We start from the raw sequence: 50,581 nt of genomic DNA on the forward strand, positions 1-50,581 counted from the left end.
CCCCCTCCCCGGCGGCACTCCCCGCTCCGGGCCCCGGGGCGACGCCGCCCCGTGACGCGCCCGAAGGGGCACGGCCGGGCTGGGAAAGCCCGCAGGAGATGGAAGACTACGCGTTGTGAGTGTTCCTACAGTTGTCGTACACCGGGATGCCGACATCCTGGCCAAGGCGGTCGCCGCCCGGATCATCACCCGCCTGGTGGACGTGCAGTCCGCGAAGGGTTCCGCCTCGATCGTGCTGACCGGGGGCAGCGTCGGCGTCGCCACCCTGGCCGCCATCGCGGACACGCCCGCCCGTGACGCCGTCGACTGGCGGCGGCTGGACGTGTGGTGGGGCGATGAGCGCTTCCTGCCCGCCGGCGACCCCGAACGCAATGAGACCGGCGCCCGCAAGGCGCTGCTCGACCAGGTCGACCTCGACCCGGAGCGCGTGCACGTGATGCGCGGGCCGGACTCCGGGCTGACGGCGGAGGAGGCGGCAGACGCCTACGCCGCCGAGCTGCGGGCGGCGGCCCGGCCAGAGGATCACGGGCCGGTGCCGACGTTCGACGTGATGCTGCTGGGCATGGGCCCCGACTCGCACGTGGCCTCGCTGTTCCCCGGTATGCCGGCGTTGTACGACACGCGGCCGGTGGTGGCGGTGCACGGTTCGCCGAAGCCGCCGCCGACCCGGATCTCGCTGACCATGCCCGCCATCCAGGCGGCGCGCGAGGTGTGGGTGGTGGCCGCGGGCGAGGAGAAGGCGGGGGCGGTCCGGCTGGCGCTGTCGGAGTCCGGGCCGGTGCAGGTGCCGGCGGCGGGGGCGCGCGGCCGGGGGCGGACGTTGTTCCTGCTGGATCGCGCCGCCGCCGCGAAGATCCCGCCGGAGCTGGGGCGGCTGGCCTCGCCGTGACGTCGGGGGCCTGACGACCGGGCCCGCCCCGATGGGTGTGGGCCCGGCCTCCGGAGGGTTAGGGGCCGGAGGCCGGGAGTCTGTCCGGGCGACCGGCCTCAGCCTCGGGCCGCCAGGGCGTCGATCTCGGCGATCACGGCGCTCTTACGGTCGGCGGCCATGGACGACGCCTGGACGCCGTTCCTGGCCAGCTGGGCGAGTTCGGGCACGCCGAGCCCGAAGGTCCGCGCCACGACCCGGTACTCCTCGTTGAGCGAGGTGGCGAACATGGGCGGGTCGTCGGTGTTGAGGGTGAGGAACAGCCCCTCCTCCAGCAGGCGCGGCAGCGGGTGGTCCTCGATGCGCGCGATCTGGCCGGTGTACACGTTGGAGGTCGGGCACACGTCGAGCGGGATCTGGCGCTCGCGCAGTACGGCGACGAGCTTGGGGTCGTCGAGGCAGCGGATGCCGTGGGCGATCCGCTCGGCGCCGAGGGCTTCCAGCGACTCCCAGATGACCTCGGCGCCGTCCATCTCACCGGCGTGCGGCAGGCTGCGCAGCCCTGCGTTGCGGGCCGCCGTGAACGCGTCGCGGAAGGTGTCGCGGTACTTCGGCCGCTCCTGCTCGATGCCCGCGAGACCGAAACCTACCAATGCCTCGGGAGGTTCTTGGAGGGAGTGCTCCAGGGTGACCCGGGCGGCCTCCTCGCCGTGCTCTCCCGGGATGTCGAAGATGTAGGCCATCTCTACGCCGTACTCCTCCAGCGAGCGGCGCGAGGCGAGGTCGAGTGCCTCGGTGACCGCGCGCATCGGGATCCCCATGACGTGATGGGCGTACGGGGTGACCTGGAGTTCGACGTACCTGCCCCGCTGGGGTGCGAGGTCGCGGGCCAGGCCGAGCACCAGCGTGGCCACGTCCTCGGGCTCGCGCACGAGGGAGTTGACCTTCTCGTAGACGCGGGCGAACGCCGGGAAGTCCTTGAAGGTGTAGAAGGCTCGCAGTTCCTCCTCCGTGGTGGGGACCCCGCTGCCGGGGTAGCGGCGCGCGAGTTCCAGCACGGTGGGCACCGAGGCCGAGCCGACCAGGTGGACGTGTAGTTCGACCTTGGGAAGATCGTCGATGAAGGCGTCGGTGGTCATGACGACGACCATAGGGGCGGCCACCGCCGCTCCGACAGCGTTTCGGCATCAATCTCACATAAGAATGTCAGATTAACGGAGGCGGTCGAGTCTGGCGCGGGCCAGCCGCTCCTCGCGGCGGGTGACCTCCAGGCGCTGCTGACTGTCGGTCAGGCGCTTGCGGGCCCTGGCCAGCTTCTTCTCCAGCCTGGCGGCCTTCTCCGCCCGCCTGTCGTGCTCCTCGGCGGCCGAGGCCAGCGCGTCGCGCCACTCCTGGTAGTCGGCCGAAGCCTGCTCCAGTTCGCGGGCCCGCCGTGCCGCGGCCGCCTCGGCCTGCTCACGCGCCCCGGTCCTTTTCCCGGCCGGCTGACGGGGCCCGGGGGCGGCGGGAGCGGGGGCGAAGCCGCTGTAGCTGAGCGCCTTCTCCAGCCGTCCGGCGCGCACCCGCGCGGCCGCGCCGGCGTCCACGACGGCGGCCTCCAGGGTCTGCTCCACCTCGGCGGCGGCACCGGCCGACAGCCCACGTTTGACCAGGCCGCCCACGCGGGCGACGATCTCGGCGCGCTCGCGGGTCAGCGCGGCCAGGGCGCCGGCGTCCCGCGCGGCCCACGCCTCGCGCAGCCGTTCCCCCAGGTCCAGGAGTTCCCTCAGCTCATCGGGGTGCTCGCGAGCGGCCCTGTTGACGGCCCACGCCGACACGGTGGGCTTGCGCAACGCGCCGACGGCACGGGCCAGCGCGGGGTCACCTCCCTCCTTGGCCACCTTGACCTCGGCGGCTCTGGCGGCGGTGAACTCCGCAGGAGGGAGCGCGTAAAGGCGATCGGCCGCCGCGTCGAGATCCACACCCGGTCACTACCCCGAACGGCGGGACGTCTAGCACCCGCCACTCCGGCCGGGGTCGCGGTCGAGGATCAGGTCGGCGGCCCGGTCGAGGACCTCCTCCCGGGTACGTCCGTCGTGGTCGGCGGCGAGGAAGCGGTGCCCGATCGCCACGCAGAAGGCGATCAGGCTGCGGGCCTCGACCTCGCCGGGATCGGAGCAGAAGGTGCCGATCATCTCGCGCAGCAGGGCCATGCGCCGGTTGTCCACCCGCCGCAGGCGCTCGGCGACCGCCTCGTCGCGCCTGGCCCAGTCGCGGACCGCGAGGTCGATGGGCAGCAGCCGGTCGCCGGCGAAGGTGAGCCCGCCCGCGCGCTCGATCTTGGTCTTCGGGTCGCCGCCCTCGCGTTCGACCCGGTCGATCACCTCGTCGGTGCTGTCGCGCTCCCAGACCTCCAGCATCGCCTCCAGCAGCGCCTGCCGGTCGGCGAAGTACCCGTAGAACCCGCCCTTGGTGACCTTGAGCCGCTTGGCCAGCGCCTCGACCCTGACCGCGTCCGGGCCGCCCTCCGAAAGCGCCCGCAGACCTTCCTCCACCCACCGCTCACGCGGGGTACGGGCAGTGCCCACGATGTGTCCCACCTCACCGTCCACTCGATACACGTCCGGCCTTCTGTTATACGTAAGCGTATATCAGACGCCATCCGATGCAGGAGAGGCGGCGATGGCGATGGGACTCCCGCGCACAGCCCACACCGAACGGCCATGACGGATCCACGAGTTCGCCGGCGACTTCCAGATCGAGCACGTGTGGTCCTTCCACGCCCCGGCGCCGTACCGGACGGGCGGTGCGCGGCCCTGCTCGTGTCGCCACGCTCCGGCTCGCCCCCAGGCTGCCACGGGAGGCGGGGGCGAGGATCCGGGCCGGCCGGCGGGCGTGTCAGCAGCGGGAGGCCCGGCCGCCCGTGGGGACCATGGCGCCCACGGGAAGCCGGGCCTCGATCACGCCGGGGTCGTCGGTGTGGCCGAGAGTGGCGCCGAGGGAGACCAGCAGGCGCCGCATCCGGGTGTTGTCGGCCAGCATGGTCGCCTTGACCTCGGCGTACCCGAGTTCGCGCGCCTCGGCGACGAGGATCCTGGCCAGCGCGGCGCCGAGCCCGCGCCCCTGCCAGCGGTCCTCGACCAGGAAGGCCAGCTCGGCGATGCCCGGGTCGGCGGAGAACATCAGGTTGGCCATCGCGACGACCTGGCCGTCGTGCCCGGCGACGAGCGAGCGGCCGCGTGTGCGGTCACACAGGCGTTCGAACATGCGCGGCGGCAGTTCGGGCATCGAGGTGAAGTAGCGGAACCTGCGGGCCGCCGCCGAGCAGCGCTCATGCAGGTCGCGTACGGCCTCGCGATAGATGTCCGTGAGCGGCCTGACCGTGATCTGCGCCCCGTCCGGCAGGAGGAACTCGCGCTCGGCCGCCACCGGCGCGGCGGGCGGCCGGGCCAGCCGTACGAAGGCCGAGGCCCGTGCCGCCTCGGTCAGCGTGAACGGCAGGGCGGCGCGGCGCACCCGTACGGCCCTCCTGGGCGCCACCGGGACGACCAGCCGGGTCGGATCGGGCAGTTCATCCACTGTTTCACCATAAAGCCACCTGGCATCGTCCGCGCGCAGCAGCTCCCCCAGCAACTCGGGCAGCCGCCATGGCGCGGCGACCAGCCTGGAGGCCAGCAGCAGCACCCGGGTGGGCTCGTCGGTCAGCTCGTGGGCGGTGGCGGGCACGACCCGGACGCAGCGCCCTCCGGCGCCCTCCAGAGTCGCCCGTACGGTCTCCGGGCCCGCCGGTATGTCGGCGACGAACTCGTCCACGGTGCCGTCGGCGTCGGTCTGGACGCTCAGCCCGAGGATGTTGCCACCCCTGTCGGCCAGCGCTCCGGCGAGCGAGGCCAGACGGCCGGGGCGTTCGTCGACACTGGTGCGGATGCGCAGGAATCCCATGCCTTCCAGGGTGGGCCCCCGCTGTTTCGCCCTCGCTAACACTGTGTTGCATCTGAGGGGATTTCCCTATCATCACGAATTTCGCGGCGAGATGCAGCAATACATGCGGATATAGCAGGATATGTCGCTATGAACGCGCGTGTTCCCCTGTCTCCGACCTTCGCCAACGGCGATGTCTCCCACTGGTACCGCTCCGGCGGCGTGCCCGAGCCCGGTCCCAGACTCGACGGCGACACCCGGGCCGACGTGGTGATCGTGGGCGGCGGCTACACGGGACTGTGGACCGCCTACTATCTCAAGAAGGCCCGGCCCGCGCTGGACGTCGTGGTGCTGGAGAAGGAGTTCGCCGGGTTCGGCGCCTCCGGCCGCAACGGCGGCTGGCTGACCGGCGACCTCGCCGGTTCCCACGAGCGCTACGCGCGCACCCACGGCGCCCAGGCGGCGAGGGCGCTCCAGCGCGAGATGTTCGCCTCGGTGGACGAGGTCATCCGCGTCTGCGCCGCCGAGGGCATCGAGGCCGACATCGTCAAGAGCGGCGTCGTCAACGTGGCGCGCACCCACGCCCAGGCCGTACGCATGCGGGCCGCCGTCGAGCAGGCCCGCGCGTGGGGGTTCGGCGAGGAGGACCTGCGCCTGGTCGACCCCGGCGACCATCTGCGGGTGGCCGGGGCGCGGGCCGGGACGTGGAGCCCGCACTGCGCCCGCGTGCAGCCCGCCAGGCTCGTGCGCGGGCTGGCCGAGACGGTGCGCGGGCTCGGCGTCCGCGTGTACGAGCGCACGCCGGTGACCGAGATCGTCCCCCACCGGGCGCTCACGCCGTACGGCACCGCGCAGGCCGCACACGTGATCCGGGCGACCGAGGGCTTCACCGCCCGGTTGAAGGGCCTGCGGCGGCAGTGGCTGCCCATGAACAGCTCCATGATCGTCACCGAGCCGCTGCCCGCCTCCTTCTGGGAACGGGTCGGCTGGCAGGGCGCGGAACTGCTCGGCGACCTGGCCCACTACTACATGTACGCCCAGCGCACCGCAGACGACCGGATCGCCTTCGGCGGCCGGGGCCGTCCCTACCTGTACGGCTCGCGCGTCGACGCGCGGGGCCACACGCACGACGCGACCGTCGAGGCGTTGTGGCGGCTGCTGGTCGACTTCTTCCCCGCCGCGTCGGCCTCGAAGGTCGCGCACGCCTGGTCGGGGGTGCTCGCGGTGCCGCGGGACTGGTGCTCGACCGTGCACCTGGACCCGGCGACCGGGCTCGGCTGGGCGGGCGGCTACACCGGGCACGGGGTCACGACGGCGAACCTCGCCGGCCGTACCCTGCGTGACCTGGTCCTCGGCGAGGAGAGCGCGCTGACGGCGCTGCCGTGGGTGGGCCGCCGGGTGCGCGCGTGGGAGCCGGAGCCGCTGCGCTGGCTCGGTGTGCACACGATGTACCGGCTGTACCGTGTTGCCGATCACCGCGAGCGCTCGATGACGAGAACCTCGGCGCTCGCCCGTATCGCCGACCTGATCACCGGCCACTGACAGGAGATACCCCCGCATGACGATCCTCTTCCGCGGCGGTCGCGTCTTCACCGCCGCAGGCGCCTTCGCCGAGGCCGTGCTGGTCCGCGACGGCGTGATCACCGCCGTCGGCCCGGAGCGGGAACTGGCCCGGCAGGCGGGCGCGCACGAGACGGTCGACCTGGACGGCGGCCTGCTCGTCCCCGGCTTCACCGACGCCCACATCCACCCGGTGCAGGCCGGGCTGGAGCGGGCCAGATGCGATCTGGCGGAGGTGTACGGACTCGACGCGTACCTCGCCAAGATCACCGACTATTCCACGAAAAATCCGGATAAAGAGTGGATCGACGGCGGTGGCTGGGACATGTCAGCCTTCCCCGGCGGCCTCCCCCACCGCTCCCAGCTCGACTTCCTCGACCACCCCGCCTACCTCATCCAGCGCGACCACCACGCGGCCTGGGTCAACGGCCGGGCACTCGAACGGGCGGGCATCACCCGAGACACGCCCGACCCCGCCGACGGCCGCATCGAGCGCGACCCGGACGGCACCCCGAGCGGCGTCCTGCACGAGGGTGCCATGGACCTGGTCGGCCTGCTGACCCCGCGCCCCACCGGCCAGGACCTCGACGACGCCCTGGCCGAGGCGCAGACGTACCTGTTCTCGCTGGGCATCACCGGCTGGCAGGACGCCATCGTGGGCTCGTACGCGGGCTCGGACGACCAACTGCCCACCTATCTGTCGGCCGCCCGTTCCGGCCGCCTGCGGGCCCGGGTGGTGGGCGCGCTGTGGTGGGACCGCACCCGGGGCGCCGACCAGATCCCCGACCTGGTGGAACGCCGCCGCTCCGCCGAGGGCCTGGACCGGTTCCGCGCGGGCGCCGTCAAGATCATGCAGGACGGCATCACCGAGAACTTCACCGCCGCCACGCTGGAGCCGTACTGCCTGTGCGGCGGCACCGGCCTGTCGTACGTGGACCCGCTCGAACTACGCGGGTACGTCGCCGAACTCGACCGCCTGGGCTTCCAGGTGCACTTCCACGCCATCGGCGAGCGGGCGGTGCGCGAGGCGCTCGACAGCTTCGAGGGCAGCGACCCGGCCAACCGGCACCACGTGGCGCACCTGCAGATCATCGAACCCTCCGACGTGCCCCGCTTCGCCGCGCTCGGCGTGAGCGCCAACCTGCAGCCGCTGTGGGCCACCCACCACGCCCAGATGGACGAGCTGACCCTGCCGTACCTGGGCGAGCCCCGCTCGTCGTGGCAGTACCCGTTCGCCGACCTGCTCGCCTGCGGCACCCGGTTCTGCGCGGGCAGCGACTGGCCGGTCTCCAACGCCGACCCGATCCAGGGGATGCACGTGGCGGTCAACAGGACCGAGCCGGGCGGCTCGGTGCACGCCGGCTACCCGACCGCGCAGACGCCGTTCCTGCCGGGCCAGCGCATCGGCCTGGACACGGTGCTGACCGCGTACACGGCGGGCTCGGCATGGATCAACCGCTCGCCCGCCGGGGTGATCGAGCCGGGCCGTCCCGCCGACCTCGTGGTGCTCGACCGCGACCCGTTCACGCTACCCGAGAGCGAGATCTGGACGACCGGGGTGCGCCAGACCTTCGTCGACGGCGAGGCCGTCCACACCCGGTAGGGAAAAGCGCTCGCGGCGCGCGCGGTCCGGCTGCCAGGATGCTCCGCCATGAGCACCCGGCTCCGGCAGATCGCACGCGACACCGTCACCGCCGTCGAGCGAGGCGGCTACACCGCGCCGTCCGGCCGGTGGGTACCCCTCGCCGACGAGATCGCGCAAGCCGTGGCGGGTACCCGGCTCCACCTGCCCGACGAACCGCTCCAGCGGCACCGAGGGCAGCCGGCACAGGATCGGGTGGAGGTCGTCGGCATCGTCGGCGAGACCACCCTCAAGGCCGAGCAGGATCGGGTGGAGGTCGTCAACGAGACCATCCTCAAGGCCGAGCGGGGGCGGGTGGAGGTCGTCAACGAGACCACCCTTGAGGCGGCGCGAGCGCTGTCCGGCGGCGGTGAGGTGGCCTGCCTGGTCTTCGCCTCGGCCAAGAACCCAGGCGGCGGATTCCTCAACGGCGCCCAGGCGCAGGAGGAGAGCGTGGCCAGGGCGTCGGCGCTCTACCCCTGCCTCACCTCGGTCCCGGCCTTCTACGCCTTCCACCGCGCGCAGAAGGACCTGCTCTACAGCGACCGGGTCGTGTACTCACCGCGCGTGCCCGTCTTCCGCGACGACAAGGGCCGCCTGCTGGAGGAGCCGTACCAGGTGGATTTCCTGACGGCCGCCGCCCCCAACGCGCGCTTCGTCGCGCTGAACCAGCCGGAGTCGGCGGGCCTGCTTCCCTCGGTGCTGCGAGAGCGGGCCGGGCGCGTGCTCGACGTGGCCGAGGCGCACGGCCACCGGCGGCTGGTGCTCGGGGCGTGGGGGTGCGGGGTGTTCGGCAACGATCCCGCGACGGTCGCCGACGCCTTCGCCTGCGCGCTGGCCGTCCGTGACCGGTTCGAGTACGTCCGCTTCGCCGTGCTGGACCGGGCTCCCGGCACACCCACCCACGCGGCCTTCGCCCGCGCCCTCACCGGCATCTGAGGAACTCGTCCTCACGGACGCCCCGGAACCCGCCCTCACCGACCCCCTTATGGACACGCCCTGAAACGCGCCCTCACCGGCTCCCCCGCAGACATCCCGGAGCGTGCTCTCGCGGACATCCGGAACCTGCCCTCACTGGCGCTTAACGGACCCCAGAAGGCGCCCTCACCGGCGCCCACATGGATGTGTCCCCAGAACGGGGTTTCTCGCGGGCGTCTGAGAACGCGTGTGAGCCCCCGCACAGGCGTGCGGGGGCTCACGAAGCCACGCTTGAACTACCAGGGCGACCTGTTGTTGCGCAGGCGCTCGAGCGCCTCCTCCAGGATGGCCTTGCCGTCCTTGTCGCTCCGGCGTTCCTTCACATACGCCAGGTGCGTCTTGTACGGCTCGTTCTTCGGCGGCGCAGGCGGCGCCGCCTCGTCCTGGCCTGCGGGGAGGCCACAGCGCGGGCAGTCCCACAGTTCGGGGACGGCCGCGTCGCTGGCGAAACTGGGGCGCGTCTCATGCATGTTGGCGCACCAGAACGAGACCCGCACTCTGGGAGCTGCCTCGCCGCGTTCGGCCTCCCCCATCGGGCCGGCGCCGACTCGGCTGCCACGGATCGCGTTGCCACTACCCACGGATGAACTCCTTGCTCGATCGCCCCGCGAGCGGCGGGGGGAGAATCTCTGTCACGCGTCGCCTGGGCTCACTCAGGGCTTCACCAGCAGGCCGAGCGCGATGATGCAGACGAACCAGATGACGCCGGTGATGACGGTGAGGCGGTCGAGATTGCGCTCGACCACGGAGGAACCGCCGAAGTTCGACGAGAAACCGCCGCCGAACATGTCGGACAAACCGCCACCCTTGCCCTTGTGAAGCAGAACAAGCAGGATCATGAGAAGGCTCGCCAGAATGAGGGCGATGGAGATTCCGAGTTGCACGGTAGGCCTGTTCCTTCAATGCTCTGTTGGCGCGTGACGATTCAAGCTTGCTTTTAGAGGGTACGACCTGATGTCAAGTCGCACCCCCCGAACGGCTCAGTCAGCCGGACGATTCGCCGAGCCGACAGATCTTCACGTACTCCCCGGCATCGATGCTGGCGCCGCCCACGAGCGCGCCGTCGACATCGGGCTGTGCCATGATCCCGGCGATGTTGCCTGACTTGACCGAGCCACCGTAAAGGATACGGACCGCGGCGGCCACTTCGGGGTTGTAGAGCTCCGCGAGTCGCGTTCGCAGTGCTCCGCACACCTCCTGGGCGTCCTCCGGGGTGGCCACCTCGCCGGTGCCGATCGCCCAGACCGGCTCGTAGGCCACCACTATCGATTGTGCCTGCTCGGCCGTCACCTTGCGAAGGGCTCCGTCGAGCTGGGACACCGAGTAGGCCACGTGGCCGCCCGCCTGGCGCACGGGCAGGCCCTCCCCGACGCACAGGATCGGCGTGATCGAGTGCCGGAAGGCCGCGAGGACCTTGGTGTTGACCAGGTCGTCGTCCTCGCGGTGGTACTCGCGGCGCTCGGAGTGTCCGACGGTGACGAACGTGCAGCCGAGCTTGGCCAGCATCGCCCCCGACACCTCGCCGGTGTAGGCGCCGGCCTCGTGCGGCGACAGGTCCTGCGCGCCGTACACGATGCGCAGCTTGTCGCCGTCGATGAGCGTCTGGACGCTGCGCAGGTCGGTGAACGGCGGCAGCACCGCGACCTCGACCTTGTCGAAGTCCTTGTCGTTGAGGGCGAAGGCGAGCTTCTGAACCAGGGCGATGGCCTCAAGGTGGTTGAGGTTCATCTTCCAGTTGCCCGCGATGAGCGGCTTTCTCACTGCAGCGCCTCCAGCCCCGGCAGAGTCTTGCCCTCAAGGTACTCCAGGCTGGCCCCTCCACCGGTCGAGATGTGGGAGAAACCGTCCTCGGGCAGCCCCAGCCGCCGCACGGCCGCGGCGGAGTCGCCGCCGCCGACCACCGTGTAGGCGCCGGAGGTGACCAGCGCCTCGGCGACCGCGCGGGTGCCACCCGCGAAGGCGTCGAACTCGAAGACGCCCATGGGGCCGTTCCAGAACACGATGCGGGCGTCGGCGAGCTTGGCCGCGAACAGCTCGCGCGTCCTCGGGCCGATGTCGAGGCCCTGCCGGTCGGCGGGGATCTCCGTCGCGTCGACGACCTCGAACGGGGCGTCGGCGGCGAAGTGCGTGGCCGCGAGCACGTCGACGGGCAGCACCAGTTCGACGCCGTGCTTGACCGCCGTGGACAGGAAGCCCCGCACCTGGTCGAGCTGGTCCTCCTGCAGCAGCGACTGGCCGACCTCGTGGCCCTGTGCCCGCAGGAAGGTGTAGGCCATGCCGCCGCCGATGAGCAGCCTGTCGACCTTGGTCAGCAGGTTGGCGATGACGCCGAGCTTGTCGGAGACCTTGGCGCCGCCGAGCACGACCACATAGGGGCGCTCGGGGCTCTCGGTGAGCTTCTCCAGCACCTCGACCTCGGCGGCGACCAGGCCGCCCATCCGGTGCGGCAGCAGCGCGGGCACGTCGTAGACGCTGGCGTGCCTGCGGTGGACGGCGCCGAAGCCGTCGCCGACGTACAGTTCGGCGAGGGCGGCCAGCCGCTCGGCGAACGCACGGCGGACGGCCTCGTCCTTGGACTCCTCGCCCGGCTCGAAGCGGAGGTTCTCCAGCAGCGCGACCTCGCCGTCGCCCAGGGCGGCGGTGACGGCCCGGGCGGACTCGCCCACGACGTCGGTGGCGAAGGCCACCTCCCGGCCCAGCAGCTCGCCGAGCCGCGTGGCGACGGGCCTCAGGGAGAACTTCGGGTCGGCCTGGCCCTTGGGGCGGCCGAGGTGGGCGCAGACGATGACCTTCGCGCCCTGCTCGGCCAGCGCCCTGACGGTGGGCACCGACGCGCGGATGCGCCCGTCGTCGGTGATCGTCCCCCCGTCGAGCGGCACGTTGAGGTCGGCGCGCACGAGCACGCGCCGACCTTTGACGTCCGTGAAGGTCACAGGTCCTTACCCACCAGCTCGATGAGGTCGACCAGGCGGTTGGAGTAGCCCCACTCGTTGTCGTACCAGCCGACGACCTTCACCTGGTTGCCGATGACCTTGGTGAGCCCGGCGTCGAAGATGCAGGAGGCCGGGTCGGTGACGATGTCGCTGGAGACGATCTCGTCCTCGGTGTAGGTCAGGACGCCCTTGAGCGGACCCTCGGCGGCGGCCTTGACGGCGGCGTTGACCTCCTCGACGGTGACGTCGCGGCCGACCTCGACGGTGAGGTCGGTGGCCGAGCCCGTGGGGATCGGCACGCGCATCGCGAAGCCGTCGAGCTTGCCCTTCAGCTCGGGCAGCACCAGGCCGATCGCCTTGGCGGCGCCGGTGGAGGTGGGCACGACGTTGAGGGCGGCGGCGCGGGCGCGGCGCAGGTCCTTGTGCGGGCCGTCCTGCAGGTTCTGGTCCTGCGTGTAGGCGTGGATGGTGGTCATCAGACCCTTCTGGATGGTGAAGGAGTCGTGCAGGACCTTGGCCATCGGCGCCAGGCAGTTGGTGGTGCAGGAGGCGTTGGAGACGATCGTGTGGTTGGCCGGGTCGTACTGGTCGTGGTTGACGCCCATGACGACCGTGATGTCCTCGCCCTTGGCCGGGGCGGAGATGATGACCTTCTTGGCGCCGTTGTCGGCGTGGGCCTTGGCCTTGGAGGCGTCGGTGAACAGGCCGGTCGACTCGACGACCACGTCCACACCCAGCTCGCCCCAGGGCAGCTTGCCGGGGTCGCGCTCCTCGAACACCTTGATCGCCTTGCCGTCTACGGTGATCTCGTCACTGGAGGCCTTCACCTCGTACGGCAACCGGCCCAGGATGCTGTCGTACTTCAGCAGGTGGGCGAGCGTCGCGTTGTCCGTCAGGTCGTTGACGGCGACGATCTCGATGTCCTTGCCGCTGGCGGCGACCGCGCGCCAGAAGTTGCGACCGATGCGGCCGAAGCCGTTGACGCCTACGCGGATGGTCACGGGAACGATCTCCTCGAACGTGGTGGCGGGCTGTACCTCAATCACGAACCATATCGGCCCCGATTGGTTTAGACCACTATGGCCCCCGCCCTGCGTATCGCGGATCAGCGGGTGGGATTTGCGCAGTTAAAGTAAAGTGCCCGACTCGTCGGAGTAAATTCAGGCATTCTCTGGGGGCTGAGATGTCACCACCTAGGTCCGGCCTGGTGCGCGGGCTGCTCGTCGGCTTCGCGGCCATGATCCTGGCCGGAGCCGCGTTCTCCTCGCTGCATTTCCTGTATGTCAACGTGTCCTTGGAGGTCCGCTGGTTCGCCGGGAACCCGGCGGTCAGCATGCCGATCGGGGGCGGGCTGCTCATCGGGCTGCTGCTGGCGCTGACGTTCTGGCTGCTGCGCCCGCGCAGCCTGCTGGTGCCGTTCGTGGCACTGCTGTACGCCGTCGGCGCCCGTGTGCTCGGCCACGTCGGCGACGGCCTCGCCATCAGCATCGACATGGGTTTCCCCGCCGAGGTGTGGCCGAAGCACGCCCGGCTCATCGTCGAGTACCTGCCGAAGGCCGTGCGCGAGGACCCGACCTTCTGGCCCAGCGTGGCCGCGGCGACGGTCCCGGTGTTCCTGCTGACCCTGATCCGGGCACTGCGCCTGCGTTCCCGCGACCGTGCGGCGGCACTCGCCGCGACGCCGGAGGAACCGCCCCAGCCCGAGTACCGCGACCCCTTCGAACCCGCCCAACCGGTCGAATCCCGCACCCCGACCCAGTTCCGCTGACCGGCCCGCCCCGCGCTGGTGCCCCGAGGCTGACCGGGCATCCCTCGCCAGTACCCCGAGCCTGGCAGGGCCGTTCCACCCCGTTCCATGCCGTTCCACGCCGCCCACGCTGGCGCCAGCGGGCGCGGCCGCTGCGGGAAGCGGTGGACGAGCGGTTTCGACCACGGCGGGCGGCTCACCTGGCGCGTTGCGGCGGCGCGGTGGTGCGGCGGGTGGCGCCCGGTGGCGGGGCGCCACCCGAGGTGAGGGCGGTGGGAGGGGAGGTGACCGTGATGGAGCCTTCGCGCCCTCAGCCACGCGAGGCGCCCCAGAAGCGCACGAGCCCCCGCCACGCGAGGGGCCCCGAACCCGCACGAGCGCCCGCCACGCGGGACCCGGCCTCACGAAACCTCAAGCTGCACGAAGACCTCGCAGCCGGACCCGACCAGGCCGAATCCTCAAGCTGCGCGAAGACCCGCACCCTGGCCGGGCCACAGACACCTCACCCACCCCGACCGCACGAGATCCCAGCCCGCACACGGCCTGAGCGCGCAGCGGGCGCCGACCGGACGGGACCGGCTCGGGCAGAACGAGGTTCTGAGGGGCGGAGGGCTCAGGGAGCGAGCATCTCCGATGTGAGATTCGCCTCGGTGTTGGGGATGCCCATGTCCGAGGCGCGCTTGTCGGCCATCGCGAGCAGACGCCGGATGCGCCCCGCGATGGCGTCCTTGGTGAGCGGCGGGTCGGCGATCTGCCCGAGTTCCTCAAGCGACGCCTGCTTGTGCTCCACCCGCAGCCGCCCCGCGATCACCAGGTGGTCGGGCGCGTCGTCGCCGAGGATCTCCAGCGCCCGCTGCACCCGTGCCCCCGCCGCGACCGCCGCGCGCGCCGACCTCCGCAGGTTGGCGTCGTCGAAGTTGGCCAGCCGGTTGGCCGTCGCCCGCACCTCACGGCGCATCCGGCGCTCCTCCCAGGCCAGGACGCTGTCGTGCGCCCCCAGCCGGGTGAGCAGCGCGCTGATCGCGTCGCCGTCCCGGACCACGACACGGTCGACGCCCCGCACCTCGCGTGCCTTGGCGTGGATCTTCAGCCGCCGCGCCGACCCGACCAGCGCCAGCGCCGCCTCCGGTCCCGGGCAGGTGACCTCCAGCGACATCGAACGGCCGGGCTCGGTCAGCGAGCCGTGCGCGAGGAACGCCCCCCGCCAGGCCGCCTCCGCATCGCAGGCCGCGCCCGCCACCACCTGGCGCGGCAGCCCCCGAACCGGGCGGCCGTGGTTGTCGATCAGGCCCGTCTGGCGGGCCAGCGCCTCGCCGTCGCGGTACACACGGACGACGTACCGCGACCCTTTGCGCAACCCCGCCGGCGCCAGGACCAGCACCTCGGCCTTGTGGCCGAACACCTCGCCGATGTCCTTGATCAACCGGCGGGCGGTGGCGTTGGTGTCGAGCTCCGCCTCGATCACGATGCGCCCGCCCACCAGGTGCAGGCCGCTGGCGAACCGCAGCAGTGTCGAAACCTCCGCCTTGCGGCAGCAGGGCTTCAGCACCGGCAGTCGGCTCAGTTCGTCCTTGACCACACCTGTCATCGCCATGAGCGTTAGTCCTCCCCCATCCAGACCGGCCTCACAGCAGTCTCTCGCACCTTTCGAGCCGCCGCCCCCGATCGGTGGCCAGGATCAGCGCTGGTGGAGGAAAATCTCGTCAAGGACGGAGGCAAGCCGACGTGGGTCGTGCTTGGGAGAACCGTCCAGGTCAGCGACGTCGGCCATCACCAGGCGGGCGCCCAGCGCCGCCGCCGCCTTCTCCAGCGCGTCGCAGTCGTCGACCACTCCTCGGTCGGCCAGGACCACGTCCACGGTCAGGCCGGGCGCGTGCTGCCTGAGCACCTCCAGATGCTGCTGCGGGGAGAAGTCGTCGGTCTCGCCGGGCTGCGGCGCGAGGTTGAGCGTCACCAGCCGCCGCGCGCCGGTCTCGTGGAGCGCGGCCGCGAGTTCCGGCACCTTCAGGTGCGGCAGCACGCTCGTGAACCACGACCCCGGACCGAACACCACCCAGTCGGCCTCCCGGACCGCCGTCACCGCCTCGGGACGCGCGGGCGGATCCTCCGGCACCAGGGAGATGGCCTGCACCCGGCCCGGCGTGAGCGCGCACGCGACCTGACCGCGCACGGTGGAGATCACACCGTCGAGCTCGACCTCCGCGACGATGTCCAGCGGCACGGAGGCCATCGGCAGCACCCTGCCGTGCGCCCCCAGCAGCCGCCCGACCCAGTCGAGGCCCGTCACGGGGTCGCCGAGCAGCTCCCACAGCGCGACGATGAGCAGGTTGCCGACTGCGTGACCGTGCAGATCGCCCTCGGAGCGGAAGCGGTGTTGCACCACCTCGCTCCACGTGCTGCCCCACTCGTCGTCGCCGCAGAGCGCCGCGAGCGCCATCCGCAGGTCGCCCGGCGGCAACACCCCCAGTTCCCGCCGCAGCCGCCCGCTGGACCCGCCGTCGTCGGCCACGGTCACCACCGCGGTCAGTTCCTCGGTGACGGAGCGCAGCGCCGACAGGGACGCGTACAGTCCGTGCCCGCCGCCGAGTGCCACCACCTTCGGCCCCCGCGTCCCCCACCGTGCCCCGGGACCCGCCGCCTCGCCGTCCAGCGCCGCCGTGGCCCCTTCAGCGGAAGCGGCACCCTCGACGGAGGCCAGGCCCTCATCGGCAGCCGCCGCCCCAACCGGGCTAGTCTGTCCGGCCACGCCCGCCCTCATGCCGGGCTGCGCCGCCACGCTCGCACCTTCGCCGGGCCGTCCCGCCGGGTGCGCGTTCTCGTCCGCGCGCGCGGCCACGTCCGGCCCCGCGCCCGACACCGAGGGGGCCACCGCCTGACCTGAGACCGACACCGGGCGGGCCACCGCCTCGCCCGATACCGACACTGAGCGGGCCACCGCCTCGCCCGAGACCTCGTCACCGCCTGTACGGCACCGGCCCGCACCCGGCGGCGCGGCCGGGTGGCCGTGGACGTCCTCGCCCTCACCGCAGGTGACACCCACACCCATGCCAGAGTCCGGTGTTCCGCCCTTGCTCAGCACCGCATCCGCGACCTCACTCCTACGTGCGGCCGCGTTCACGCCCGCACCCGCCTCGGTGGCCGCACCGCCGTACACCCGCACGCCATCGTCCTTAGATCGGTCCATGCCGAGATGTACCGGGCTGCCGCCGACCGAGACCTCCTCGACCCGGATGTCCTCCACTGGAACATCCCGGATCAAGATCTTCCCACGCGAATCATCCCGAACCACCACATTCTCAAGAGCATCCCGAACCTGGACGGCAGCCCCCGGAACACCCGTGACCGAACCCTCGCGCCCGCGGACACCTCTCACCGAGCCCTCGCCGACCGCAACACCCGGGCCGGAACCCTCACCAGCCGAAACGACCGGAACACCGAGGCGCGCCTCATGCCCGCCCGCGACGCGTGCGCTCGTCCTGACCTGGGCGGCCGACACGTCGTCGGCCCCTTCACCCGCCGAAGCCGCACTCACGTGCCCGGCTCCAGCCTGGGCGAGCCCCCGCTCACGTAGCCACTCTCGACAGGTATGCGCACACCGCGATCACCGGGTCGGCCTTCCCTGAACCACCGTCGGCCCGCCCCTGCGGCGACGCGCCACCGACGGTGGCGGCACAGGCGGTGTCACCGGTGGCAGTGACACAAGCGATGGTCTCACCGGTGGCTGTTGTGTCACCGGTCGCGGTGACACAAGCGGTGGTCTCGCGAGCGGTGGTCTCACCCGCTGGCCCGGCCCACCGCGCGCTTCCCGCGTCGGCCGAGCCCCACAGAAGGACAGGAGCCACCACCTCACCCGGCGAACCCGCCACCCCACCGACGACCGCACGAACGCCGGACCTCCCGATCGGCGGAAGTTCGTTCCCTTCGCCACCGACCGCCCGAGCCGCCGAGGACCCGGCGGGAACCCCGGCCCCTGAGAGAAACCGCGTTCCCGGCGCCACCGCCACGTCTGCCGCGCGCGGGACCGACGTCGGCGCCAGACGCGAACCGTCTGACGCCGCGCCCGGGTACGTTCCGGTCACTCTCGCCCTACATCCCGATGTCCGACCTGAACCTCCATGCCGCGATCGCGCAACCGAGCCCCGATCTGCTCGGCCATGGCCACGCTGCGGTGCTTGCCGCCCGTGCACCCCACCGCCAGCGTCGCGTAGCTCTTGCCCTCGCGTGTGTAACCGGCCGCCACCACTCCGAGCACCTCTTCGTACGCGTCGAGGAACTCCTTGGCCCCCGACTGGCTGAGCACGTACTCGCTCACCGCCTCGTCGAGGCCGTTCATCGGGCGAAGGTCGGGCACCCAGTGCGGGTTGGGCAGAAATCGGCAGTCGACGACGAGGTCGGCGTCGACTGGCAGCCCGTACTTGAAGCCGAAGGAGACGACGTTGACCCGCAGCCCCGGCCGGTCCTCCCCGCCGAAGTAGGTGACGATCTTGTTGCGCAGCTCGTGCACGTTGTGCGACGAGGTGTCGATGACGAGGTCGGCGTTGGCCCTGACCTCGCGCAGGATGCCCCGCTCACGCGCGATGCCGTCGACCAGCCGGCCCTCACCCTGCAGTGGGTGGGGACGGCGGACGTTCTCGAAGCGGCGGACGAGTTCCTCGTCGCTCGCCTCCAGGAACACCACCCGCACCCGTACGCCCCGGGCTTCGAGCTCCTCGATGGCCGCGTTGAGATCGGTGGTGAAGGCCAGGCTGCGTACGTCGACGACGGCGGCGACCTTGTCGGCCGCGAGCTTGACCTTGCCCGCCTCCTCCGCCATCGCGAACAGCAACCCCGGCGGCAGGTTGTCGATGACGAACCAGCCCAGGTCTTCGAGTGCCTTGGCGGCCGTGCTGCGCCCCGCCCCCGACATGCCGGTGACGATCACGAACGCCGACTCGGTGGTGTTCACTGTCCCTCCCCCTTCAGCCTCGACACGATCACCTCGGCGGTGGCCTGGCCGATGCCGGGAACCTCGCAGATCTCGGCCACGGAGGCGTCCCGCAGCCGCTTCACGGAGCCGAAGTGCTTGAGCAGCGCCTGCTGTCGGGCCGGCCCGAGGCCGGGCACGCCGTCGAGAGCGCTCTCCTTCACGGTCTTGGACCTCTTGGCTCGATGGTAGGCGATGGCGAAGCGGTGTGCTTCGTCTCGGACGCGTTGCAGCAGGTAGAGGCCCTCGCTGGAGCGCGGCATGACGACCGGCTGGTCGTCGCCGGGCAGCCACACCTCTTCCAGGCGCTTGGCCAGGCCGCACACGGACACGTCGTCGACGCCGAGTTCGTCGAGCGCCCGCTGGGCGGCGGCGGCCTGCGGGCCGGCGCCGTCGACGACCACCAGGTTGGGCGGGTAGGCGAACTTGCGCGGCCGGCCGGTCTCGGGGTCGATCGGGCCGCCCGCGGGATCGTCGCCGGACTCGCCGGAGTCGGCGGTCAGTTCGCCGGTGTTGGAGCGCTCTTCGAGGTAGCGGCGGAAGCGGCGTTTGATCACCTCGTGGATCGAGGCGACGTCGCCCTCCTTGGTGCGGATCTGGAAGCGGCGGTATTCGCTCTTCCTGGCCAGGCCGTCCTCGAAGACCACCATGGAGGCCACGACGTTCTCGCCCTGAAGGTGGGAGACGTCGTAGCACTCGATGCGCAGGGGCGCCTGGTCGAGGTCGAGGGCCTCGGCGATCTCCTGCAGCGCCTTCGAGCGCGTGGTGAGGTCGCTGGCGCGGCGGATCTTGTGCTGGGCGAGGGACTCCTTGGCGTTGCGCTCGACCGTCTCCATGAGCGACTTCTTGTCGCCGCGCTGTGGCACCCGCACCTCGACCTTGGCGCCGCGCTGTTCGCACAGCAGTTCGGTGACGGCCTCGACCTCGGGCGGCAGCGCGGGCACGAGGACCTCGCGCGGGATGTCGCCTTCGGCGTAGATCTGCAGCAGGAAGTGTTCGACGAGTTCGCCCGGTGTGGTCTCCTCGACCTTGTCGAGGACCCAGCCGCGCTGGCCCCTGATGCGTCCGCCGCGCACGTAGAACACCTGGACGGCGGCCTCAAGCGGGTCCTCGGCCAGGGCGATCACGTCGGCGTCCGTGGCGTCGCCGAGGACGACGGCCTGCTTCTCCAGCGCCCGCTGCAGCGCCTGGAGGTCGTCGCGGATGCGCGCGGCCCGTTCGTACTCCTGCTCGGCGGCCGCCTCGCGCATCTCCTTCTCCAGCCGCCTGGTGAAGCGGGCGGTGTTGCCCGCCATGAAGTCGCAGAAGTCCTCGGCGAGCTCGCGGTGCTCCTGCGGGGTGACCCGGCCGACACACGGCGCCGAGCACTTGTCGATGTAGCCGAGCAGGCAGGGCCGCCCGATCTGCCCGGCCCGCTTGAACACCCCGGCCGAGCAGGTGCGCACGGGGAAGACGCGCAGCAGCAGGTCGACGGTCTCGCGGATGGCCCAGGCGTGGGAGTAGGGGCCGAAGTAGCGGGTGCCCTTGCGCCTGGCACCGCGCATGACCTGCACGCGCGGGAAGTCCTCGCCCATGGTGACGGCGAGGTAGGGATAGGACTTGTCGTCGCGATACTTGACGTTGAACCGGGGGTCGTACTCCTTGATCCAGGAGTATTCGAGCTGCAACGCCTCGACCTCGGTGGACACGACCGTCCAGTCGACGTCGGCGGCGACCGTGAGCATGGTCTGGGTGCGCGGGTGCAGGCCGGCGAAGTCGGCGAAGTAGGAGTTGAGCCGCTGCCTGAGGCTCTTGGCCTTGCCCACGTAGATGACACGCCGGTGCGCGTCGCGGAACCGGTAGACCCCGGGAGAGTCCGGGATGGAGCCGGGTCGCGGTCGGAAACTCAGTGGGCTGGGCACGTTCAGAAGCCTAGTCCTCCCCACCGACAACCTCATGCTGTCAGCGACTGGCCCAGCGCCGTCAGCCGATCCCGTACGGCGACCGCCGCCGGGTGCGTCACCCCGGCCCTCGATACCAGGAACAGCGTGTTGAGCGGCGGCACCTCGGGGGTGAGCAGCGCGGCCAGCCGTCCGGCGGCCAGATCCTCCCGGCACAGGTAGGCGGGCAGGACGCTGACCCCGGCCCCGGCCGTCACGGCGGCCCGCACACCCCGCAGGTCCGGCACGACGAGGGCGGGCGCGCGGGTGAGCCGCACACCGAACACGCTTCCCCAGTACCGGCGCAGAATGGGGAGGTTCTCGGCATAGGCCACGAGTGGCAGCCGCTCGACGGCCCGCCGTACCCGTTCCGGAGTCCCGCCCTGCGCCCGCTCCGCCAGGGAGGGGGCGGCGACCAGCACGAACTCCTCGTCGCACAGCGCTTCCACGCGCAGTCCGCCGCGCCGGGTGCGCACGCTCGACACGACGAGATCGAGCCCGCCGCCCACGAGCGCGGACAGCAGCCCGTCGGGCAGCCCGAGTGTCACCCGCAGTTCGAGTCCGCCGACGGTCATGGGGGCCAGCGCGGGCAGCACGCGCTCGCACAGGAACTCGGCGGGCCCGCCCAGGTGCACGGCCCGCCCGAACGCCTCCGCAGGTCCGCTGAGGTCGCCGAGGACGAGTTCCTCCAGCGAGTCGAGCGGCCCGGCGATCCGCCTGGCGAGCTGATCGGCCGCCGGCGTGGGCGCCATCCCGCGCGGCAGCCGGTCGAACAGCGGGCGCTCCAGCGCCTGCTCCAGGGCTCGGATCTGGGCGGTCACGGTCGGCTGCGACAGGCCGAGCGATTCGGCCGCGCGAGTGGCCGAGCCGGTGCGGTAGACGGCCAGGAAGGTGCGCAGCAGGTCGAAAGAGAGCGACATATCAGTATCCTGATGCCGGAGGGCCGGTGTGGCTATTGGTGCCCGATGGCTGTGACGGTTCATGATTGGGCCATGTCGAAGCGCATCCTCATCGTCTTGACCAGCCACGGCGAACTCGGCGACACCGGCCGTACGACCGGCTTCTACGTCGCGGAGGCCGCACATCCGTGGCAGACCTTCACCGACGCCGGTCATCGGGTGGACCTGGTGAGCGTCCAGGGCGGCCGTCCTCCTCAGGACGGCACGGACCTGAACGACCCGGCCCAGCACCGTTTCCTGGAGACGGTCGATCTGAACACCCCCGATCCGGGCCGGATCGACGCCTCCCTGTACGACGCGGTCTTCTTCGCCGGAGGCCACGGCACCATGTGGGATTTCCCCGACAATCCCGCGCTGGCGGCACTGACTCGCACGGTCTACGAGTCCGGCGGCGTGGTGGCCGCCGTCTGCCACGGCCCGGCCGGGCTGGTCGGCGTCACGCTGTCGGACGGAACTCCGCTGGTCGCGGGCAAGCGGGTGTCGGCCTTCACCGACGAGGAGGAGGCCGCCGTCGGGCTGACGGAGGTGGTGCCGTTCCTGCTCGCGAGCCGGTTGGCCGAACTGGGCGCCGAGCACGTGCCGGGGCCGGACTTCCAACCCCAGGTCGTACGCGACGGTCGCCTGGTGACCGGACAGAACCCGGCCTCGGCACGCGGCGTGGCCGAGCAGGTCCTGGCGGCGTTCGACGCGGAGGTCTGAACACTCGAGGCTTCCGCGGTACGGGCGGCCAGGTGGTCGCTGCAGACGCAGTTCCCCGCCGCGGCGACACGCTCCGAGCACCCACTGTCTCAGCGCGGCGCACTCCGAGCACTCACAGCCTCGACGGCGACGGGCACCGAGCAGTCTCGGCGGCGGCGCGCTCCGAGAAGTCACTTTGTTCGACTACGGCACCCTGGGCCTTTTCGACGACGGCACCCTGGGCGAAGTCCGCTTCGGCATGGAAGCGTCACGGCGGCCCGCCGCACGAGGCGCATGGCGGGCCGCCGTGCTCACGCCAGCGTGATCTGATCGCCCTCGACCTTGATCTCCTTGGCGGGGAGTGGCTGCTTGGCGGGCCCGTCGATCACCGCGCCGTCGGCCACCGCGAACTTGCTGCCGTGGCACGGGCAGACGATGGCCCCGTTGGACACCGACGACACCGCGCACCCCTGATGGGTGCACATGGCGCTGAAACACTTGAACGTGCCGGCCGACGGCTGGGTGACCACCACCTTCTCGGCGGGGAAGATCTTCCCGCCGCCCACGGGCACGTCCGAGGTGGAGCCGAGCGCGCCCTTCGGCGCACCTGCGGCCGGTGCCGACGAGGCGGGGGTCTCCGGCGCCGGGGCGCCGGAGGCAGGGGGCGCGGAGGCGGTCGCCGAGTCGTTCCCGCTTCCGCAGGCGGCCAGCGCGAGCGTCAGCCCGCCCGCGCCGACTCCCGCGATCATCGTTCTACGAGACTTCAGGTCATCTCCCATACGGCCAGATAACCGTACGCACCTGAGAAAATCATGAAACGCAGGTCAGGCGAGGCGGATCTGATCACCCTCGATACTGATCCTCTTCTCGGCCAGCGGCCGGGGCGCGGGACCTCTGACGACCGTGCCGTCGGTGATGCGGTACTTACTGCCGTGGCACGGGCAGTTGATGGTGCCGCCGGAGACGCTGCCCACCGTGCAGCCCTCGTGGGTGCAGACGGCGGTGAAACACTTGAACCGCCCGGCCTCCGGCTGGGTCACCACGACCTTCGGCCCGGCGAAGACCTTGCCGCCGCCCTTCGGGATCTCCCCGGTGGCGGCGAGGATCTCGCCCGCACCCGGATTCTGCGGCTCGCTCGGCACGACGCTGCCCGTCCCTGCCGGCGGGCTCGGGCTGCCCGACGGCTCACCGTAGCCGCCGCATCCGGTCAGCGCCGCCGCCAACCCGGCCGCGCCGGTGCCGAGCACCACCTGCCTGCGTGTCGTCTCCCCCATGTGTCCCCCCAAGGTCGCCTATACGTCAGGGACGGCGATGCGCCCCACAGCGCGGCGTACCCGGGAAACCACCTGGAGTCACCGATTTCAGACGGCGACGATCCCGTCCCCGTCGAGCCGGACCTCGACCGAGGCCAGCGGCGCCTTGGCCGGGCCCTTGAGCGCGGCCCCGGTCGTGGCGTCGAACTCGCTGCCGTGGCACGGGCAGGTCATCACGCCGTCCTCGGGGACGCCGACCGCGCACCCCTGATGCGGGCAGGCGGTGCTGAATGCCTTGTAGACCCCGGCTGACGGCTGCGTGACCACGAGCTTCCACCGTTTGACGATCTTGCCGCCGCCGACCGGCACCTCAGCGGCCTTCACCAGCACCTGGCCCTTGGCACCCGTACCCGGCGCGGCCGCCTCGCCGGTGCCGCATCCGGCCAGCGCGAGGCCGCACGCGGCGACCCCGGCGGCTCCGAGCACCTGCCTGCGGCCGACTCCCGGCACGCCGAAACCCGCTTCAGCACCTGACATGATCTCCCCGACCCTTTCCTCACGTCAGCCCTTCGCGGGCTCGTGGCCTTTCAATCTAGAGGCCGCACCGACCGGTGCGGCCGGTGGGTGCGGCCTCAGACGGAGAGGATCTTGCGCAGGAAACGGCCGGTGTGGCTCTCCTCGACCAGCGCGATCTCCTCCGGCGTGCCGGAGGCGACCAGGGTGCCGCCGCGCGAGCCGCCCTCCGGGCCCATGTCGAGGACCCAGTCGGCGGTCTTGATGACGTCGAGGTTGTGCTCGATGACGATGACCGTGTTGCCACCGTCGACCAGGCGGCCGAGCACGCCGAGCAGCCGCCTGATGTCCTCGAAGTGCAGGCCGGTGGTCGGCTCGTCGAGCACGTAGATCGTGCGGCCGGTCTGGCGGCGCTGGAGCTCCGAGGCCAGCTTGACCCGCTGGGCCTCGCCGCCGGACAGCGTGGTCGCGGGCTGGCCGAGCCGTACGTAGCCGAGGCCGACGTCGTTGAGCGTCTGCAGGTGCCGCTTGATCGCCGGGATCGCCTCGAAGAAGCCGAGCGCCTCCTCGATCGGCATGTCGAGCACCTCGGCGATGGTCTTGCCCTTGTAGTGGACCTCCAGCGTCTCGCGGTTGTAGCGGGCGCCGTGGCAGACCTCGCACGGCACGTACACGTCCGGCAGGAAGTTCATCTCGATCTTGATGGTGCCGTCGCCCGCGCACGCCTCGCAGCGCCCGCCCTTGACGTTGAAGCTGAAGCGGCCCGGCTGGTAGCCGCGCACCTTGGCCTCGGTCGTGGCCGCGAACAGCTTGCGGACGTGGTCGAACACGCCGGTGTAGGTCGCCGGGTTGGAGCGCGGTGTGCGCCCGATCGGCGACTGGTCGACGTGGACGACCTTGTCGACGAGGTCCATGCCGTTGACGCGTGAGTGGCGGCCGGGGACCGTGCGGGCGCCGTTGAGCTCCTTGGCCAGTGCGTTGTAGAGGATGTCGTTGACCAGCGTCGACTTGCCCGAGCCCGACACCCCGGTGACAGCGGTGAACAGCCCGAGCGGGAAGTCGATGTCGACGCCCTTGAGGTTGTGCTCGCGCGCGCCCTTCACGGAGATCTGCCGCTTCCTGTCGCGCTTGCGGCGCTCGGCGGGGACCGCGATGGCCTTGCGGCCCGACAGGTAGGCGCCCGTCAGCGACTCCTCGCTGGCCAGCAGTTCCTGTACGGTCCCCGACACCACGACCTGCCCGCCGTGCTCACCCGCGCCGGGGCCGATGTCGACCACCCAGTCGGCGGCGGCGATGGTGTCCTCGTCGTGCTCGACCACGATCAGGGTGTTGCCCATGTCGCGCAGCCTGATCAGCGTGTCGAGCAGTCGCATGTTGTCGCGCTGGTGCAGGCCGATGGACGGCTCGTCGAGGACGTACAGCACGCCGACGAGCCCGGAGCCGATCTGGGTGGCCAGCCGGATGCGCTGGGCCTCGCCGCCCGCCAGGGTGGCGGCGGCGCGATCCATGGTGAGGTAGTCGAGGCCGACGTCGAGCAGGAAGCCCATGCGGGCGTTGATCTCCTTGACGACCCGCTCGGCGATCTGCATGTCGCGGTCGGACAGCTTGAGCCCGGCCAGGAACCTCGCGCACTCGCCGATCGACATGCCTGCCACGTCGGCGATGGAGTGGTCGGCGACGGTCACCGCGAGGGTGACCGGCTTGAGCCGCTTTCCGTCGCAGGCGGGGCACGGGATCTCCCGCATGTAGCCTTCGAACTTCTCCCGCGTGGCGTCGCTCTCGGACTCGGCATGCCTGCGCTGCACCCACGAGACCACGCCCTCGTAGGTCGTGTAGTAGGAGCGCTGCCTGCCGTAGCGGTTGCTGTAGCGGACGTGGACCTGCTCGTCGTGGCCGTACAGCAGCGACTTCTGCGCCTTCTTGGGAAGTTTCTCCCAGGAGGTGTCGAGGGTGAAGCCCATGGTGTTGCCGAGCGCCTCGGTGAGACGGACGAAGTACTCGCTGGTGTGGCCGCCCGACCAGGGGTGCAGCGCGCCTTCGCGCAGGGTGCGCTCGGGGTCGGGGACGACCAGGTCGGGGTCGACCTCCATCTTGGTGCCGAGGCCGGTGCACTCGGGGCACGCGCCGAAGGGCGAGTTGAAGGAGAACGAGCGGGGTTCGAGCTCCTCGAACGACAGGTCGTCGTAGGGGCAGTAGAGGTGCTCGGAGTAGAAACGCTCGCGGCCGGGGTCGTCCTCGGGCAGGTCGACGAATTCGAGCGTGATCGTGCCGCCGGACAGCTGCAGCGCGGTCTCGACCGAGTCGGTGAGCCGGCGCCGCGCGGACTCCTTGACCGACAGCCGGTCGACGATGACCTCGATGTCGTGCTTCTCGTACTTCTTCAGCTTCGGCGGCTCCTCCAGCCGCACCACGGTGCCGTCGACGCGGGCGCGGGCGAAGCCCTTGGTCTGCAGTTCGCGGAAGAGTTCGAGGTATTCGCCCTTGCGGCCCCTGATCACCGGCGCGAGCACCTGGAAGCGGGTGCCCTCATCGAGGTCCATCACCCGGTCGACGATCTGCTGCGGCGTCTGCCTGGCGATCGGCCGCGCGCACACCGGGCAGTGGGGCTTGCCGATGCGCGCCCACAGCAGGCGCAGGTAGTCGTAGACCTCGGTGATGGTGCCGACGGTCGAGCGCGGGTTCTTGCTGGTGGCCTTCTGGTCGATGGAGACGGCGGGCGACAGGCCCTCGATGAAGTCGACGTCCGGCTTGTCCATCTGGCCGAGGAACTGCCGGGCGTAGGCCGACAGCGACTCGACGTAGCGCCGCTGTCCCTCGGCGAAGATCGTGTCGAAGGCGAGGCTGGACTTCCCCGAGCCCGACAGGCCCGTGAAGACGATCAGAGCGTCCCGGGGCAGGTCGAGCGAGACGTCTTTGAGGTTGTGCTCACGTGCACCACGCACGATCAGGCGGTCGGCCACAGTGTTCCCGGAAGTAGAGAGACGGACAGGTCCAGGGGGATCGTAGACGGCGGCTCCGACAATTTCGGGAGGGCCGCAGCCCCCCGATTTCCGCCCCACCCAGGTTACGGCCTCCCGCGCCCAGAGACGGAGGGCTTGCAAAGTCAACCACTCGACCTGCGGCTTTATGCCCCGGCCGGGCGGCGGCTAGGGTGGTGCGGAGGCAGCGAACACTACCGCAGGAGGCCTCATGACTTACACCGGCGACGTGCAGGTGGGCGGTCCCGCCGACGTCCGCGAACTGCCGGGGCTGAGCATCGCCAAGCTCGCCGTGGGACCGTTCGACAACAACGCCTACCTGCTGCGCTGTTCCCGCACCGGCGAGGGGCTGCTGATCGACGCGGCCGCCGACCCCGACCGGCTGCTCGCCCTGGCCGACGGCGGCCCGCTGGCCACGGTGGTCACCACCCATCAGCACGGTGACCACTGGCAGGCGCTGGAGCAGGTGGCGAAGGTGACCGGCGCGAAGACCGTCGCTCATCCTCTCGACGCGCCCGCACTGCCCGTCTCCCCGGACCGCACGGTCGAGCACGGCGACGTGATCACAGTGGGCGAGGCGGCGCTGCAGGTGATCCACCTGCGGGGGCACACGCCGGGCTCGATCGCGCTGCTCTACGACGGCGGCGAGGCGGGCACCCACCTGTTCACGGGCGACTCGCTGTTCCCCGGCGGCGTCGGCAACACCCAGAAGGACGCCGAGCGTTTCCAGCGGCTCTACACCGACGTGGTCGAACGCGTGTTCGATCCCCTGCCCGACGAGACGTGGGTGTACCCGGGCCACGGCAAGGACACGACGCTGGGCACCGAACGCCCCTCACTGCCCGAATGGCTCGCCCGCGGCTGGTGAGAACACGGCCGATGGAGACGCGGCTGGTGAAGATGCGGCTGATGACAACGCGGCAGGTGAGAATGCGGCTGGTGAGAACGAGGCTGGGTGAAGACCCCACGAACCACCCCCTCTCACGGCGAAGCCGCGCCCCACGCCTCCCCCGCAGCCACCACCCGGCCTCCAAGGCGCTCCTCCCCTGACACCCCTCCCGCCGTCACGCCGCCCCGAACCCACCGGCCGGCGCCGCCGACCACGTGAACATACGGCGTGGCGGCGGGAGGCGGGGGGATGAGTGCCGCCTTCGAGGCCGTGCGCGCAAAGCGGCGGGAGGCGTGGGGCGCGGCCGGGCCGTAAAGAGGAGGAGGGTCCTGCCGTGGAGGAGAGCAAGACCCTTGCCGCAAAGGGGCGGAAGGCCCGTCAGGACGGCCGGAGTATGTGCGCGATGCGATCGGCCGCCTCGGACGGAGCCGACGTCGAGAGCAGCACCTCTCCCCACGACCACCGGTAGCACCACCCGTCCGGCATCGGGACGCAGTCGACGGTCTCGCTCATCAGCACCGTGTCCGGGACGCCGACCCGCAACGACGGCGGGTCGGCGCGCAGCACCGCGGTGAACCCGCGCAGTTCGAGTTCCCGGGCCAGTTTGGCGAGGAAGTACGTGCGGGTGTGTTCGCGCGCCATGGCTCCATCAAAGCCGATGTCGAGCGGCCTGTCCGCCTCGGGGTCGCCCGAGGCGGTGGGTCAACCGCCGATACGCTCGGCGACCTTGCGCTGCTCGCGCTTGTAGAAGAGCATCCGCAGCGGGATCGCCGCCACGAGGGCGATCTGCATGCTGGCGCCGATCTTGATCGGCAGGTCGCCGCCCTGGGGGAAGGCCACCCAGAACGTCAGGAACGCGACGTTCACCAGGATCCAGCCGAGGACGACGGCGGCGACCTGGCCCTTGGGCTTGGGGTACTCGATGCGGCTGACCATCAGCCACGAGACGCCCACCACGGCCAGCAGCGACCAGACGCCCGGCTCGAACAGCATCACGATGGAGATCACGGTCATGCAGCCCATGGGGATGGGCAGGCCCATGAAGTCGCCGCTCTTGGTCTTGACGCAGGCGAAGCGGGCCAGCCGGACCACTCCGGCGATGAGCACGGAGGCGGCGGCGGCCAGGACCGACCACAGCGGAACGGTGCCGCTGAAGCCACCCCAGATGACCACCATGAACGCCGGCGCGAAGCCGAAGCTGATCACGTCGGCGAGGTTGTCGAGTTCCGCCCCCATGGCCGAGGCGCGGAAGCGCCGCGCGACCAGGCCGTCGAACAGGTCGCAGGTGGCGCCGATGAGGAGCAGCACCACGGCGGTGGCGAAGAAGCCGGGCTGGAGGATCAGGCCCTTGTTCGCCTGGAGCGAGGTGACGGCGGATGTGGCCAGGACGCACACGGCGAGGAAACCGCAGAGCGCGTTGCCCAGCGACAGGGAGTCCGCGGCGGAAAGCCGGAAGGCCTTTCCGACGGGACCGCGCTGTTCTTCGTCTTCGGCTTGCCAGCCGCCTGCGTCAGCCGTGGTCAATTCGGGTCACCCCCGCAACCGTCTTCTCACCCACAGAGACCGAGGGCGAGATTCCTTCGGGAAGGTAGATGTCGACGCGGGAACCGAACCGGATGAGCCCGATTCGCTCGGTCTGGGTGACCTTGGCCCCCGCACTCAGGTATGGCACGATCCGGCGCGCCACCGCGCCCGCGATCTGCACCATCTCGATGTCGCCGAGCGCGGTCTCGAAATGCCACACCACGCGCTCGTTCTGGTCACTGTCCTTGTTGAAAGCCGGCAGGAACCCACCCGCCACATGCTCTACCGAGGTGACGGTTCCCGCAAGGGGTGCCCTGTTGACGTGCACGTTCAGCGGGCTCATGAAGATCGCGACCCGGGTGCGGCCATCCGGCCATGGGTCGATGCTCTGGACCACGCCGTCGGCGGGCGACAGTACCCGGCCGACGCCCGGCGTGCGCTCCGGGTCGCGGAAGAACCACAGCATGCCGCCGGTGAGCGCGGTCAGCGGCACCGCCGCGAGCGCCCAGCGCTTGTCCTTGCGGGTGAGCAGGCTGGTCGCGGCGGCGGCGGCCACGGTCGGGAGAAGCCACGGGGACACCCCGCGTGCGAGACGCACGCGGGCGGTCTTGGCAGAATCGTCTGACACGGACAACCTTTGGGTGGTGACGGAAAAGGCGCTTTGCCGTGATGTTACAGAACCGCACGACGTGACGAGTCAAGCAAAGCGCCTGAATCGCCTTTTAGCTAGCCCCACTCTGGCTGGGTTCGACACCCTTGCGCGCGTCACTGCGTGACTTCAGCAGGCTCGCCACAGTCGTGACGACCATCGTTCCTCCGATGACCGACAACGACACCGAGATCGGCACCTCGGGCGCCCACGAGAACCCGCTGGAGTGCAGGGCCTCCATCACCAGCTTAACCCCGATGAACCCGAGGATGAACGCCAGGCCGTACGAGATGTAGACCAGGCGCTGGAGCAGGCCGCCGAGCAGGAAGTAAAGCTGACGCAGGCCCATCAGGGCGAAGGCGTTGGCGGTGAAGACGATGAACGGGTCGGTCGTGAGGCCGAAGATCGCGGGGATGGAGTCGACGGCGAACAGCAGGTCGGTGCTGCCGATGGCGATCATGACGATGAGCATCGGGGTGACCATGCGCTTGCCGTCGATCTTGACGGTGATCTTGGAGCCGACGTAGTCGTCGGTGGTCGGGAACGTCTTGCGGACCCAGCGTAGAAGGATGTTCTCCGGAACGTCTTCCTGTTCACCCTTGAGGTGATCGCGCACGATCGTGTAGGCCGTGTAGAGGAGGAAGGCGCCGAAGATGTAGAACAGCCAGCTGAAGCGTACGAGGGCGGCCGCGCCGATCGCGATGAAGATGCCGCGCATGACCAGGGCGAGCAGGATGCCGACGAGGAGCACCTTGTGCTGGTACTCCTTGGGCACGGCGAACTTGCTCATGATGATGAAGAAGATGAACAGGTTGTCGACGCTCAGGCTGTATTCGGTGATGTAGCCTGCGAAGAACTCACCTGCTTTGGTGCCGCCTTCGAGAATCCATACCGTGACGCCGAATGCGACGGCCAGCAGTACGTAGAAGCTGACCCAGAAACTGGCCTGCTTCATCGAGAATTCGCGGGCCTCGCCTCGGTCGACGACCCACAGGTCGATGGCGAGTACGACGAGAAGTCCGCCGATGACGGCGACCCACGCCCATACGGGAACGACCACGTTGATGTACCTCCGGCACGCAATGATTGACAGCCGGAGGTCTCTCCCGCCGGCTCGATCGGCCGACCGGCAGCCCCGGGGGCCCCGTGGAGTGGGGCTACACCGTGATGACGAGGCTGCCGCGAAGGGATACTCCCCTCCCCTAACCCATGCAGTATAGGAGAAGCCGGGTTCGCCACCTAATCATCCGGGCGACCTTGACGAGGAGTAGACGGCGAGCACCGACTCGACCGCGTCGGCCTCGCCCGGCAGTTCGCCGCCGCGTCTGGCCGCCGCCCGCGCCAGGGCCTCCGCCTTCGCCGGGTCGTCCACGATCTCCTGTACGGCGGCGCGCATCGCGGCGGCGTCGCCGTACGGGACCAGGGTGCCCGCTCCCCCCAGCAGATCGGGCACACCTCCCACGGCGGTGGCGACGACCGGGCGCCCCGCCATGAGCGCCTCGCTGAGACTGAGCGGCTGACCTTCCCAGCGGCTCGGCCACAGCACCAAAGTGGCCGCGGCCAGCAGATCGGGGATGTCCTTCCTGAACCCCAGCAGCCGCACGGGCAACGCCTCCGCGTCGATACGCGCCTGCAACTCGCCGCGCAGCGGCCCCTCCCCCGCGATCACGAACAGCGGCCCGTCGCCGCCGGGACGGCCCGTCCCTCGTTCACCGCCCCGCCCGGGATCCGTCGCCGTCGCCTCGGCGGCGGAACCCCTTCCGCCGTGCCCCGGAGCCGTGTCCGCACCACCCCGCGCGGCGGCCGATCCGATGGCGGCCGTGTCCAGCAGGAGTTCCAGGCCCTTCTGCTGGGCGAGCCTGGCGACTGTCAGCACGACGGGGCGCCGCCCCACGCCCAGTTCCGCCCTGACCTCCGCGACCGTCCGGACCGGCGGCCCCGGCGGATAGGCGGGGACGACGGCGGGACGCACGTCACGGGCGCCGAGCGCGGCCATTCGCGCGCCCAGGTCGGGCGCGACCGCCAGCACGTGATCGGCGCCCCGGGCGACGATCCGTTCGAGCACGCCGTACACCGTTCCGACGAGACCTCCGGCCGTGAGCGCGTTGTGCAGCGTGACCACGAGCGGTGCCCGGCGCCGCTGCCCGACGCGCGCGAGCGCGGCGACCGACCCCGCCCGCAGACCGTGGGCGTGCACCACGTCGGCCTCGTGCACGACCCGGCGGACCGTCGCCACCGATCGGGCGTCGGCGACCGGATGCGGCCGATCCGACAGCGGTATCTCGACGAACCGCGCGCCGGCCGCCCTGAACCCGAAGGACTCCTCCACCGACCTCGGCCCCACCACGGCCACCTGGTGCCCGCGCTCCCGCATTCCCTCGACCAGCATGCGCACGTGCTCCCCCGTCCCTCCGAACGTGGTGCCGAGCACGAAGACCACCCGCACGAGCCTCTCCTTCACCTCTCACCGCGCCTGCCCGGAAAGCGGGCAGGCGACACGCCGTCATACGCCGTCCGACCGGGCGCCGCGCCGGAAGCGGGCGGCGAGCGCCCGAGCGTCCGGCCGGTCCACCAGGACGGCCACCAGGACCCCGGCGGCCAGCGCGAGCACGCCTCCCAGCGCGATCGCCGACAGCTCGGCCCACGTCCCCACCGGCCGGATCACGGCGACCACCGCGGCTCCCACCAGGAACGCCGCGCCGCCCCCGGCCAGCGCCGCCGCCCCCGCCCGCCACAGCCCGGCCACCGCCGCGCCGCCCCTCACCCGCACCACCGCCACCAGCAGCACCATGCCGCCGACCGTCATGCCGACGCTCATCCCGAGTGCCAGGCCCGCGATCTTCCAGGCGTCCGGCAGCGCGAGCGCGAACCCCGCCTGGGCCACCGCCGCCACCAGCCACCCGGCGACGACGCCTGCGGCGGCGGCCCGCCCCCGGCCGAGGGCGTACAGGACCCGGCTCAGGTGGGCGATCAGCCCGTACCCCACCAGGCCGGGGGCGAACAGCGCGATGGTCCTGGCGAGCTCCACAGGCGGCACATCGGTGTTCTCGTCCAGGAACAGCGCCGCGCCCGGCTCGGCGACGGCCGCGAGCACCCCGGCGGCCAGCCCCGACACCAGCACCACCGCTCTGGCGCCCCCGGCACTGAGCGCGGCGAACTCGCCACGGTCACCGGCGGCGGACAGCCGGGGGAAGGCGCTGGTCGCGATCGGCACGGCCAGGACGGCGTACGGGACCAGGTAGATCGCCCACGCGTAGTTGTAGGTCGCGATGGCTCCGCCGCCCATGCGGTTGGCCAGCACCAGGACCACGATCATGGCGGCCTGCTGGGCGAGCAGCCCCGCCATCCCGGCCGAGGCCAGCCTGCGCACCTGGACGCCGACACCGTCGGGGAAGCGCAGCGTGGGCCGCCAGCGCAGGCCGAGCCGTGCGGCGGGCCCGAGCACGGTGAGCACCAGGGCCAGGACGCCCAGGCTGGTGCCGACGGACAGCACCAGCTCACCGGCCGTCAGCGGCAGGGACGGCTCGTTACCGCCCCCGCTGACGGGGACGAACACCAGATAGGCGACGATCACCACGATGCTCGACACCAGGGGCGCCAGAGCCGGGGCGGCGAAACGGTGGTGGGCCTGGAGGACGCCGTACAGGACGACCGCGACGCCGTACAGGGGGATCTGCGGGGCGAAGACCGCGAGCATCCGCGCCGAGACCGCGCTGACCGTCTCGACGTCGCACGTGCCGAGTACGTCCGTGAAGAACAACGAGGTGATCGGCCCCGCCAGCACCGCGATCAGCACGGCCGGCGGGACCAGGGCGACCAGCACCCAGGTGAGCAGCGCCGAGCCGACCCGCGAGGCGTGCTCGCGGGTCGCGCCCGCCAGCACCGGGACCACCATCCCGGCCAGCGCGCCGCCCGCCACGACCTCGAAGACGATGTTGGGGATCTGGTTGGCGGTGAAGTACGCGCTCGACAGGCACTGGGTGCCGACGGTGTGGGCGAAGACGTACTGCTTGGCGAACCCGGTCACGCGCGCCAGGATCGTGAGCGCGCCGATGAGGACGGCACCGCCCGCGACCCCGTGCGCCAGGCGGCGGCTCACGCCACGGGGCGGCGGCCGAGCATGTCGATGCGGTTGAGCACCGGGTTGCCCGCGATCACCTTGGTGAAGCTGACCTTCTCCGATGCCGCCGTGAGGACGGCCACCGTCCCCAGCAGCGCGTACCTGCCCGGGCGTCCGAGCCGCGTGACGGCGGCCAGGCCGAGCAGGGCGCCGAGCGCGTTGGCTCCGGCGTCGCCGAGCATGGCGCGCTCGCCGAGGTCCTCGGGCAGCAGCGCGGCGGCGGCGCCGAGCGGCACGGCGGCCAGGGCGGCGGCGCGGGCGTCGTGCTCGAACAGCCCGGCGGCCAGCAGCGGCAGCCCCGCCAGCAGGCCGACCTTGATCGCCCGGCCGGGCCGCAGGTCGAACAGGTTGGCCAGGTTGGCGCCGCCCGCGACGATCGCCCCGTTGACGAGCGCGTCGGCGGGGCCGCGCGAGACCAGGGCGGCGGCGGCCAGTCCGGTCGCGCCAATGCCGAGGATCTTGACGGCGCCGCTCGTGACCTCACCCTTGGCCAGTGCGCTCAGGTGGCCTTTGAAGCCCTTGGCGGACGTGGTGCCCCAGAGGTCGTCGTAGCCGCCGAGGGCGCCGCTGCCCGCTCCGGCCAGCAGCGCGGCCAGCCGTACCCTCGGGGGGAGGCCGGGGGTCAGGGCGGCCGCCGCGCTCGCGCCGAGCGCGAACGCGGGCCCTTCGAGCAGCGTGATGGGCTCGCCCCGGTGGTTCGTACGCGTCCAGGTGGCGGCGTCGCGCAGCCCGCCCCCGGGTGCGGCGACGAGTTCGCCGGAGGCATCGACGATCTTCTCGTCCGTGTGGGTGAGACGCCTGGTGAAGACGGTGTAGGCGGCGCGCGCGGCGGCGGCGCCGATCGCGGCTCCCGCGAGCGCGCACAGCAGAGCTCGGGCCATGTCAGCTCCCTGACGAGGTGGAGGATGGAGTGGGGGCGGCGACGGGCGGCTGAGGCTGCGTGGCACCGCTGAGTACGCCGTACTGCCCGGCGCGGCCGTCGAGTTGCTCGCGCAACGCGTAGACGACGGTGACGCGGCCCATGGGCATGTCGAGCACGTCGACGGTGGAGACCCGCTTGGCGAGCTCACTGGACTCGCGCAGCGCGGTGATGGCTCCGCCGGGGCCGATGGCGCCCTCGGTGCCCGCCATGACGCTGCCCTGGCCGCCCGCGTCCAGGCCGCCTGCCAGGGCGACGATCTCGTCGGCCTGGGCCTCGGCCTGCTCACCCTCGAACGGCCGCTCGGGCGCGATGAGCACCGCGAGGGTGGCCCGCTTGGCGGGTTCGTCCCTGACGGTGAGGAAGCCGCCGGTCTCGAGCGCCCCGAGCACGGCGGCGGTGTCGGGGTCGGGGGTGCCCGCCTGGGCCGGGTCCTTGGTCACGACGGCCGCCGCCAGGAGCTGTGCGGCCTTGTCGTGGACGCCCGCGTTGGCGGCGAAGTTCAGCTCGGCGGGCTTGAGCTGGGTGACCAGTTGGTCCAGCACCCCGGCGCTGGCCGGCGCGACGAACTTCTCCGTCAGCACGACGCGCCCGCTGACGACGGCACCCGCCTGCTCCAGCACCTGCTGCTGCTGGTCGGTGAGGGCCGTGCTCGCGCCAGGCGCCTCGACGAGTACCACCCGCTTGCCCGTGAGACCGCCGCCGACCTTGGCCAGATCGGGGGTCATGTTGGCGATGAAGGCGTCGTTGCCGCCCTCGCGGCGGGTCAGCACGTCGATCTCGGCGCGCAGCTCCGCGTTGTTCTTGGTGACATTCTCGACGCTGGCCTCGGCCAGGTGGATCGCGGGATCCTTCAGGAGCGTGGTGCCGAGCACGATGCCGACCGACAGCGCCAGGAAGATGGCCACGATGGACACGAGGTGGTAGCGGAAATCGATCACGAGAAGAGTCCGACCATCCAGAAGATGAACGCGTTCCACAGGTCCTGAATGGCGTTGAGCCACGTGTTGCCGAGCGGCGAGGCCAGCAGTGCCACCCCCATGGTGACCAGTGCGGCGACCACCAGCAGCAGGAGCTGAGGTGTGCTGATGCGGTTGCGGTAGAGCCTGCTCACGCCTTTGGCGTCGACGAGTTTGCTGCCCACGCGCAGGCGGGTGAGGAAGGTGCTGGCCATGCCGGAGCGGCCCTTGTCGAGGAACTCCTCCAGGGTGGCGTGGGTGCCGACGGCGACGATCAGTTCGGCGCCCTTGTCGTCGGCCAGCAGCATCGCGATGTCCTCGCTGGTGCCGGTGGCAGGGAAGATCACGGCCTCGCGGCCGAGCTGGTGGACGCGTTCGAGCCCGGGCGCGCGGCCGTCGCGGTAGGCGTGGACGACGAGTTCGGCGCCGCAGGTGAGCGCCTTGGTGGAGACCGAGTCGAAGTCGCCCACGATGAGGTCGGGCAGGTAGCCCGCCTCCAGGAGGGCGTCGGCGCCGCCGTCGACCCCGATGAGCACCGGGCGGTACTCGCGGATGTAGGAGCGGAGGGTGGCGATGTCCTCCTTGTAGTGGTAGCCGCGCACGACGACGAGGACGTGGCGGTTCTCCATGCGGGTGCGGATCTCGGGGACGCCGACCCCGTCGATGAGGAGCCTGCCCTCGCCTTTCACGTACTCCATGGTGTTGACGGCGAACGCCTCGATCTGCAGCGACAGACCGGCCCTGGCCTCGGCCATGGCGGCCTCGACGCTCTCGCCCGTCTCGACCTCGCCCTTGCCGACGACCTCGTCGCCGACGTACACGACCCCGTCGCACAGTCTGACCGCGTCGCCGTCGGCGACGCGCTCGAACAGCTCGGGCGTGGCGTTGTCGACGAACGGGACCCCCGCCTCGATCAGGATCTGCGGGCCCAGGTTGGGATAGCGGCCGCTGATACCGGCCGCCACGTTGATCACGGCGGCCGCACCGCACGCGACGAGCGCCTCCGCGCTGACCCGGTCCACGTCGACATGGTCGATAATCGCTATTTCACCGGGCTTGAGGCGTTTGGTCAGCCTCTTCGTCCGCCGATCGATTCTCGCCACTGCCGCGAGGCCGGGAAGGTCGCTGACCTTCCTGCCGCGGAGGCCCGGCAACTTGCTCCCCGGAACCTTCATCACAGGACATCCTGCCAGAGGCTACGGGCCCGAGGGTCGCGCACTACGCGGCGTGTCTGATATGTCACCCAGAGTCTGCTGCGGCGAGCCCCAGCAGTTCCTCCGCGTGCGCCCGTCCCAGTTCGGAGTCCTCCAGCCCGGCGAGCATGCGCGACAGCTCGCGCACCCGGCCCTCGTGGGTGAGGGTGACGACGCCGCTGCGCACCACGCTGCCGTCGCTGGCCTTCTCGACCACGAGGTGCTGGTCGGCGAAGGCGGCCACCTGCGGCAGGTGGGTCACGACGATGACCTGGGCGGTGCGGGCCAGCCTGGCCAGGCGGCGGCCGATCTCGACCGCGGCCTTGCCGCCGACACCGGCGTCGACCTCGTCGAAGACGAACGTGGGCACCGGGTCGGCGCCGGCGAAGACCACCTCGATGGCCAGCATGACCCGGCTCAGCTCGCCGCCCGAGGCGCCCTTGGTGAGCGGGAGCGGCGGCGCGGCCGGGTGGGCGGACATGCGGAGCTCGACCTCGTCGACGCCGTCGGGGCCGAAGCCCGCGCCCCGGGTGAGGTGCACCACGACGCGGGCATGGGGCATGGCCAGAGCGGCGAGCTCGTCGGTGACGGCACGGCCGAACCGCTCGGCGGCGCTCTCGCGCACCCCGGTCAGCTCGGCGGCCAGGCCGGTGAGCCGTTCGGTCAGCTCCGCGTGCTCGACGGCGAGGTCGTCGACGCGCTCGTCGTCGCCGTCGAGTTCGGCCAGGCGCGCGGCCGAGCGCTGCGCCCAGGCCAGGACACCGGCGCTGTCCACGGCGTACTTGCGGATCAGGCCGGTCAGCAGCGCGCGGCGCTCCTGCACGATCGCCAGGCGGGCGGGGTCGGCCTCGACGGACTCGGCGTAGGCGGCCAGGTCGGTGGCGACGTCCGCGACGAGGTAACCCGCCTCGGCGAGCCGTTCGCCCATCTGGGCCAGCCGCTGGTCGAACCCGCCCGCACCCTCGACCACCGCACGCGCCTCGCCCAGCAGGGAGATGGCGTCGCGGGCGTCGCCCGAGGACTCCATCGGGTCGCCGAGCAGCGCCGCGTGCGCGCTCGCGGCGGCGCCGCGCAGCGCGTCGGCGTGCGAGAGCCGCTCCTCCTCCGCGCGCAGTTCGGCGTCCTCGCCGGGCTTGGGATCGACCTTCTCGATCTCCTCCAGACCGAACCGCAGCAGGTCGGCCTCCTGCGCGCGCTCACGCGCCCGCGTCGTCAGCTCCTCCAGCAGCGCGCCGACCTGCTTGTGCCGTTTGTACGCCTGGGTGTAGGCACGCAGCGGCTTGACCAGGTCGTCGCCCGCGTACCGGTCGAGCGCGGCCCGCTGCCGCGCGGGCTGCAGGAGCCGCTGCTGATCCATCTGGCCGTGCACGGCGACCAGGTCGTCCGCGAGATACGTGAGAGTGCCGACGGGCACCGTGCGGCCGCCGAGCCAGGCACGCGAGCGGCCCTCGGCGGAGACGGTACGCGAGATGATCAGCTGGCCGTCCTCGACGTCGCCGCCGATGTCCTCGACCTGCTGGGCCACCCGGCCCCGGCCCTCGACGACGAGGGTGCCCTCGACCGTCGCCCGGTCGGCGCCCGGCCGGACGCGCGACGGATCGGCCCGGCCGCCGAACAGCAGGCCGAGACCGGTGACGACCATCGTCTTGCCCGCTCCGGTCTCGCCGGTGACCACGTTGAATCCGGGGGAGAGCTCGAGTACGGCCTCGTCGATGACACCGAGCCCCTGGATGCGAACCTCCTCGACCCTGGGTCGCACTGGCCACTCCCGTCGCTGCCGTCCGAACATGTGTGCGCAAGCGATCCTACGCGTTCCCGGGTCCATTGACTCAGGGACGCACCCTTCCGCGCCAGCCCTGAACTGGAAGTTCGAACTTGGCGACCAACCTGTCGGTGAACGGGGCCCCGGTGCTCTCGATGCCGTGCAACCGGGCCAGTCTGACCGGCCGCGCACCCCGCCTGACCTCGACCCGCACACCCGGCGGCAGATCGAAGCGGCGGCGCCCGTCGCACCACAGCACCCCACCGGGCGTGTCCGGCAGGATCTCGACCGCCAGCGTCGAACGCGGCGAGACCACGAGCGGCTTGGCGAACAGCGCGTGCGCGCTGATCGGCACCATGAGCATCGCCTCGACCTCCGGCCAGACGACCGGGCCGCCCGCGGAGAAGGCGTAGGCGGTCGAGCCGGTCGGGGTGGCGCAGATGACGCCGTCGCAACCCCAGCGCGACAGCGGGCGGCCGTCGATCTCGGCCACGACCTCCAGCATGCGCTCGCGCTTCTCCACCGTGGCCTCGTTGAGCGCCCACGTGTCGGCGATCACCTGGCCGTTGAGGCGCGCGAGCACGTCGATCGTCATACGCTCCTCGACGTCGTAATTGCCCGCGACCACGCTGTCGACGGCGGCGGCGAGGTCGTCGACCTCCGCCTCCGCCAGGAAGCCGACATGGCCCAGGTTGACGCCGAACAACGGGACGCCGCTCTCGCGGGCGATCTCGGCCGAGCGCAGCAGCGAGCCGTCGCCGCCGAGGACTATCATCACCTCGGCGTCCTTGGCCGAGACCGGGTCACCGGCCACGACCTCGGCGCCCACGCAACCGATCTGCACAGCCTCCTGCTCCAGGACACGCACCTTGATCCCCGCCTCCACCAGGCGCTGGACGACCAGGCGGGCGCTCTCGACGGCCGGGCCGCGCCCGGTGTGCACGGTGACCAGGACAGTCCGATTCATTGCGGCCCTTCTTCGACGGCGCGCTGGATCTCGGTGTCGAGGTCGGCCACCGGCGGCTCGCCCTCCCCCTTGCCCAGCCACAGGAGGTACTCCACGTTCCCCGACGGTCCCGGCAGCGGGCTCGCGGTCACCCCGCGCACCGCCAAGCCGAGTTCCCGCGCCTTCGCCGCCGCCTCGCGCACGGCCTGCGCCCGAAGCTCCGGGTCGCGCACCACTCCGCCCGCGCCGACCCGGTCCTTGCCCACCTCGAACTGCGGCTTGACCAGCAGCACGAAGTCGGCGCGCGGCGCCGCGACCCCGTTCAGCGCGGGCAGCACCAGCCGCAGCGAGATGAACGACAGGTCCCCGACGACCAGCGTGGGCGGCTCACCCACCAGCTCCGGTGTCAGATCGCGCACATTGCGACGTTCCATCACCGTGACGCGCTCGTCGGTGCGCAGCGACCAGGCGAGCTGACCGTAGCCCACGTCCACCGCGAGCACGTGTGCGGCACCGCGCCGCAGCAGCACGTCGGTGAATCCGCCCGTCGAGGCACCCGCGTCGAGGCAACGGCGGCCCTCGACCTCCAGCGCCTTGAACGCCTCCAGGGCGCCGACGAGCTTGTGGGCGCCGCGCGAGACGTAGTCGGGGCCGTCGGGCGAGTCGGCCACCACGATCGCGGCGGACGTGTCCACCTGCGTGGCCGCCTTGCCCGCCGCCTGTCCGCCGACGCTCACCCGCCCGGCCTCGATCAGCTGCCCCGCCTGCTCTCTGGACCGGGCCAGGCCGCGCCGTACGAGCTCGCTGTCGAGCCGGACGCGTCTGCTCACTGCTCGTCCATGGCGGCGAGGGTCGCCTCCAGCCCCGTGAAGGCGTCGTCGAAGACGGCGACGTGATCGGCGGCGGGCAGCCCGGCCAGGCGGTTCAGCCCGGCGAGGATGCCGTCGACACGCGCGTCGCCCGTCTCCACCGGAAGCTCTGTCATGACACGACCGTAACGCCTCCCACCACCGCCCGGCACCTCGGCAGGCGTGTCATGCGTTGAGCGTTGAAAGGACAACGCTACCGTCCGTAGCAAGGGCAGAAAGGATGCGCGCTCATGGCAAGCGTCGAGGAGTGCCGGACCGCACTGGCCAGGCTCAGCAGCCACTTCGATCACATCGGTGAGGAGGACCGCGACAAGCATGTGGTCGAGCGCACCCTGAGTTGCACCGTCTCCGACCTCGGCGTCACCTTCTACGGACGCGTCCACCGCGACGGCCTCGACCCGTTCACCGAGGTGCCGCACGAGCGTCCGGCCGAGGTGCGGCTGACCATCGGCAGCGACGACCTGATCAAGCTGGTCGACGGCGAGCTCGACCTGGCCAGGGCGCTGCTGGGCGGCCGGGTCAGAATCGACGCCAGTTTCGGCGACCTGCTCAGGCTGCGCCGTCTGCTGTGACCCCGCCGGATCCGTGGACCTGACCCTCGACACCGAACCACCGTGCTGCTGACCACCCGTCACGGTCTGAGCCGTACGCGCCCGCCCAGCCTCAGCCGTCCCGCTCGAACCGAACTCATCAGGCAGCTGAGCTCTGAACCCGCTCGTACCGAGTTCGTGAGACATCCGAGCCCTGGGCCCGTTCGGACCGAACTCGTCAGGCATCTGAACCCTGTGGCCCGCTCGAACCGAACTCGTCAGGTCAAGCGATCAAGTGCGGGCTGGACGGCGTCAGCGTCGAGACGACCCTCTCCAGCCACCGCCCATGCCGTCTCACACGCCGTACGCAGCCCCTCGATCCACGCCCCCTCCCCGTCCAGATGGAGGTGACCGTCCTCCCATCGAGCCCGCCACCCTCGCCTGAGCGCCGGGTACTCCTCGTGCAACGCCGACAGATCCTCGGCGACGTACGTGGGCCGATGACGCGGCCCGACCGTCAACAGGTCACGCGCCGCGGCCACCCCCGTGAGCACCAGCAGACTGTCCACCCCCGCGTTGGTGGCCCCCTCGATGTCGGTATCCAGCCGATCCCCCACGACCAGCGGCCGGACCGCGCCCGTGCGCAACATCGACTCCCGATGCAACGGCGGCGCGGGCTTGCCCGCGTACACCGGCTCCACACCGGTGGCAGCCGCGATCACCCGGACCATCGCCCCATTGCCCGGCAGCTCGCCCCGCCCCGTCGGCATCGTGCTGTCGCCGTTCGAGGCCACGAACATCGCCCCCTGCCGTACGGCCAGCGTCCCTTCGGCCAGCAGCCCGTAGGAGATCCCGGGCGCGATCCCCTGAACCACGGCCACAGGCTCGTCCCACGCGGTACTGACCGGCCGGAGTCCCCGATCCCGAACCGCCATTCGCAGCCCCGTGCCTCCGACGACCAGCACCTCGGCCCCGGCGCCGAACCTCTCGGCGATCAACCGTGCCGCAGCCTGCGCCGAGGTGACCACATCCTCGGGCCGCGCGGGAGCCCCCAGCTCACGAAGGTGCGTGGCGATGGCAGCAGGCGTCCGAGAGGCGTTGTTCGTCACATACGCCAGCCTCGCCCCCCTCTTCTCCGCCTCCACCAACGCTTCAGGAGCCCCGGGTACGGCCCGGCTCCCCAGATAGACGACCCCATCAAGATCAAGTAGCAGCGTGTCATACCCCTCAACCAACACCCGGCCGCCCTCCGTCTCACTCATCACGCGCCCCATCCCACGAATCCAGACTCAACCGACTCGTCCATCATCACCCCGCCACCATGGCCGTCTCACAGCAGACCACCCTGTTCGTTCACCTCATCCCAGACCCACACGAACGCTTCCCAGAGCCAGAACAACACCCATCCCCACCCGGTTCACCTGGACATATCACCCCGAACCTAGGGCCGACCGCCTCTAACCCGCACACCCGCACACCCGCACACCCGCACACCCGCACACCCGCACACCCGCACACCCGCACACCCGCACACCCGCACACCCGCACACCCGCACACCCGCACACCCGCACCAAGATCGTGCCCTCTCAACAGTCCTGTCCACACGGGACCAGCACCCAAGTTGAACGGCGTTTCCCGGCGCACCATGCCTGCCTTGGCCGCTCAGCGCACAGACCTCCCTTACCGGCGCCCCGCAAAGACCGGTGCCCTGCCCAGGGGTCTTCGATCAACCCAGGCAATGTGCGTACCCACCGGCATGGCGGGCTGCTCCGGTCGATCACCTCGTTGACGCGAGGCGCCGCCCGCGACCCCAGAACTCTCGGGGAACAGGGATCACTCGCCCCCGCTGCGGGCTCATCGGAGTTCCGCCCCGAGGCGGGAGCACACCGCTGCACCAGGGACGAGATCATCCCAGTCCAGAGGCGTCCCACCGATACGGCTCACATCTCGCGACGCGCACGCAACGTGGCCCGAACGCTCTTGAGCGCGGAGACGTAGTTTCGCTCGTCCGGCCGCATGGCCACAGCGATGGCCAGTGGTTCCTGCGCGGCCTCCATGTCGCCCGTCCGCCACAGGGCCAACCCCAGCCCGAAGTACGCATAATCCTCAGCCGGGTTGGCAGCCACGATCCACCGGAAGCTGTCGGCAGCCTGCGCGTACTGCCGGGAGTTGAACTGCGCCCTGGCCAATGCCTCCCTGATGCTGCGCGACTCAGGCTCAGCGGCCGCAGCCCGCTCCAGCAGCGACGCGGCCGCCGCCGGACTGCCTTCCTTCAGAAGCTTCACCCCACGCTGATACCAGTCATAAACATCCCCCACAGGACCGCCGGGGGAATCTTCGGGGACGTTTCTGCTTTGCATCATGCGTGAGGCCTCCTTCACCGACAGACGACAGCGCCACGCGAGCCTCGGAGGAATCGGACACCGCTGGGGTTCGGGGGCGACCCCGGGGAGACTCGGACCTTTATGGGAGCATGCCCGATATGGGGACTCCTGAACTACCGGTGCCCGATGGGCTGGTGCTACGCCCCTTCCGTGGGGTCCGCTTCGTCGTGGACGATCCTGCGAAGGTCACCTCTCCTCCCTATGACCTGATCGCTGCCGGCGACATCCAGCGTCTCCTCGACTCTCACCCGAACAACGTCGTCCGCCTCATCCTTCCTTGCACCCCGACGCCCGCAGGACCCGCGGACCCTTCACAGGCGACCTTCCGCACCGGACCGTCACAGTCGTCGCCCGCGCAGTCCCCCTCACCAGGTTCCCCACGTTCCGACTCGACCACGGCACCCCCGGCGACCCCCTCGGCACCGGACTCTCCGGGCCCACATCCGGCAACATCGCATCTCTCCACATCGGGTTCATCCTCCGCTGCCCGGCCCCTCGCGCCGCCGCACTGGTCCAGTGTCTCCGCTGAGCTGCCCGAATCCGGCGTGGTCGCAGACTCACTCCACACCGACACCCCAGCAGAATCGCCCCAGCCCGACACATCCATGAACCCGCCCACCGCTTCAGCCCGCTCAGGCTCCCCCCACCCGGGTTCGCCCGCCGAGTTTCCTGACTCAAATCCACCTGCGGGTTCACCCCGCCCAAGTTCACCCAGCCCGGGCTCACCCACCGCGCTTCCCGACTCGGGCCCACCCACCAGCTCACCTCACCCAGGCTCACCCGCCGAACTTCCTAGCTCCGATCCAGTTGCCGGTACGCCTCGCCCGGGTTCAACCACCGAGCTCCCCAACTCAGGCCCACCTGCGGGTTCGCCTCGCCCTGGCTCACTCGCCGGAATGCCTGACTCAGATCCGGCCGGCTGTTTCGCGCACGCGGACCAATCCGTCGGGCCGGCCGATTCCGACGTACCCGCCCACGCCTCCGGCAGCACCATGACCAGCTCCCCCTTGGAGAGTTCCTCGGCCGATTCGCCTCTCGGCGGTTCGCCTACGGGCATGTCGTCAGCCAGGACCGGGGAGAAGTACGCCGTTGTCCGCGACACACTGCGCCGGTGGCTGGAATCAGGAGTACTGAGAGCAGACGACGTTCCGGCCCTGTACGTGTACGAGCAGAGCGGCCCCGGCGTCCTCCAGCGTGGCCTTATCGGCGACGTCGGCCTGGCCGCGCCCGAGGAACGGATCATCCTCCCCCATGAGAACGTGATGCCAGGCCCGGTGGCCGACCGTCTGGCCCTCATGAGCACAACCCAGGCGAACTTGGAACCCATCTTCCTCCTCTACACCGGCACGACTCCGGAACCGGCGGCCTCCGACGAAGGTCTCACCCGTGACTCCGAGCTCACCTCGGCCACGACATTCGCTGCGGCGGGCGACGCAGAGCGTCTCCGCCCCGCTGCAGATGGGCGTCCCTCTCCCGAGGTCGCAGGCGCATCGACGTCGCGTGCGCCAAGAGGACGGCAGGGAGCCGCCAGCCGACTCGTGGACACGGTCGCCCGGGAGCGTACGCCTTTGGTGGAGGCACACACCGAGGACGGCCTCACCCACCGCCTCTGGGCGGTCACCGACCTTGCCGAGATCGCAACGGTCAACGCCGACCTCCGCCACCGCCAAGCTCTGATAGCCGACGGCCACCACCGCTACGCCACCTACCGCGAACTTCAGCGCCTCGAACACGCCCGCCGAGCCGCTCAGCACGTCGATGCGACCACCTCCGCGCCCGAGCATCCGTCAGCCTCCCTCTCGGACAGTCCGCCCAACATTGGCACAGCGACGGATCAGCAGCCTGCGCACGGCGACGCCCCTGAAGGCCATCGCATGCCTGCTGACCTGCCGGAGAACACACCGGCCCAGCCTCACCGCGCCCTCCCTGCGGAGACTCCCACCACGCGCCTCACGGCCGAGCACCGCCTGTCTGCCTCCCGGGCAGAGGCGACAGTCGAGGACACCTCTTCGCCTGCACCAGGACAACAAGGCCATCGAGCTGGGGCAGCTCGTGGGCTCGCCGGGGCCGACCCAGTGCGAGCAGCGGGTTCTCGCCAGGCGCACCACGAAAGTGGAGTCCAACCCGCCGCCGTCCAGAATGATCAGGCCACCGAGACACCAGTGCCGTCCGCTGCAGGGCCGTCGAATTCGCACCATGCCGAGCCGACAGGTGAGCGCGACACCGCATCGCCCACACAGCCATCGGAAGAGCCGAATGTCGTGCCGAACTCTGAGCCGACGGTGACGCCCGGCACCTCGGGAAACGCCGAACCGACGTTCGCCCAAAGCACCGCGTCGAACCCAAAGCAGGCAGCCACCCCGCAGAACTCAGAACCACCGGCGCAGGAAGCAGAGCAGGCGGCGCAGAACGCAGACTCAGCAGACACCCATGGCACCGCACCGCACAGCGGAGCGTCAGATCCAACTCACCTCCCACCGAAGAGCCCGACAACGACGCAAGGCCCGAATGTCAATGAAACGCCCGGCGCGTGGAGCGACCGGTCTCTGGGGCCTTGGGATTTCGGGCTGGCGCTGCTCGTCGACTCCGTCGCATATCCGCCCGATCTGAAAGCCATCCATCGGGTGATTCCCGAGCTACCACTGGAGGAGGCGGCCGCGCGGGCAAAGGGCTCCTGGCAGGTGCGCGACTTCGCCGAACTCGATGAAGGACTGGCGGCACTGGACAACGCTGCCGAGCCCGCTTTTCTGCTGGCAGGCGCCAATTCCTGCCACCTGATGACAGATCCCGATCCCGTGCAGTTGGCCCACGCCATGCCCGCTGAGCGATCGGCTCGGTGGAACGCATTGAACACCTCTATTCTGGCGGAGTTCGTGTTGCCCAAGGTTTGGGGGATGCGGGACGACGAGGAACACGTGCGAATCGTCCATCACGACGCGCAGGCCGCTGCGGACCTCGCCGCCACCACTGGTGGTACCGCCGTCATCCTCAGGTCCCTCGATGTGCAGGACGTGCTGGCGGTGGCCGCCGAAGGGGAACGTGTCCCACGAAAGTCCACCTCCTTCGGCCCGAAGCCGAGGACCGGCCTCGTGTTGCGAACCTTCGCCATCGAGTAATCCGGCAGCGCAGATGGAATCGCCGGAGCCCGCTGCCGTACTGCCAGCATCATTCGGGGCCGGACTTCGTCCATTCAGGTTCCCTCGGACAGGCGTTGAGTTGGCCGACTCCAGTTCACTTGAAGCAGCTGACCGATGCCTTGAAGCAGCCTGATTCGAACGGCTGGGTCAGACAGGCCGCCAGCCGGTTGCGTCCACGGACATGGGTTTACGAGTTCGGGCTGGTAACAAGCGTGGCAGCCGTAGACGTGACCCGCCATCCGATCGTTGGGGCCTCGATCTGCTCTGTGGAAGTGCTCCCGTTCGAACCTGGTTCTGTCCAGCGTGTCGAGCGTGGCGCCGCTGAAGTGGGCGATTCATTTGAAGTGGGCGATTCGATCCATTGAAGAGCACCAGCCAGCGGGAGGACGGCGACGCGACGCACGGGATCACGGTCCGACCGAGCCCAGCAGTCGCGAGGCTGACGTCTCATCCTCAAGTCCAGTTGGCATCGAGGATGGGGAATCAGCCACACCGGGCTCCGCGATAGCCGAATACGGCGAACGGGGCGGTGGGACTCTCGGTCTGGCCTCCGCTCCCGGGGAAGATCGATCCGCCAGGGCATACGAACGCCCTGGCTGAGGTCCCTTCAATGGATCTTGGGCTGAAGCCGTGCCAGTGGATGGCTCAGGATGGGCTGCCGAAATCGGCGCCGAACCTGTGTTCTCCGAAGGAGCCGGTGCCGGCCCAGACTCGCGCCGACCTTCAGGAGGCGGACGTTCCAGGGCCGGAGCCTTCTGCTCATCCTCACCAGGCTGTGGGTGGCGTGGCTGAGAGTGGCCATCGTCAGGATGATCAGGCTGAGCCGGAGCCACTGGGGTGGCCGCGCCGGGCGAGTGGGCCACAATCCACGAGACGCCCTTGTTCCGCGACGCGCCGGCCACACCCTCGCCACCCTTGGCCTCGCCGCTACCGGCCGAGGTGTCCGCCGTACGGAGGAACGTGTCGGGAACCGCCTGGGTGAGGTCCGAGATGGGGGCCTCAGGCAGGTCAGGCGAAGCCGGCGGCGGCGAGGTCAGCACGGCGGGCTCGGACAACGGGATGAGGGTGTGGGCTTCCACCTCGACACGCCAGACTTTGGTGTCGGCGGGCCCGAAAATGCGACAGCGGATGGAGCCCGCCACGGACAAGCGGTCACCTGGGTTCAGAGACTCGAGGCGGGCGGCGAGACCGGAGTCGAACGTCACGCATCTGATCGTGTCGACGACGGCGCCGGGGCGAGGATCGCGGCGGCGGGTCACCAGACGCCAGGAGGTGAGCGTGTCGCCGCTGGGCATGACCTTGTGCTCGGGACGGCCGGACAGCTTGCCCACCAGGAAGACCTCGTTGCGGTCCAAAGTCGTGCTCCTCCATCGGTGATCGGTGGATTCACTCTTTACGATGTGGGGAGATCGGGAGCTACTGGAATGCCGTTCTGTGGACGGTGATACGAGAGCCGGGAGTACCTGTGGACAACATCACCGCCCTCGGCGGCGACGTGTACGAGATCGATACGAAGATGGCGGGATACACCGGAATCACCGCTGGCTACCTGATTCTGGGAGATCGGCCGTGTCTGGTGGAGACGGGAACGTCCACCTCGGCGCCCATCGTGCGGGACGCGCTGACCGAACTTGGCGTGGGGCCGCAGGATCTGGCCACGGTAGTGGTGACGCACATCCATTTGGATCATGCCGGTGGCGTCGGCGACATGGCGAGCTACTTCCCGTCGGCGCAGATCGTCGTGCATGAGAAGGGAGCACGACACCTGGCAGATCCATCGCGATTGATGGCCAGTGCCCGAATGGTCTGGGGTGATCGGCTCGACACCCTGTTCGGTGAACTCACGCCGACCGAGGCCGAGCGGATCGTCGCCCTGGGCGACACCGGCGCCATCGATCTGGGCAACGGCCGCACGCTGAACAGCCACTACTCCCCCGGCCACGCCAAGCACCACGTTGGCTTGATCGACTCCGCCACCGGCGACCTGTACGTCGGAGACGCCGCTGGCGTCTATCTCCCCGAAACCGGCGATCTGCGGCCTGCGACGCCGCCACCGGACTTCGACCTGCGAACGGCGCTCGACTCCATCGCCCTGTTCGAGGCTCTCGGCCCGCAACGACTGCTCTTCAGTCACTATGGCCCGGTCGATGCGGTACAGGAGACGCTGGAACGTTCGGCTCAAGAGCTCCGCGTGTGGGTGGATCTCACTGAACAGGCCCACTCCGAGGGCCTGGATCTCGACCACGCCGTCGCCATGGTCAGAGATCGGACGAAGGAGCGGTACACCGCCCTGAAGGACGACGACCCACGGGCCGAGCAGTTCGAGTTGCTCAGTGGCGCGCCATCGAACGTCGCGGGCATCCTCCACTGGCTCGACCGCGTCCCGCCGGGAAAGTAGGCGTCCCAGGCGGTGAACGGCGCCGCCCGCCGCACCAGCGATGCTCACTGGGTACGGCGGGCGGCAGCGGTCAAGCGTTTGGACGCTCCTCGGGAGCCTTCGGCTCGTCGAGGATGTCGCCGAAGTCGGGCTCGATGAACGCCGGCGTGATGCTCGACCCAGCCGGTTCCTCCGCCTCTACGTGCTTTCCACCTGCAAGCTCGTCCTCAGCGGACGCCGCAGGGGCGGCCTCTCGCCGGTCGACGGACTCGCCTGTTTGGGCGTCGACCGTAGCAGGCTCGGCGGCTTCGGCCTCTTGAACCGTCACGGGCTTCTCACCTGCCGACAGCGCCTCGTCCGTCGCAGGCTTCTCCTCCGCCTTCGCAGGCTTCTCCTCCGAGGAAGGCGCTTCGTCTGCCGGAAGCTCGTCATCGGCCACAGGCTCATTCTCGGATGAAGCCGCAGAGGAGTCGGCAGACTCCGCGTCCTCGGACGTCCCCTCCGAAGAGGGAGCCAGCAGATCGTCGGCCTCCGCGAGCGCCTCGGCGTCCGGAATGTCGTTGTCGGAGGCGAACTCTTCCTCGACGTCCTCGATGACCGCGCCGGTCAGTTCCGCGTACCGCTCGGCGGCGTCAGTCTCGCCGTCCTCGTCGAAGGCCATCGCGCGTCCGAACCAGTCGGTCGCCGCGTCGGCGTGACCGGCGTGGGCGAGCGCGTCCGCGTAGGCGAACGCCAGCCGTGCGGACCACGGCCGGGCCTGCGGGTCACGCAGTTCGGGCAGACGCTGGAGTGTGATCACGGCGGCGTCGTGCTGGCCCAGGTCGCGGCGTGCGCCCGACTCGACGATGGCCAGTTCGATGCGCCCGGACCGGTCGAGGCGCTCGGCCTCGGGGGACCGTACCAGGTCGAGAGCACGCTCAGGACGTCCTAGACCGCGCTCGCAGTCGGCCATCACGGGGAGGTACGCGTCCGAACCCGTCAGTCGGCGCGCGGCCCGCAGGTCGCTGAGCGCCTCGGCGAAGTGGCCGGCTCGGTAGGCGACGATTCCGGCCGCCTCGCGGACCACTCCGATTCTGGCGGCGAAGCGGCGCGCTACCTTGGTGTGCTCGTAGGCGTTGTCCGGGTCGTCGGCCTCCAACGCCCGCTCGGCCGCGACAAGGTGCCTACCGACCAGCTCGGCGAGGTCGCCGGGGAGCGAACGCAGCTCGTCACGGACCTCCTTCTCGAGCTCGTCGGCGGTGATGTCGGCCGCCATCTCCGGGAGCGTCTCGCGCTCGCGCTTCTCCTCGTACTCGGGCCGCCCGAAACGGGCGCGCGTCCCACTACCGGAAGAGTCGTCTTCGTCGCGGGAGAAGGGGCGGGGCCGTTCGAAGTCCCGGCTGTGTCCACGATCGTCACGGAAACCGCCCTCACGACGGGGACCCCGGTCATCACGGAAACCGCCCTCACGAC

General features: G+C 70.7%; 47 protein-coding genes. 12 read left to right on the forward strand and 35 right to left on the reverse strand.

Annotation, left to right across the window (positions count from 1 at the left end; genetic code table 11):
- The first annotated feature begins 115 nt into the window (after positions 1-115).
- Positions 116-889, forward strand: coding sequence for a 6-phosphogluconolactonase (gene pgl / locus ABD120_RS09005; protein WP_343949272.1), 774 nt, complete (start codon positions 116-118; stop codon positions 887-889).
- A 98-nt stretch (positions 890-987) separates the two neighbouring features.
- On the opposite strand, the gene add is transcribed toward pgl, so the two are convergent.
- The 4 genes from add to ABD120_RS09025 form a co-directional block, all read right to left on the reverse strand.
- Entirely contained in the window at positions 988-2,007 is a 1,020-nt protein-coding gene (gene add, locus ABD120_RS09010; RefSeq protein WP_343949273.1) for an adenosine deaminase, read from the reverse strand.
- A gap of 72 nt (positions 2,008-2,079) precedes the next feature.
- Positions 2,080-2,829 carry a hypothetical protein gene (locus ABD120_RS09015; RefSeq protein ID WP_343949274.1) on the reverse strand — a complete coding sequence of 250 codons (750 nt, stop codon included), beginning with the start codon at positions 2,827-2,829 and terminating at the stop codon, positions 2,080-2,082.
- Between the two features lie 30 nt (positions 2,830-2,859).
- Positions 2,860-3,435: a TetR/AcrR family transcriptional regulator gene (locus ABD120_RS09020; RefSeq protein WP_343949275.1), complete on the reverse strand. Its 576-nt coding sequence runs from the start codon at positions 3,433-3,435 to the stop codon at positions 2,860-2,862.
- 310 nt (positions 3,436-3,745) lie between these two features.
- Complete coding sequence (locus ABD120_RS09025; RefSeq protein WP_343949276.1) at positions 3,746-4,789, reverse strand: GNAT family N-acetyltransferase; 1,044 nt, start codon at positions 4,787-4,789, stop codon at positions 3,746-3,748.
- A 129-nt stretch (positions 4,790-4,918) separates the two neighbouring features.
- On the opposite strand from ABD120_RS09025, the gene ABD120_RS09030 reads away from it, so the two are divergent.
- Genes ABD120_RS09030 through ABD120_RS09040 form a run of 3 tightly spaced genes read left to right on the forward strand, consistent with a single transcriptional unit; the run spans position 4,919 to position 8,888 of the window.
- On the forward strand, positions 4,919-6,310 hold the full coding sequence (locus ABD120_RS09030; RefSeq protein WP_343949277.1) for an NAD(P)/FAD-dependent oxidoreductase: 1,392 nt from the start codon (positions 4,919-4,921) through the stop codon (positions 6,308-6,310).
- 16 nt (positions 6,311-6,326) lie between these two features.
- Positions 6,327-7,931: an amidohydrolase gene (locus tag ABD120_RS09035; RefSeq protein WP_343949278.1), complete on the forward strand. Its 1,605-nt coding sequence runs from the start codon at positions 6,327-6,329 to the stop codon at positions 7,929-7,931.
- A 48-nt stretch (positions 7,932-7,979) separates the two neighbouring features.
- On the forward strand, positions 7,980-8,888 hold the full coding sequence (locus ABD120_RS09040) for a TIGR02452 family protein (RefSeq protein WP_343949279.1): 909 nt from the start codon (positions 7,980-7,982) through the stop codon (positions 8,886-8,888).
- A 275-nt stretch (positions 8,889-9,163) separates the two neighbouring features.
- Here the strand turns inward: ABD120_RS09040 and ABD120_RS09045 are convergent, their stop codons facing one another.
- The 5 genes from ABD120_RS09045 to gap all read right to left on the reverse strand — a co-directional run bounded on the left by ABD120_RS09045 (position 9,164) and on the right by gap (position 12,861).
- Complete coding sequence (locus tag ABD120_RS09045; RefSeq protein ID WP_343949280.1) at positions 9,164-9,508, reverse strand: RNA polymerase-binding protein RbpA; 345 nt, start codon at positions 9,506-9,508, stop codon at positions 9,164-9,166.
- A gap of 72 nt (positions 9,509-9,580) precedes the next feature.
- Entirely contained in the window at positions 9,581-9,811 is a 231-nt protein-coding gene (secG, locus tag ABD120_RS09050; RefSeq protein WP_343949281.1) for a preprotein translocase subunit SecG, read from the reverse strand.
- A 100-nt stretch (positions 9,812-9,911) separates the two neighbouring features.
- Positions 9,912-10,688, reverse strand: coding sequence for a triose-phosphate isomerase (gene tpiA, locus ABD120_RS09055; RefSeq protein WP_343949282.1), 777 nt, complete (start codon positions 10,686-10,688; stop codon positions 9,912-9,914).
- Positions 10,685-11,860, reverse strand: a complete 1,176-nt coding sequence (locus ABD120_RS09060; RefSeq protein ID WP_343949284.1) for a phosphoglycerate kinase — start codon at positions 11,858-11,860, stop codon at positions 10,685-10,687. Before ABD120_RS09060 ends, tpiA begins: the two co-directional genes overlap by 4 nt.
- Positions 11,857-12,861: a type I glyceraldehyde-3-phosphate dehydrogenase gene (gene gap / locus ABD120_RS09065; protein ID WP_343949324.1), complete on the reverse strand. Its 1,005-nt coding sequence runs from the start codon at positions 12,859-12,861 to the stop codon at positions 11,857-11,859. The genes ABD120_RS09060 and gap overlap by 4 nt, the downstream gene beginning before the upstream one ends.
- Positions 12,862-13,043: 182 nt before the next feature.
- Between gap and ABD120_RS09070 the strand changes: the two genes are divergently transcribed.
- Complete coding sequence (locus ABD120_RS09070) at positions 13,044-13,628, forward strand: hypothetical protein (protein ID WP_343949285.1); 585 nt, start codon at positions 13,044-13,046, stop codon at positions 13,626-13,628.
- Positions 13,629-14,220: 592 nt separating this feature from the next.
- Here the strand turns inward: ABD120_RS09070 and whiA are convergent.
- The 5 genes from whiA to ABD120_RS09095 form a co-directional block, all read right to left on the reverse strand.
- Positions 14,221-15,201, reverse strand: coding sequence for a DNA-binding protein WhiA (gene whiA / locus ABD120_RS09075; protein WP_157247628.1), 981 nt, complete (start codon positions 15,199-15,201; stop codon positions 14,221-14,223).
- Positions 15,202-15,285: 84 nt separating this feature from the next.
- Entirely contained in the window at positions 15,286-16,203 is a 918-nt protein-coding gene (locus tag ABD120_RS09080; RefSeq protein ID WP_343949325.1) for a gluconeogenesis factor YvcK family protein, read from the reverse strand.
- Positions 16,204-17,682: 1,479 nt separating this feature from the next.
- Positions 17,683-18,552, reverse strand: coding sequence for an RNase adapter RapZ (rapZ, locus tag ABD120_RS09085; RefSeq protein WP_343949286.1), 870 nt, complete (start codon positions 18,550-18,552; stop codon positions 17,683-17,685).
- The gene (uvrC, locus tag ABD120_RS09090) at positions 18,549-20,507 is read right to left on the reverse strand and encodes an excinuclease ABC subunit UvrC (protein WP_343949287.1); all 1,959 of its coding nucleotides are present in this window, start codon (positions 20,505-20,507) and stop codon (positions 18,549-18,551) included. The genes rapZ and uvrC overlap by 4 nt, the downstream gene beginning before the upstream one ends.
- Positions 20,504-21,409 (reverse strand): LysR family transcriptional regulator, encoded by a 906-nt coding sequence (locus ABD120_RS09095; RefSeq protein WP_343949288.1) that lies wholly within the window; start codon positions 21,407-21,409, stop codon positions 20,504-20,506. The genes uvrC and ABD120_RS09095 overlap by 4 nt, the downstream gene beginning before the upstream one ends.
- Before the next feature lie 72 nt (positions 21,410-21,481).
- Here ABD120_RS09095 and ABD120_RS09100 point away from each other — a divergent pair, with 72 nt between their 5' ends.
- Positions 21,482-22,147 carry a type 1 glutamine amidotransferase domain-containing protein gene (locus tag ABD120_RS09100; protein ID WP_343949289.1) on the forward strand — a complete coding sequence of 222 codons (666 nt, stop codon included), beginning with the start codon at positions 21,482-21,484 and terminating at the stop codon, positions 22,145-22,147.
- 175 nt (positions 22,148-22,322) lie between these two features.
- A complete protein-coding gene (locus tag ABD120_RS09105; RefSeq protein ID WP_343949290.1) occupies positions 22,323-22,451 on the forward strand; it encodes a hypothetical protein in 129 nt (42 codons plus the stop codon).
- On the opposite strand, the gene ABD120_RS09110 is transcribed toward ABD120_RS09105, so the two are convergent.
- The 4 genes from ABD120_RS09110 to uvrA form a co-directional block, all read right to left on the reverse strand.
- Positions 22,438-22,875 (reverse strand): Rieske (2Fe-2S) protein, encoded by a 438-nt coding sequence (locus ABD120_RS09110; RefSeq protein ID WP_343949291.1) that lies wholly within the window; start codon positions 22,873-22,875, stop codon positions 22,438-22,440. The two genes, ABD120_RS09105 and ABD120_RS09110, sit on opposite strands and share 14 nt — an antisense overlap.
- A gap of 75 nt (positions 22,876-22,950) precedes the next feature.
- Positions 22,951-23,400 (reverse strand): Rieske (2Fe-2S) protein, encoded by a 450-nt coding sequence (locus tag ABD120_RS09115; protein WP_343949292.1) that lies wholly within the window; start codon positions 23,398-23,400, stop codon positions 22,951-22,953.
- 87 nt (positions 23,401-23,487) lie between these two features.
- A complete protein-coding gene (locus ABD120_RS09120) occupies positions 23,488-23,916 on the reverse strand; it encodes a Rieske (2Fe-2S) protein (RefSeq protein ID WP_343949293.1) in 429 nt (142 codons plus the stop codon).
- A 95-nt stretch (positions 23,917-24,011) separates the two neighbouring features.
- The gene (uvrA, locus tag ABD120_RS09125) at positions 24,012-26,852 is read right to left on the reverse strand and encodes an excinuclease ABC subunit UvrA (RefSeq protein ID WP_343949294.1); all 2,841 of its coding nucleotides are present in this window, start codon (positions 26,850-26,852) and stop codon (positions 24,012-24,014) included.
- 229 nt (positions 26,853-27,081) lie between these two features.
- Between uvrA and ABD120_RS09130 the strand changes: the two genes are divergently transcribed.
- Positions 27,082-27,738: an MBL fold metallo-hydrolase gene (locus ABD120_RS09130; protein ID WP_343949295.1), complete on the forward strand. Its 657-nt coding sequence runs from the start codon at positions 27,082-27,084 to the stop codon at positions 27,736-27,738.
- Positions 27,739-28,137: 399 nt separating this feature from the next.
- On the opposite strand, the gene ABD120_RS09135 is transcribed toward ABD120_RS09130, so the two are convergent.
- The 13 genes from ABD120_RS09135 to ABD120_RS09195 form a co-directional block, all read right to left on the reverse strand.
- Positions 28,138-28,401 carry a hypothetical protein gene (locus tag ABD120_RS09135; RefSeq protein ID WP_343949296.1) on the reverse strand — a complete coding sequence of 88 codons (264 nt, stop codon included), beginning with the start codon at positions 28,399-28,401 and terminating at the stop codon, positions 28,138-28,140.
- A gap of 60 nt (positions 28,402-28,461) precedes the next feature.
- Positions 28,462-29,283: a CDP-diacylglycerol--serine O-phosphatidyltransferase gene (gene pssA, locus ABD120_RS09140; protein WP_343949297.1), complete on the reverse strand. Its 822-nt coding sequence runs from the start codon at positions 29,281-29,283 to the stop codon at positions 28,462-28,464.
- A complete protein-coding gene (locus tag ABD120_RS09145) occupies positions 29,270-29,911 on the reverse strand; it encodes a phosphatidylserine decarboxylase (RefSeq protein ID WP_343949298.1) in 642 nt (213 codons plus the stop codon). Before ABD120_RS09145 ends, pssA begins: the two co-directional genes overlap by 14 nt.
- Positions 29,912-30,005: 94 nt before the next feature.
- Positions 30,006-30,992 carry a TerC family protein gene (locus ABD120_RS09150; RefSeq protein WP_343949299.1) on the reverse strand — a complete coding sequence of 329 codons (987 nt, stop codon included), beginning with the start codon at positions 30,990-30,992 and terminating at the stop codon, positions 30,006-30,008.
- Between the two features lie 183 nt (positions 30,993-31,175).
- On the reverse strand, positions 31,176-32,378 hold the full coding sequence (locus ABD120_RS09155; protein ID WP_343949300.1) for a glycosyltransferase: 1,203 nt from the start codon (positions 32,376-32,378) through the stop codon (positions 31,176-31,178).
- Positions 32,379-32,435: 57 nt separating this feature from the next.
- Complete coding sequence (murJ, locus tag ABD120_RS09160) at positions 32,436-34,031, reverse strand: murein biosynthesis integral membrane protein MurJ (RefSeq protein ID WP_343949301.1); 1,596 nt, start codon at positions 34,029-34,031, stop codon at positions 32,436-32,438.
- Positions 34,028-34,933: a hypothetical protein gene (locus ABD120_RS09165; protein ID WP_343949302.1), complete on the reverse strand. Its 906-nt coding sequence runs from the start codon at positions 34,931-34,933 to the stop codon at positions 34,028-34,030. The genes murJ and ABD120_RS09165 overlap by 4 nt, the downstream gene beginning before the upstream one ends.
- Position 34,934: 1 nt before the next feature.
- Positions 34,935-35,912 (reverse strand): copper transporter, encoded by a 978-nt coding sequence (locus tag ABD120_RS09170; protein ID WP_343949303.1) that lies wholly within the window; start codon positions 35,910-35,912, stop codon positions 34,935-34,937.
- Positions 35,909-37,105, reverse strand: a complete 1,197-nt coding sequence (steA, locus tag ABD120_RS09175; protein WP_343949326.1) for a putative cytokinetic ring protein SteA — start codon at positions 37,103-37,105, stop codon at positions 35,909-35,911. Before steA ends, ABD120_RS09170 begins: the two co-directional genes overlap by 4 nt.
- A 64-nt stretch (positions 37,106-37,169) precedes the next feature.
- On the reverse strand, positions 37,170-38,882 hold the full coding sequence (gene recN / locus ABD120_RS09180) for a DNA repair protein RecN (RefSeq protein ID WP_343949304.1): 1,713 nt from the start codon (positions 38,880-38,882) through the stop codon (positions 37,170-37,172).
- A gap of 70 nt (positions 38,883-38,952) precedes the next feature.
- Positions 38,953-39,852 (reverse strand): NAD kinase, encoded by a 900-nt coding sequence (locus ABD120_RS09185; RefSeq protein ID WP_343949305.1) that lies wholly within the window; start codon positions 39,850-39,852, stop codon positions 38,953-38,955.
- Complete coding sequence (locus tag ABD120_RS09190; protein ID WP_343949306.1) at positions 39,849-40,661, reverse strand: TlyA family RNA methyltransferase; 813 nt, start codon at positions 40,659-40,661, stop codon at positions 39,849-39,851. The genes ABD120_RS09185 and ABD120_RS09190 overlap by 4 nt, the downstream gene beginning before the upstream one ends.
- Entirely contained in the window at positions 40,658-40,816 is a 159-nt protein-coding gene (locus ABD120_RS09195) for a hypothetical protein (RefSeq protein WP_343949307.1), read from the reverse strand. The genes ABD120_RS09190 and ABD120_RS09195 overlap by 4 nt, the downstream gene beginning before the upstream one ends.
- 114 nt (positions 40,817-40,930) lie before the next feature.
- Here ABD120_RS09195 and ABD120_RS09200 point away from each other — a divergent pair, with 114 nt between their 5' ends.
- Complete coding sequence (locus ABD120_RS09200; RefSeq protein WP_343949308.1) at positions 40,931-41,272, forward strand: SCP2 sterol-binding domain-containing protein; 342 nt, start codon at positions 40,931-40,933, stop codon at positions 41,270-41,272.
- 236 nt (positions 41,273-41,508) lie between these two features.
- On the opposite strand, the gene ABD120_RS09205 is transcribed toward ABD120_RS09200, so the two are convergent.
- On the reverse strand, positions 41,509-42,492 hold the full coding sequence (locus ABD120_RS09205) for an HAD-IIA family hydrolase (RefSeq protein WP_343949309.1): 984 nt from the start codon (positions 42,490-42,492) through the stop codon (positions 41,509-41,511).
- Positions 42,493-43,171: 679 nt separating this feature from the next.
- Positions 43,172-43,594 carry a tetratricopeptide repeat protein gene (locus ABD120_RS09210; RefSeq protein WP_343949310.1) on the reverse strand — a complete coding sequence of 141 codons (423 nt, stop codon included), beginning with the start codon at positions 43,592-43,594 and terminating at the stop codon, positions 43,172-43,174.
- 119 nt (positions 43,595-43,713) lie between these two features.
- On the opposite strand from ABD120_RS09210, the gene ABD120_RS09215 reads away from it, so the two are divergent.
- Together ABD120_RS09215 and ABD120_RS09220 are read left to right on the forward strand one after the other, a co-directional pair.
- Complete coding sequence (locus ABD120_RS09215) at positions 43,714-46,731, forward strand: DUF1015 family protein (protein ID WP_343949311.1); 3,018 nt, start codon at positions 43,714-43,716, stop codon at positions 46,729-46,731.
- Between the two features lie 119 nt (positions 46,732-46,850).
- Positions 46,851-47,117, forward strand: a complete 267-nt coding sequence (locus ABD120_RS09220) for a hypothetical protein (protein ID WP_343949312.1) — start codon at positions 46,851-46,853, stop codon at positions 47,115-47,117.
- 42 nt (positions 47,118-47,159) lie between these two features.
- On the opposite strand, the gene ABD120_RS39750 is transcribed toward ABD120_RS09220, so the two are convergent.
- Positions 47,160-48,107: a single-stranded DNA-binding protein gene (locus ABD120_RS39750; RefSeq protein ID WP_425563947.1), complete on the reverse strand. Its 948-nt coding sequence runs from the start codon at positions 48,105-48,107 to the stop codon at positions 47,160-47,162.
- A gap of 110 nt (positions 48,108-48,217) precedes the next feature.
- Between ABD120_RS39750 and ABD120_RS09225 the strand changes: the two genes are divergently transcribed.
- Positions 48,218-49,150, forward strand: a complete 933-nt coding sequence (locus ABD120_RS09225) for an MBL fold metallo-hydrolase (protein WP_343949313.1) — start codon at positions 48,218-48,220, stop codon at positions 49,148-49,150.
- A gap of 70 nt (positions 49,151-49,220) precedes the next feature.
- Here ABD120_RS09225 and ABD120_RS09230 read toward each other — a convergent pair.
- A partial coding sequence (locus tag ABD120_RS09230; RefSeq protein ID WP_343949314.1) for a hypothetical protein occupies positions 49,221-50,581 on the reverse strand: 1,361 nt, incomplete at its 5' end.

Source organism: Nonomuraea longicatena, assembly GCF_039525605.1.
Taxonomy (GTDB): Bacteria; Actinomycetota; Actinomycetes; order Streptosporangiales; family Streptosporangiaceae; genus Nonomuraea; species Nonomuraea longicatena.

Excerpts from the sequence above, each read along its gene's own strand:
- add (WP_343949273.1), bottom strand. The coding sequence starts at position 2,007 with ATGACCACCGACGCCTTCATCGACGATCTTCCCAAGGTCGAACTACAC.
- ABD120_RS09025 (WP_343949276.1), bottom strand. The coding sequence starts at position 4,789 with ATGGGATTCCTGCGCATCCGCACCAGTGTCGACGAACGCCCCGGCCGT.
- ABD120_RS09030 (WP_343949277.1), top strand. The coding sequence starts at position 4,919 with ATGAACGCGCGTGTTCCCCTGTCTCCGACCTTCGCCAACGGCGATGTC.
- ABD120_RS09035 (WP_343949278.1), top strand. The coding sequence starts at position 6,327 with ATGACGATCCTCTTCCGCGGCGGTCGCGTCTTCACCGCCGCAGGCGCC.
- ABD120_RS09040 (WP_343949279.1), top strand. The coding sequence starts at position 7,980 with ATGAGCACCCGGCTCCGGCAGATCGCACGCGACACCGTCACCGCCGTC.
- ABD120_RS09070 (WP_343949285.1), top strand. The coding sequence starts at position 13,044 with ATGTCACCACCTAGGTCCGGCCTGGTGCGCGGGCTGCTCGTCGGCTTC.
- whiA (WP_157247628.1), bottom strand. The coding sequence starts at position 15,201 with ATGGCGATGACAGGTGTGGTCAAGGACGAACTGAGCCGACTGCCGGTG.
- uvrC (WP_343949287.1), bottom strand. The coding sequence starts at position 20,507 with ATGAGGTTGTCGGTGGGGAGGACTAGGCTTCTGAACGTGCCCAGCCCA.
- ABD120_RS09095 (WP_343949288.1), bottom strand. The coding sequence starts at position 21,409 with ATGTCGCTCTCTTTCGACCTGCTGCGCACCTTCCTGGCCGTCTACCGC.
- ABD120_RS09100 (WP_343949289.1), top strand. The coding sequence starts at position 21,482 with ATGTCGAAGCGCATCCTCATCGTCTTGACCAGCCACGGCGAACTCGGC.
- ABD120_RS09110 (WP_343949291.1), bottom strand. The coding sequence starts at position 22,875 with ATGATCGCGGGAGTCGGCGCGGGCGGGCTGACGCTCGCGCTGGCCGCC.
- ABD120_RS09115 (WP_343949292.1), bottom strand. The coding sequence starts at position 23,400 with ATGGGGGAGACGACACGCAGGCAGGTGGTGCTCGGCACCGGCGCGGCC.
- ABD120_RS09120 (WP_343949293.1), bottom strand. The coding sequence starts at position 23,916 with ATGTCAGGTGCTGAAGCGGGTTTCGGCGTGCCGGGAGTCGGCCGCAGG.
- ABD120_RS09130 (WP_343949295.1), top strand. The coding sequence starts at position 27,082 with ATGACTTACACCGGCGACGTGCAGGTGGGCGGTCCCGCCGACGTCCGC.
- ABD120_RS09135 (WP_343949296.1), bottom strand. The coding sequence starts at position 28,401 with ATGGCGCGCGAACACACCCGCACGTACTTCCTCGCCAAACTGGCCCGG.
- ABD120_RS09165 (WP_343949302.1), bottom strand. The coding sequence starts at position 34,933 with ATGGCCCGAGCTCTGCTGTGCGCGCTCGCGGGAGCCGCGATCGGCGCC.
- steA (WP_343949326.1), bottom strand. The coding sequence starts at position 37,105 with ATGAAGGTTCCGGGGAGCAAGTTGCCGGGCCTCCGCGGCAGGAAGGTC.
- ABD120_RS09185 (WP_343949305.1), bottom strand. The coding sequence starts at position 39,852 with ATGAATCGGACTGTCCTGGTCACCGTGCACACCGGGCGCGGCCCGGCC.
- ABD120_RS09195 (WP_343949307.1), bottom strand. The coding sequence starts at position 40,816 with ATGACAGAGCTTCCGGTGGAGACGGGCGACGCGCGTGTCGACGGCATC.
- ABD120_RS09200 (WP_343949308.1), top strand. The coding sequence starts at position 40,931 with ATGGCAAGCGTCGAGGAGTGCCGGACCGCACTGGCCAGGCTCAGCAGC.
- ABD120_RS09205 (WP_343949309.1), bottom strand. The coding sequence starts at position 42,492 with ATGAGTGAGACGGAGGGCGGCCGGGTGTTGGTTGAGGGGTATGACACG.
- ABD120_RS09210 (WP_343949310.1), bottom strand. The coding sequence starts at position 43,594 with ATGATGCAAAGCAGAAACGTCCCCGAAGATTCCCCCGGCGGTCCTGTG.
- ABD120_RS09215 (WP_343949311.1), top strand. The coding sequence starts at position 43,714 with ATGGGGACTCCTGAACTACCGGTGCCCGATGGGCTGGTGCTACGCCCC.